The sequence below is a fragment of the Methylobacterium haplocladii genome (assembly GCF_007992175.1).
GTDB lineage: Bacteria > Pseudomonadota > Alphaproteobacteria > Rhizobiales > Beijerinckiaceae > Methylobacterium > Methylobacterium haplocladii.
Map to the genome: position 1 here is coordinate 1 of NZ_BJZT01000026.1, position 42,405 is coordinate 42,405.

The 42,405-nt window shown below is 67.9% G+C and carries 38 protein-coding genes; 6 read left to right on the forward strand and 32 right to left on the reverse strand.

Annotated features, from left to right (window positions below; genetic code table 11):
- Positions 1–45 precede the first annotated feature (45 nt).
- The 10 genes from fusA to MHA02_RS12235 form a co-directional block, all read right to left on the reverse strand.
- Positions 46–2,121 carry an elongation factor G gene (gene fusA / locus MHA02_RS12190; protein ID WP_147078966.1) on the reverse strand — a complete coding sequence of 692 codons (2,076 nt, stop codon included), beginning with the start codon at positions 2,119–2,121 and terminating at the stop codon, positions 46–48.
- Positions 2,122–2,151: 30 nt separating this feature from the next.
- The gene (rpsG, locus tag MHA02_RS12195) at positions 2,152–2,622 is read right to left on the reverse strand and encodes a 30S ribosomal protein S7 (RefSeq protein WP_147078968.1); all 471 of its coding nucleotides are present in this window, start codon (positions 2,620–2,622) and stop codon (positions 2,152–2,154) included.
- 127 nt (positions 2,623–2,749) lie between these two features.
- A complete protein-coding gene (gene rpsL / locus MHA02_RS12200; RefSeq protein ID WP_055885344.1) occupies positions 2,750–3,121 on the reverse strand; it encodes a 30S ribosomal protein S12 in 372 nt (123 codons plus the stop codon).
- A gap of 434 nt (positions 3,122–3,555) precedes the next feature.
- Positions 3,556–7,776, reverse strand: coding sequence for a DNA-directed RNA polymerase subunit beta' (rpoC, locus tag MHA02_RS12205; protein ID WP_147078970.1), 4,221 nt, complete (start codon positions 7,774–7,776; stop codon positions 3,556–3,558).
- 168 nt (positions 7,777–7,944) lie between these two features.
- Positions 7,945–12,069 (reverse strand): DNA-directed RNA polymerase subunit beta, encoded by a 4,125-nt coding sequence (rpoB, locus tag MHA02_RS12210; RefSeq protein WP_147078972.1) that lies wholly within the window; start codon positions 12,067–12,069, stop codon positions 7,945–7,947.
- Positions 12,070–12,324: 255 nt separating this feature from the next.
- Positions 12,325–12,699: a 50S ribosomal protein L7/L12 gene (gene rplL, locus MHA02_RS12215; RefSeq protein WP_147078974.1), complete on the reverse strand. Its 375-nt coding sequence runs from the start codon at positions 12,697–12,699 to the stop codon at positions 12,325–12,327.
- A gap of 57 nt (positions 12,700–12,756) precedes the next feature.
- The gene (gene rplJ / locus MHA02_RS12220) at positions 12,757–13,287 is read right to left on the reverse strand and encodes a 50S ribosomal protein L10 (RefSeq protein WP_147078975.1); all 531 of its coding nucleotides are present in this window, start codon (positions 13,285–13,287) and stop codon (positions 12,757–12,759) included.
- A gap of 654 nt (positions 13,288–13,941) precedes the next feature.
- Positions 13,942–14,259 carry a DUF1244 domain-containing protein gene (locus MHA02_RS12225; RefSeq protein WP_147078977.1) on the reverse strand — a complete coding sequence of 106 codons (318 nt, stop codon included), beginning with the start codon at positions 14,257–14,259 and terminating at the stop codon, positions 13,942–13,944.
- A 57-nt stretch (positions 14,260–14,316) separates the two neighbouring features.
- Complete coding sequence (locus tag MHA02_RS12230) at positions 14,317–15,108, reverse strand: N-formylglutamate amidohydrolase (RefSeq protein ID WP_147078980.1); 792 nt, start codon at positions 15,106–15,108, stop codon at positions 14,317–14,319.
- Positions 15,109–15,191: 83 nt separating this feature from the next.
- Positions 15,192–15,377, reverse strand: coding sequence for a hypothetical protein (locus MHA02_RS12235; protein WP_147078982.1), 186 nt, complete (start codon positions 15,375–15,377; stop codon positions 15,192–15,194).
- On the opposite strand from MHA02_RS12235, the gene MHA02_RS12240 reads away from it, so the two are divergent.
- Together MHA02_RS12240 and MHA02_RS12245 are read left to right on the forward strand one after the other, a co-directional pair.
- The gene (locus MHA02_RS12240) at positions 15,376–16,689 is read left to right on the forward strand and encodes a glycerate kinase type-2 family protein (protein WP_147078984.1); all 1,314 of its coding nucleotides are present in this window, start codon (positions 15,376–15,378) and stop codon (positions 16,687–16,689) included. The genes MHA02_RS12235 and MHA02_RS12240 overlap by 2 nt on opposite strands.
- A 64-nt stretch (positions 16,690–16,753) precedes the next feature.
- A complete protein-coding gene (locus tag MHA02_RS12245; RefSeq protein ID WP_147078986.1) occupies positions 16,754–17,182 on the forward strand; it encodes a DUF1036 domain-containing protein in 429 nt (142 codons plus the stop codon).
- Between the two features lie 207 nt (positions 17,183–17,389).
- On the opposite strand, the gene MHA02_RS12250 is transcribed toward MHA02_RS12245, so the two are convergent.
- Positions 17,390–18,247, reverse strand: coding sequence for an outer membrane protein (locus MHA02_RS12250; RefSeq protein ID WP_147078988.1), 858 nt, complete (start codon positions 18,245–18,247; stop codon positions 17,390–17,392).
- Between the two features lie 617 nt (positions 18,248–18,864).
- Between MHA02_RS12250 and pyk the strand changes: the two genes are divergently transcribed.
- Positions 18,865–20,301, forward strand: a complete 1,437-nt coding sequence (gene pyk, locus MHA02_RS12255; protein ID WP_147078990.1) for a pyruvate kinase — start codon at positions 18,865–18,867, stop codon at positions 20,299–20,301.
- Between the two features lie 3 nt (positions 20,302–20,304).
- Here the strand turns inward: pyk and MHA02_RS12260 are convergent, their stop codons facing one another.
- From MHA02_RS12260 to MHA02_RS12330, 15 genes are all read right to left on the reverse strand, one after another.
- On the reverse strand, positions 20,305–21,315 hold the full coding sequence (locus MHA02_RS12260; RefSeq protein ID WP_147078992.1) for an alpha/beta fold hydrolase: 1,011 nt from the start codon (positions 21,313–21,315) through the stop codon (positions 20,305–20,307).
- Between the two features lie 24 nt (positions 21,316–21,339).
- Positions 21,340–21,954 (reverse strand): tetratricopeptide repeat protein, encoded by a 615-nt coding sequence (locus MHA02_RS12265; RefSeq protein WP_147078994.1) that lies wholly within the window; start codon positions 21,952–21,954, stop codon positions 21,340–21,342.
- 67 nt (positions 21,955–22,021) lie between these two features.
- Entirely contained in the window at positions 22,022–22,147 is a 126-nt protein-coding gene (gene ykgO, locus MHA02_RS12270; RefSeq protein WP_003601867.1) for a type B 50S ribosomal protein L36, read from the reverse strand.
- Between the two features lie 310 nt (positions 22,148–22,457).
- Positions 22,458–23,549: a photosynthetic reaction center cytochrome PufC gene (pufC, locus tag MHA02_RS12275; protein ID WP_147078996.1), complete on the reverse strand. Its 1,092-nt coding sequence runs from the start codon at positions 23,547–23,549 to the stop codon at positions 22,458–22,460.
- On the reverse strand, positions 23,546–24,523 hold the full coding sequence (pufM, locus tag MHA02_RS12280; RefSeq protein WP_147078998.1) for a photosynthetic reaction center subunit M: 978 nt from the start codon (positions 24,521–24,523) through the stop codon (positions 23,546–23,548). The genes pufC and pufM overlap by 4 nt, the downstream gene beginning before the upstream one ends.
- 15 nt (positions 24,524–24,538) lie before the next feature.
- Entirely contained in the window at positions 24,539–25,363 is an 825-nt protein-coding gene (pufL, locus tag MHA02_RS12285; RefSeq protein WP_147079028.1) for a photosynthetic reaction center subunit L, read from the reverse strand.
- Positions 25,364–25,582: 219 nt separating this feature from the next.
- Positions 25,583–25,768 carry a light-harvesting antenna LH1, alpha subunit gene (pufA, locus tag MHA02_RS12290; RefSeq protein WP_147079000.1) on the reverse strand — a complete coding sequence of 62 codons (186 nt, stop codon included), beginning with the start codon at positions 25,766–25,768 and terminating at the stop codon, positions 25,583–25,585.
- Between the two features lie 13 nt (positions 25,769–25,781).
- Positions 25,782–26,012 (reverse strand): light-harvesting antenna LH1, beta subunit, encoded by a 231-nt coding sequence (gene pufB / locus MHA02_RS12295; protein ID WP_147079002.1) that lies wholly within the window; start codon positions 26,010–26,012, stop codon positions 25,782–25,784.
- A gap of 141 nt (positions 26,013–26,153) precedes the next feature.
- Positions 26,154–26,378, reverse strand: a complete 225-nt coding sequence (locus MHA02_RS12300; protein ID WP_147079004.1) for a hypothetical protein — start codon at positions 26,376–26,378, stop codon at positions 26,154–26,156.
- Between the two features lie 68 nt (positions 26,379–26,446).
- Complete coding sequence (gene bchZ / locus MHA02_RS12305) at positions 26,447–27,913, reverse strand: chlorophyllide a reductase subunit Z (protein ID WP_147079006.1); 1,467 nt, start codon at positions 27,911–27,913, stop codon at positions 26,447–26,449.
- Entirely contained in the window at positions 27,913–29,481 is a 1,569-nt protein-coding gene (gene bchY, locus MHA02_RS12310) for a chlorophyllide a reductase subunit Y (RefSeq protein ID WP_147079008.1), read from the reverse strand. The genes bchZ and bchY overlap by 1 nt, the downstream gene beginning before the upstream one ends.
- A 4-nt stretch (positions 29,482–29,485) precedes the next feature.
- The gene (locus MHA02_RS12315) at positions 29,486–30,490 is read right to left on the reverse strand and encodes a chlorophyllide a reductase iron protein subunit X (RefSeq protein ID WP_147079010.1); all 1,005 of its coding nucleotides are present in this window, start codon (positions 30,488–30,490) and stop codon (positions 29,486–29,488) included.
- Positions 30,487–31,425, reverse strand: coding sequence for a chlorophyll synthesis pathway protein BchC (gene bchC, locus MHA02_RS12320; RefSeq protein WP_147079012.1), 939 nt, complete (start codon positions 31,423–31,425; stop codon positions 30,487–30,489). The genes MHA02_RS12315 and bchC overlap by 4 nt, the downstream gene beginning before the upstream one ends.
- Before the next feature lie 94 nt (positions 31,426–31,519).
- Positions 31,520–32,662, reverse strand: a complete 1,143-nt coding sequence (locus MHA02_RS12325; protein WP_147079029.1) for a methyltransferase — start codon at positions 32,660–32,662, stop codon at positions 31,520–31,522.
- Positions 32,663–32,697: 35 nt separating this feature from the next.
- Positions 32,698–33,570 (reverse strand): polyprenyl synthetase family protein, encoded by an 873-nt coding sequence (locus MHA02_RS12330; protein WP_147079014.1) that lies wholly within the window; start codon positions 33,568–33,570, stop codon positions 32,698–32,700.
- Positions 33,571–33,675: 105 nt separating this feature from the next.
- Here MHA02_RS12330 and crtD point away from each other — a divergent pair, with 105 nt between their 5' ends.
- The 3 genes from crtD (at position 33,676) to MHA02_RS12345 (ending at position 36,547) form a co-directional block, all read left to right on the forward strand.
- Entirely contained in the window at positions 33,676–35,211 is a 1,536-nt protein-coding gene (gene crtD / locus MHA02_RS12335) for a 1-hydroxycarotenoid 3,4-desaturase CrtD (RefSeq protein WP_244612419.1), read from the forward strand.
- Complete coding sequence (locus MHA02_RS12340; protein ID WP_147079031.1) at positions 35,208–36,068, forward strand: carotenoid 1,2-hydratase family protein; 861 nt, start codon at positions 35,208–35,210, stop codon at positions 36,066–36,068. Before crtD ends, MHA02_RS12340 begins: the two co-directional genes overlap by 4 nt.
- Before the next feature lie 74 nt (positions 36,069–36,142).
- On the forward strand, positions 36,143–36,547 hold the full coding sequence (locus MHA02_RS12345; RefSeq protein ID WP_147079018.1) for a DUF4174 domain-containing protein: 405 nt from the start codon (positions 36,143–36,145) through the stop codon (positions 36,545–36,547).
- Between the two features lie 3 nt (positions 36,548–36,550).
- Here the strand turns inward: MHA02_RS12345 and MHA02_RS22175 are convergent, their stop codons facing one another.
- The 6 genes from MHA02_RS22175 to MHA02_RS12365 all read right to left on the reverse strand — a co-directional run bounded on the left by MHA02_RS22175 (position 36,551) and on the right by MHA02_RS12365 (position 42,337).
- On the reverse strand, positions 36,551–36,694 hold the full coding sequence (locus tag MHA02_RS22175) for a hypothetical protein (protein WP_170249204.1): 144 nt from the start codon (positions 36,692–36,694) through the stop codon (positions 36,551–36,553).
- Positions 36,691–36,837, reverse strand: coding sequence for a hypothetical protein (locus tag MHA02_RS22180; protein WP_170249206.1), 147 nt, complete (start codon positions 36,835–36,837; stop codon positions 36,691–36,693). Before MHA02_RS22180 ends, MHA02_RS22175 begins: the two co-directional genes overlap by 4 nt.
- A complete protein-coding gene (locus tag MHA02_RS12350) occupies positions 36,834–37,910 on the reverse strand; it encodes a phytoene/squalene synthase family protein (protein ID WP_147079020.1) in 1,077 nt (358 codons plus the stop codon). Before MHA02_RS12350 ends, MHA02_RS22180 begins: the two co-directional genes overlap by 4 nt.
- On the reverse strand, positions 37,891–39,420 hold the full coding sequence (locus tag MHA02_RS12355) for a phytoene desaturase (protein ID WP_147079022.1): 1,530 nt from the start codon (positions 39,418–39,420) through the stop codon (positions 37,891–37,893). Before MHA02_RS12355 ends, MHA02_RS12350 begins: the two co-directional genes overlap by 20 nt.
- Before the next feature lie 82 nt (positions 39,421–39,502).
- Complete coding sequence (bchO, locus tag MHA02_RS12360) at positions 39,503–40,420, reverse strand: alpha/beta fold hydrolase BchO (protein ID WP_373866686.1); 918 nt, start codon at positions 40,418–40,420, stop codon at positions 39,503–39,505.
- Between the two features lie 9 nt (positions 40,421–40,429).
- Complete coding sequence (locus tag MHA02_RS12365) at positions 40,430–42,337, reverse strand: magnesium chelatase subunit D (protein ID WP_147079026.1); 1,908 nt, start codon at positions 42,335–42,337, stop codon at positions 40,430–40,432.
- Positions 42,338–42,405: the final 68 nt, after the last annotated feature.

Here is a 42,405-nt window from a genome sequence, read left to right on the forward strand (position 1 = left end):
AGAGCCTCCTAAAAGTCGAATGCGTGTTGCGGATGAAGAGATGCTTCAGGCGTACTTGGCGATGACCTTGTCGGCCTCGCCGCGCGGCACTTCTTCGTAATGATCGAACTGCATCGTGAAGTTGGCGCGGCCCTGGGAGAAGGAGCGCAGCTGGTTCACGTAGCCGAACATGTTGGCAAGCGGCACCATCGCGTTGATGACGTTGGCGTTGCCGCGCATGTCCTGGCCCTGGATCTGTCCACGGCGAGAGTTGAGGTCGCCGATGACCGAACCGGTATATTCCTCGGGCGAGACGACCTCGACTTTCATCACCGGCTCCAGCAGGACCGAGCCGCCCTTCTGGAGGGCTTCCCGCAGAGCGGCGCGAGAGGCGATTTCGAAGGCGAGGGCCGATGAGTCTACGTCGTGGTAGGCGCCGTCGATCAGCTCGACCTTGATGTCGACCACGGGGAAGCCGGCGAGGACGCCAGCGCCGAGGACCGAGTTGAGGCCCTTCTCGACGCCGGGGATGTACTCCTTCGGCACCGAACCGCCGACGACTTTCGACTCGAACGAGAAGCCCGCGCCCGGTTCGTTCGGCTCGACGATGAACTTCACCCGGGCGAACTGACCGGTACCACCGGTCTGCTTCTTGTGGGTGTAGTCGATCTCCTGACGCTTCGTGAGCTTCTCACGATACGCCACCTGCGGCTGGCCGATGTTGGCATCGACCTTGTAGGTGCGGCGCAGGATGTCGACCTTGATGTCGAGGTGGAGCTCGCCCATTCCGCGAAGAATGGTCTGGCCGGACTCCTGATCGGTCGAGACGCGGAAGGAGGGATCCTCGGCCGCAAGCTTGGCGAGAGCGATGCCGAGCTTCTCCTGGTCGGCCTTCGACTTCGGCTCGACGGCGATCTCAATGACGGGCTCCGGGAACTCCATCTTCTCAAGGATCACGGCCTTGATCGGATCCGACAGCGTATCGCCGGTCCGCGTGTCCTTGAGACCTGCGAGAGCGACGATGTCGCCGGCGAAGGCTTCCTTGACGTCCTCACGGTTGTTGGCGTGCATCAGGAGCATGCGACCGACGCGCTCCTTCTTGTCGCGAGACGAGTTGAGCACGTTGGCGCCCGACTCGATCTTGCCCGAATACACGCGGCAGAACGTGATCGTCCCGACGTGGGGATCGTCCATGATCTTGAAGGCGAGCATGGAGAACGGATCGGAATCGGTCGGGTGACGGACGATCTCTTCCTCGGTCTTGAAGTCGAGACCCTTGATCTCGCCACGATCCGCCGGTGACGGCAGATAATCGACGACCGCGTCGAGAAGCGGCTGGACGCCCTTGTTCTTGAAGGCCGAACCGCAGAGCACCGGGTGGAAGGCGCGCAGCTGCACGGCGCGGCGGACGAGCATACGCAGCGTCTCTTCGCTCGGCTCCGTGCCGTCGAGGTAGGCGGTCATGGCTTCATCGTCGAGTTCGACGCAGGCCTCGATCATCTTGGTGCGGTACTCGACCGCCTGATCCTGGAGGTCGGCCGGGATCTCTTCCTCGTCGTAATTAGCGCCGAGCGCCTCACCCGACCAAACGATCGCCTTCATCTTGATGAGGTCGATGACGCCCCGGAAGGTGCTCTCGGCACCGATCGGAAGCTGCAGGCAAACCGGCTTGCCGGCGACGCGGGTGATGATGTCGGCGACGCACTTAAAGAAGTCGGCGCCAATCTTGTCCATCTTGTTGACGAACACGACACGCGGGACGTCGTACTTGTCGGCCTGACGCCAGACGGTCTCGGTCTGGGGCTCGACGCCCTGGTTGCCGTCGAGCACGCAGACGGCGCCGTCGAGCACGCGGAGCGAACGCTCCACTTCGATGGTGAAATCGACGTGGCCGGGGGTGTCGATGATGTTCAGGCGCTTCTCGCGCCAGAAACACGTCGTCGCGGCGGACGTGATGGTGATGCCGCGCTCCTGCTCCTGCTCCATCCAGTCCATCGTGGCGGCGCCCTCGTGGACTTCGCCGATCTTATGGGACTTGCCGGTGTAGTAGAGGATCCGCTCAGTGGTCGTGGTCTTGCCAGCATCAATGTGAGCCATGATGCCGAAGTTGCGGTAGTCCTCGATCGCATGCGTGCGGGGCATCGGGGTGCTCCTGAAAAGGTCCGGGACCGCTTACCAGCGGTAGTGCGAGAAGGCGCGGTTGGCTTCAGCCATCCGGTGCGTGTCTTCCCGCTTCTTGACGGCGTTGCCGCGGTTGTTCGCGGCGTCGAGGAGTTCGCCGGAGAGGCGCTCGACCATAGTGCGGTCGTTGCGGCCGCGAGCGGCCTGGATCAACCAACGGATGGCGAGGGCCTGGCGACGCTCGGTACGAACCTCGACGGGGACCTGGTAGGTCGCGCCGCCGACGCGGCGGGAGCGAACCTCGATCGCCGGAGCGACATTCTCGAGTGCGGCGCGGAACACCTCGATCGGGTTGGTGCGGGCGCGGCTCTCAACGATCTCGAAGGCACCGTAGACGATGCCCTCGGCGACCGACTTCTTGCCCTCGTACATGATCGAATTCATGAACTTGGTCAGGACGACGTCGCCGTACTTGGCGTCGGGGATGATTTCGCGCTTCTCGGCAGAGTGACGACGAGACATAGGGTCGAGCCTTGCGTTCGTAAAATCGTCTTAAGCGCCCCGCGCAGGCCGCCTGAGCTGTGAAGCCGGCGGCATCCTTACGAGGCCGTGAAATACCAGTCCGAAATCCTTACTCCGGACGCAGTTCTTACTTCGGGCGCTTGGCGCCGTACTTGGAGCGGCGCTGCTTGCGGCCCTTGACGCCCTGGGTGTCGAGCACGCCGCGCAGGATGTGGTAGCGCACGCCGGGAAGATCCTTCACGCGGCCGCCGCGGATCATCACCACGGAGTGCTCTTGGAGGTTGTGGCCCTCGCCGGGGATGTAGCCGATGACCTCGAAGCCGTTGGTAAGGCGAACCTTGGCGACCTTACGAAGCGCGGAGTTCGGCTTCTTCGGGGTCGTGGTGTAGACGCGGGTGCAAACGCCACGCTTCTGCGGGCAGGCGTCGAGCGCCGGCACCTTGTTGCGGGCCTTCTGGGCCTTGCGCGGCTGGGCGATCAGCTGGTTGATCGTCGGCATTCTCTGCCCTCTTCCCTCGGGTCGCGCTGGGCGCCCCTGATGTTCGAACTCTCGGCTCCGGCGGAGCCGACGGCAAAACGAATAACGCCATAGGCCGCTAACGGCCTCTGGCGCGGTTGAGGCAGAGGATCACGCCGTGAACGGCGCGTTCTTACCCACTGATCTGACGAGTGTCAGGCTATATGAACCTCGGCACCGACCCGGCGACGATTTGGGAAGCTCGGGGCTTCACATCGTCGGAGACACGTGGTCAGCCGAAGTGGGGCGCTTCTACTCGAGGATCCCGGGAACGTCAACGGCTCAGCAACACATTCTTCACGTGATCGCGGGGACTTGGCTGTGAGTGTGCGCTGGGCACATGCGGATACGCTGCCACGCACGAAAAAGGGCGGCCCCGAAGGCCGCCCCGATCGTCTTTCACCGTCAGTCGGGGCTCACTCTGCGGCTGCCGGCGGAAGTTCGGTGACCGGCGCCGGGTGGCGTGCAGCGTGTTCCTCGGCGCGCTGCTGCAGGATGAGGTTGTCGCGGCGGCGTGCGATCGTGCGGATATCCGCCACGAGCGATCCGGTGCCCGCTGGGATGAGCGAGCCCACGATGACGTTCTCCTTCAGGCCTTCGAGCGTATCGACCTTACCGTTGACCGCCGCCTCGGTAAGGACGCGGGTGGTCTCTTGGAACGAGGCCGCCGAGATGAACGACTTCGTCTGCAGCGAGGCCTTGGTGATACCGAGCAGCACCGGCACGCCCTGGATCGGCTTCTTGCCCTCGGCGAGGAGCTTCTCGTTGAAGTCGGCCAGCTCGGTCCGGTCGATCTGATCGCCAGGGATGATGTCTGAATCGCCGCTGTCGGTGATTTCCACCTTCTGCAGCATCTGACGGACGATCACCTCGATGTGCTTGTCGTTGATGAGCACGCCCTGGAGCCGGTAGACCTCCTGGATCTCGTTGACGAGGTAAGCGGCCAGCTCCTCCACGCCCTTGATCGCCAGGATGTCGTGCGGCGCCGGGTTGCCGTCGACGATATAGTCGCCGAGCTCCACCACGTCCCCGTCCTGCAAGTGAATGTGCTTGCCCTTCGGGATCAGGTACTCGACGTTGTCGCTGCCGTCATGCGGCGTCAGCGAGAGGCGACGCTTGTTCTTGTAGTCGCGCCCGAAGGCGATCGTGCCGGACTTCTCGGCGATGATCGCCGCGTCCTTCGGACGACGCGCCTCGAACAGCTCCGCCACCCGCGGCAGACCGCCGGTGATGTCGCGGGTCTTGGCCGACTCGCTCGAGACACGCGCCAGGATGTCGCCCGCCTTGATCTTCGTCTCCGGATCGACGCCGATGATGGCCTCGACCGGAAGCAGGTAACGGGCTTCCGAACCGCGCGGCAGCTTCAGGGGCTTGCCTTCCGAGTCGACGATGACCATCGCCGGCTTCAGATCGGAGGTCCGCGACGAACCGCGCCAATCGATGACGACGCGCTTCGAGATGCCGGTCGATTCGTCGGTGGTCTCGGTGATCGACTGACCGTCGTAGAGATCCTCGTAGGCGACGATGCCGTCGATCTCGGAGACGATCGGACGGGTGTAGGGATCCCATTCGGCGATCCGCTGCCCGCGCTTGATCTTGTCGCCCTCGTCGACGCGCAGCTTGGCGCCGTATTGCAGGCGGTGCACGGCGCGCTCGCCTCCGTCGCTACCCACGATCACCACGGCGACGTTTCGGCCGGTGGCGATGAGGTCGCCATCGGAGTTCTTCGCCAGCGAGCGGTTGCGGATCGCGATCGTGCCCTCGAAGCTCGATTCGACGAAGGACGAATCCGCGATCTGCGCCGCGCCGCCGATGTGGAAGGTGCGCATGGTGAGCTGGGTGCCCGGCTCGCCGATCGACTGAGCCGCGATGACGCCGACGGCCTCGCCCATGTTGACGGGCGTGCCGCGGGCGAGGTCGCGCCCGTAACAGGTGGCGCAGACGCCGCTCTTGGTGGCGCAGACGAGCACCGAGCGGATCTTGACCTCCTGGATGCCGGCCGCCGTGATGGCCGGCAGGTGACGCTCCTCGATGGTCTCGCCGGCCGCCACGATGACGGTGCCGTCGGCAGCCGTCAGGGGATCGGCCGAGGCGCGGCCGAGGATGCGGCTCGCCAGTGGCGCGACGACCTGGCCGGCATCGATGATGGCGCGCATCTTGATGCCGTTGGTCGTGCCGCAATCGACCTCGCGAATGACCGCGTCCTGCGCCACGTCGACGAGACGGCGGGTCAGGTAGCCGGAGTTCGCGGTCTTCAACGCCGTGTCCGCGAGGCCCTTACGGGCACCGTGGGTCGAGTTGAAGTACTCGAGAACGTCCAAGCCTTCCTTGAAGTTCGAGATGATCGGGGTCTCGATGATCTCGCCGGAAGGCTTGGCCATGAGTCCGCGCATTGCGGCGAGCTGCTTCATCTGCGCCGGCGAACCACGGGCACCGGAGTGGCTCATCATGTAGATCGAGTTGACCTGCTTGTCGGCGCCGTTCTCATCCTTCTGCACCGAGGAGATGCGCAGCATCATCTCGGCGGCGAGCTTGTCGGAGCACTTGGCCCAGGCGTCGACGACCTTGTTGTACTTCTCGCCCTGAGTGATCAGGCCGTCGTTGTACTGCTGCTCGTAATCCTTCACGAGCGAGCGGGTGGTGTCGACGATGGTCCACTTGTTCTCCGGCACGACCATGTCGTCCTTGCCGAAGGAGATGCCGGCCTTGAACGCGTGACTGAAGCCGAGCGCCATGATGCGATCGCAGAAGATCACCGATTCCTTCTGACCGCAGTGGCGGTAGACGGTGTCGATCATTCCGGAGATCTCCTTCTTCGTCATCAGTTTGTTGACGACGTCGAAGGGCACCTTGGCGTGCAGCGGCAGGGCACCCGAGAGGATCACGCGGCCCGGGGTGGTGTCGTATGTCTTGGTCAGCGGTTCGCCATCCGGGCCGATGCCGGTCCAGCGCCACTTGATCTTGGTGTGCAGCTTCACGGTCTTCGCCGCGAGCGCGTGCTCCAGCTCGCCCACGTTGCCGAACACGCCCTGCATCGGATTCTGCTTGTTGTCGGGCTGGAACGCACCGATCAAGCCATCGCCGACGATGGAGAGGTAGTAGAGGCCGAGAACGATGTCCTGCGAGGGCACGATGATCGGCTGGCCGTTGGCCGGGTGCAGGATGTTGTTCGTCGACATCATGAGGACGCGCGCTTCCAGCTGCGCCTCGAGCGACAGCGGGACGTGCACGGCCATCTGGTCGCCGTCGAAGTCGGCGTTGAAGGCGGCGCAGACCAGCGGGTGCAGCTGGATCGCCTTGCCCTCGATCAGCTTCGGCTCGAAGGCCTGGATCCCGAGGCGGTGGAGCGTCGGCGCCCGGTTCAGCATCACGGGATGCTCGCGGATGACCTCGTCGAGGATATCCCAGACCTCGGGCTTCTCCTTCTCGACGAGCTTCTTCGCCTGTTTGACGGTGGCCGAGAATCCCTTGGCGTCGAGGCGCGCGTAGATGAAGGGCTTGAACAGCTCCAGCGCCATCTTCTTCGGCAGGCCGCACTGGTGCAGCTTCAGCTCGGGACCGACCACGATGACCGAACGGCCCGAATAGTCGACGCGCTTGCCGAGCAGGTTCTGGCGGAAGCGGCCCTGCTTGCCCTTGAGCATGTCGGCGAGCGACTTCAGCGGACGCTTGTTGGCGCCGGTGATGACGCGGCCGCGGCGGCCGTTGTCGAACAGGGCGTCGACGGCCTCCTGCAGCATCCGCTTCTCGTTGCGGATGATGATGTCGGGCGCGCGAAGCTCGATCAGCCGCTTGAGACGGTTGTTACGGTTGATGACGCGACGGTAGAGGTCGTTCAGGTCCGATGTGGCGAAGCGGCCGCCGTCGAGCGGAACCAGCGGACGCAGGTCCGGCGGGATCACGGGGACGACGGTCAGGATCATCCACTCGGGCTTGTTGCCCGACAGCTGAAACGCCTCGATGATCTTGAGGCGCTTCATCAGTTTCTTGGGCTTCAGCTCGGAGGTCGTGGTCGAGATCTCCTCCTTGAGCGACGCCGCGATGCCTTCGAGGTCGAGCTCCATCAGGATCCGGCGGATCGCCTCGGCGCCGATCATCGCCGTGAAGCTATCTTCGCCGTACTCCTCCTGAGCGCGCAGGTACTCCTCCTCCGTCAGGAGCTGACGCTCCTTCAGAGGCGTGAGGCCCGGCTCGATGACGCAGTAGGATTCGAAGTAGAGGATCCGCTCGAGGTCCTTAAGCGGCATGTCGAGCAGCAGGCCGATGCGGCTCGGCAGCGACTTCAGGAACCAGATGTGGGCGACGGGGGCGGCGAGCTCGATATGGCCCATGCGGTCGCGCCGGACGCGCGCCAGGGTGACTTCGACGCCGCACTTCTCGCAGATGACGCCCTTGTACTTCATGCGCTTGTACTTGCCGCACAGGCACTCGTAGTCCTTGATCGGCCCGAAGATGCGCGCGCAGAACAGGCCGTCTCGCTCGGGCTTGAAGGTCCGGTAGTTGATCGTCTCGGGCTTCTTGATCTCACCGAACGACCACGAGAGGATCTTTTCGGGCGACGAGATCGAGATCTTGATCTGGTCGAAGCTCTGCGGCTGGGACTGCTGGTTGAAAAGGTTCATGACCTCTTGGTTCATGATCCGCTCCTTGTTCGCGTGAGACCCCGCGCCTGGGTGTCACGACTGAAATTTAAAAGGCGCCGCGCCCGTCGGGACGCCGCTGGCCTGATGTTCCGGGAGGCGCTTCCCCTCCCTGCTCGTACCGTGCCGGCTCCAGGGAACCGGCACGGGAGCTGTCGTTCAAGCTTACTCGGCAGCCTCGGCCGGCGGCTCAAGCTGGTCGTTATTGGCCTTCTTGGTAGAGGTCAGCTCGACGTTGAGGCCGAGCGAACGCATCTCCTTGACGAGCACGTTGAACGACTCGGGAATGCCCGCCTCGAAGGTGTCGTCGCCGCGCACGATGGCTTCGTAGACCTTCGTCCGGCCGGCCACGTCGTCCGACTTCACGGTGAGCATCTCCTGAAGCGTGTAGGCCGCGCCGTAGGCCTCCAGCGCCCAGACCTCCATCTCGCCGAAGCGCTGACCGCCGAACTGCGCCTTGCCGCCCAGCGGCTGCTGGGTGACGAGCGAGTACGGGCCGATCGAGCGCGCGTGGATCTTGTCGTCCACGAGGTGGTGGAGCTTGAGCATGTAGATGTAGCCCATCGTCACCTTGCGATCGAAGGCCTCGCCGGTGCGCCCGTCATAGAGCGTCGACTGAGCCGACCGGTCGAGACCGGCCATTTCCAGCATCTGCTCGATGTCGGCTTCCTTCGCGCCGTTGAAGACCGGGGTCGCCATCGGCACGCCGCGGCGGACGTTGTTGCCGGCCTCCGCCAGTTCCTCGTCCGACAGGCCCTCCAGCTCGGACGGCGAGTAGATCGACTCCATCTCCGCACGCAGCGGCGCGATGTCCTGGTTCTTCAGATAGGCATCCACCGCCTTGGCGACCTTGCGGCCGAGGCCCGCGGCGGCCCAGCCGAGATGGGTCTCCAGGATCTGACCGACGTTCATGCGCGAGGGCACGCCGAGCGGGTTCAGCACGATGTCGGCATGCGTCCCGTCCTCCAGGAACGGCATGTCCTCGATCGGCACGATGCGCGAGACCACGCCCTTGTTGCCGTGGCGGCCGGCCATCTTGTCGCCCGGCTGGATCTTGCGCTTCACCGCGACGAAGACCTTGACCATCTTCATGACGCCGGGGGGCAACTCGTCGCCGCGCTGCAGCTTCTCGACCTTGTCGAGGAAGCGCTGCTCGAGGCGCTTCTTCGACTCATCGTACTGCTTCTGCATCGCCTCGATTTCCGTCATCAGACGGTCCTCGACGACGGCGAACTGCCACCATTGCGAACGGGGATACTCGCTGATCTCCTCGCGGGTCAGCTTGGTGTCCTTCTTGAAGCCCTTCGGGCCGGCGACCGGCGACTGGCCGATCAGCACGCCGGAGAGGCGGGCGTAGGTGTTGCGGTCGAGGATGGTCTGCTCGTCGTCGCGGTCCTTCGCGAGACGCTCGATCTCCTCGCGCTCGATCGCCTGGGCGCGCTCGTCCTTGTCGACGCCGTGACGGTTGAACACCCGTACCTCGACGATCGTGCCGGTCACGCCCGGCGGAACCCGGAGCGAGGTGTCGCGCACGTCGGACGCCTTCTCGCCGAAGATGGCGCGGAGCAGCTTCTCCTCCGGCGTCATCGGGCTCTCGCCCTTCGGTGTGATCTTGCCGCAGAGGATGTCGCCGGCGTGCACCTCGGCGCCGATGTAGACGATACCGGCTTCGTCGAGGTTCTTGAGGGCTTCTTCCGAGACGTTCGGGATGTCGCGGGTGATTTCCTCCGGACCGAGCTTGGTGTCTCGGGCCATCACCTCGAATTCCTCGATGTGGATCGAGGTGAACACGTCATCCTTCACGATCCGCTCGGAGAGCAGGATCGAGTCCTCGAAGTTGTAGCCGTTCCACGGCATGAACGCGACGAGCACGTTCCGGCCGAGCGCGAGCTCGCCGAACTCGGTCGAGGGACCGTCGGCGATGATCTCGCCTTTCTTGACCGGCTCGCCGACGCGTACCAGCGGCTTCTGCGTGATGCAGGTCGACTGGTTGGAGCGCTGGAACTTCTGCAGGCGGTAGATGTCGACGCCGGGCTTCGTGGCGTCGGCCTCTTCGGTGGCGCGGATGACGATACGGGTGGCGTCCACCTGATCGACGATGCCGGAGCGGCGCGCGGCGATGGCGGCGCCGGAATCGCGGGCGACCACGGCCTCCATGCCGGTGCCGACGAAGGGCGCGTCCGAACGGACCAGCGGCACCGCCTGGCGCTGCATGTTCGAGCCCATGAGGGCGCGATTCGCGTCGTCGTTCTCGAGGAACGGGATCAGCGCTGCGGCGACCGAGACGAGCTGCTTCGGCGACACGTCCATGAGGTCGACGCGGTCGGGCGTGACCACGATCACGTCACCGGCGCGCCGGCAGACCACGAGGTCTTCCGTCAGCTTCTTGTTCTCGTCCATCTGCGCGTTGGCCTGGGCGACGTGATACTTCGCCTCCTCCATCGCGGAGAGATACGAGACGTCGTTCGTCACCACGCCGTCCTTCACCTTACGGAAGGGCGTCTCGATGAAGCCGTACTTGTTCACGCGTGCGAAGGTCGCGAGCGAGTTGATCAGGCCGATGTTCGGGCCTTCCGGCGTCTCGATCGGGCAGATGCGGCCGTAATGGGTCGGGTGCACGTCGCGGACTTCGAAGCCGGCGCGCTCGCGGGTCAGACCGCCCGGGCCAAGCGCCGAGAGGCGGCGCTTGTGGGTGACTTCCGAGAGCGGGTTGGTCTGGTCCATGAACTGCGAGAGCTGCGACGAGCCGAAGAACTCGCGCACCGCAGCGGCTGCCGGCTTCGCGTTGATCAGGTCCTGCGGCATCACGGTGTCGATGTCGACGGAGGACATGCGCTCCTTGATGGCGCGCTCCATGCGGAGCAGGCCGAGCCGGTACTGGTTCTCCATGAGCTCGCCGACCGAGCGTACCCGGCGATTGCCGAGATGGTCGATGTCGTCGATCTCGCCCTTGCCGTCGCGCAGATCCACCAGCGCCTTGACGACCGCGAGCATGTCCTCCTTGCGGAGGGTACGCACGGTGTCCTCGGCGTCGAGGTCGAGACGCATGTTCATCTTCACGCGGCCGACGGCGGACAGGTCGTAGCGCTCGCTGTCGAAGAACAGCGAGTGGAACATGGCTTCCGCCGTGTCGAGCGTCGGCGGCTCGCCGGGGCGCATGACGCGGTAGATGTCGAACAGCGCGCCTTCGCGGGCCGAGTTCTTGTCGACGGCCAGCGTGTTGCGGATGTAGGGGCCGACATTGACGTGGTCGATGTCGAGCACCGGAAGCTCCTGAATGCCGACCTCGTCGAGGCCCGCGATCAGCTTCTCGGAAATCTCGTCGCCGGCCTCGGCGTAGATCTCACCGGTGTTCAGGTTGACCAGATCCTCGGCGATGTACTGGCCGACGAGGTCCTCGTTGGTCTGCTTGAGGAACTGGGTCCCCTTCTCGGAGATGAGGCGCGCGTTGCGCACGTTCATCTTCTTGCCGGCCTCAAGCACGACCTCCCCCGACTCGGCGTCGATCAGGTCGACGGAGGCCTTGAAGCCCTTCAGGCGCTCGGGGTCGAACGGCACGCGCCAGTCGGTCTTGTCGCGCTCGTAGACGACGCGGTCGTAGAAGGTCGCGAGGATTTCCTCGCCGTCGAGGCCGAGCGCGAACAGCAGCGAGGTCGCCGGGATCTTGCGCTTGCGGTCGATGCGGACGTGGACGATGTCCTTGGCGTCGAACTCGACGTCGAGCCAGGAGCCGCGATACGGGATGATGCGCGCGGCGAAGAGCAGCTTACCCGAGGAGTGGGTCTTGCCCTTGTCGTGATCGAAGAACACGCCCGGCGAGCGGTGCATCTGCGAGACGATGACGCGCTCGGTGCCGTTGACGATGAAGGTGCCGTTCTCCGTCATCAGGGGCATGTCGCCCATGTAGACGTCCTGCTCCTTGATGTCCTTGACCGACTTCGCGCCGGTATCCGGATCGACGTCGAACACGATCAGGCGCAGCGTCACCTTGAGGGGAGCCGCATAGGTGATGCCACGCTGGCGGCACTCGTCGACGTCGTATTTCGGGTGCTCGAACGTGTACTTCACGAATTCGAGGAGCGCCGTGGCCGAGAAGTCGGAGATTGGGAAGACCGACTTGAAGACGCTCTGCAGGCCCTCGTCGCCGCGGCCGCCCTCGGGCTCGTCCACCATCAGGAACTGGTCATAGGACGCCTTCTGAACCTCGATGAGGTTCGGCATCTCTGCCACTTCCTTGATCTTGCCGAAGAACTTGCGAATGCGCTTCCGACCGACCAGCGTGTTGGCCATGTGATCTCGCTCCACCTACCCGCGTACCGGTGCCCGGGGAAAGTGCCCTTCCCGCTCCGGGCCGTGAGACGCGCCCCGCCGGACCGCCTCACCCAAACTTCAATTTCGGTCTTCTGTCGCCGGTTGGGTCGTCCCCGATCCACCGGCCGCCGGAAGCGGCGTCAGCCCACGAGCCGGTGTGGCTCGCGGGCGTCTGTCGCCGGTCCCCCGCGAAGGAGACCGGAAGGGATGGGCCGGATCCGGCCCATCGGAGCCTTACTTGAGCTCGACCTTGGCGCCGGCCTTCTCGAGCTGGGCCTTGATCTTCTCGGCCTCTTCCTTGGACACGCCTTCCTTGACGGCCTTGGGAGCGCCCTCGACGAGGTCCTTGGCTTCCTTGAGGCCGAGGCCGGTGATCGCGCGGACCTCCTTGATGGCCTCGATCTTCTTGTCGCCTGCGGCGGTGAGCATGACCGTGAACTCGGTCTGCTCCTCGACGGCGGCGGCCGGGCCGGCAGCCGGGCCGGACGAGACGGCGACGGCAGCGGCGGCGGAAACGCCCCACTTCTCTTCGAGCAGCTTGGCGAGGTCGGCGGCCTCGAGGACGGTCAGCGACGACAGGTCGTCGACGAGCTTGGCAAGATCAGCCATTTTCGGTTTCCTTGAGAGATCGGTTCGATCGGTTTGAATGAAAAGGACGAACGGCCCTCAGGCCGCCTCGTCCCGGTTCTCGTCCTTGGTGGCATAGGCCCCGAACACGCGGGCGAGCTTGGCCGCCGGTGCGCTGACGACCTGGGCGATCTTGGTCGCGGGAGCCTGGATGAGGCCCACGATCTTGGCGCGCAGTTCGTCGAGGGACGGGAGCGAGGCGAGCGCCTTCACACCGTCCGGGTTCAAGGCTGTCGTCCCCATGGCGCCGCCGAGGATCACGAGCTTGTCGTTGGCCTTGGCGAAATCCACCGCCACCTTGGCGGCCGCGACCGGATCGCTCGAATAGGCGAGCAGGGTCGGACCCTTCAGGAGGGGCTTGATGGAGGCGACGTCCGTGCCATCGAGAGCAATGCTGGCGAGGCGGTTCTTGGCGACCTTCACGGTGGCGCCGGCCTGCTTCATCTGCGAGCGCAGCTTCTGCATGTCGGCGACCGTGAGGCCTTTGTAGTGGGCCACGACGACGACGGCGTTCTCTGAGAACACGCCGTTGAGCGTCGAGACGAGATCAGCTTTTGCTGTTCTGTCCACCTTGGCTCTCTCCGGTTCTGGCGGAACCTCGATGAGGACCCGCCGGTTGCAACATGCCGCCCGGAAACGGTCTCGGCCTCGTCAGCCGAAAACGTCCGAACGACGCTTCACGGCCCTGTCCCCTACCACCGCGCTCGAGAGCGCTTCGGCATGGGCGAGATGGTTCAAACCGATGCCCCTCCCCTGCGGAAACCGCAGGTGCGAAGCGTGTCGAAAAACTCGGTCTTCCCCGTCTGTGCAGGCGCTTTGAGGATTAAGCCGGCAAGCCGGCCCCTGCAGTCTCGGACAGGACATGGCCGGACGAGGCTTCCGAGGCATCTGCCCCGAAGTCCTTCCGGCCATCGCCGCCCGGCTTCCCGGACGGCATCTCGAACGGAAATCGGCCGATAGGCCGAACTCCTTCAAAAAGGTGAATTCGTGGAAGGGGGTCTATAGAGCCTAGCAAGCGCCCTGCCAAGTCCCCGAACACAGCAAAACGGTCGCAACCCGGCCATGCGCCCGGCGACCGTCCTCAGCTGTGAACACCCCTATCGGCTTTCGGGCTCCCGAATCACGTGGGTGCGCTCCCTGCCTCGGGCGATGGTGCTGCATCGCATGGCCCGGCGGCAAGGAAAAACCGATTCGGCCTGTACCGGGGTCGGCTGTCGCCGCCGCTCAACGACTTGCCTGTCCCGTGGCCTGCCCCTTTGCGAAAGCGGCCTGCTGGTCCGGCGTGGCTTCCTGCTGATGGAGCCGCTTCCATTCTTCGTAGGGCATTCCGTAGACGTGCTCGCGGCTCGCGTCCTTGCTCACCGCGAGCCCGCGCTCGTCGGCGGCATCCTTGAGCCAGTTCGACAGGCAGTTCCGGCAGAAGCCGGCGAGGTTCATCAGATGGATGTTCTGCGCATCCGGACGCGCGCGAAGATGCGCGACGAGGCGGCGGAACACTGCGGCTTCGAGCTCGGTCTGGGTCTGCGGATCGATGCCGTTCATGGGTGATGCTTTCCGAAGCCGATTGCGTGTCTGACCTCGTGAGCCGGAGGCCGAGCGTCAATGCCCGCTACGCAGCATCGGCTGCATCAGCCGCGCGAAACGGTGCGCCCATTCCTCGATGCCGGCCTGCTCCAGTAGGAGGTCCTGCCGGATTTCGACCAGGGCGTTGGGCAGGCCGCGGGCGGTGGCGTGGCGGTCGACGGTGTCTCCGGGCAGGCCGCCGCCATAGGGGGCGTTGTCGCCGACGGTGAGACCGGCCGGATCGGCCTGCAGGCCGGCGATCAGCGGACGGGCGAGCCGCTCGTCGCCGTCGTAGAGGATGCCGACGTGCCAGGGCCGCGCCACGCCGCGCCAATAGCGGGTGAAGCTGTGCATGGTCAGGATCATCGGGGGCGCTCCGGCCGCCTGCCCGTCCGCGACTGCCGCATCGATCGCCCGGTCGTAGGGCGCATAGAAGCGGCGGATCCGCTCGGCGACGCCCTCCGCGCCGATGCGGGCGTTGCCCGGCACGATCGCACCATCCGACAGCCGCATCACCAGGGTCGGGTCGTTCCGGCCCCGGTTCGGGTCGATCACCAGCCGCGAGAACTGCGTGAGCACGGCAGGCACCCCGAGCAGTTCGGCCAGCCGTCGCGTCACCGCCGCCGCGCCGATATCGTAGGCGATGTGGCGCCCGAATTCGTGCACTGGCACGCCGAGCCGGTCGAGATCGTCCGGCACCATGTTCGAGGCGTGATCGCACAGGATCAGCAGGCCGCGTCGCAGGTCACCGGAAATGCTCTCGACCGGGTGCTCGAGCGGCTCGGTCGTTTCGAGGGCGGCTGCACGAAGGGCTGCGGATGCTGGCATGGGGCTTATCTGGGCCACTCGCTCGCGATCGAAAGTGCCTGACGGCCATGCTGGAGCAGGCGCGGAACCGTGCCTAGGCGCTTTCAAACGAAAACCTGCGGCGAAACCCAACGCCATGCGGGATCGGTGCCGTTCGAATCTCGTTCCGAAATCTTGCCGTCGCGAGCGGCCTCGGGCATGGCACGGAGCAGACTGCGCTCGAAACGGGCGCCCGGCTGGCCTTCCTTGCCGAGACCAGCGCCAAGAAACCGTTGCGAGGACGCCTGCATGACCGCTCCTTCCCCCGATGCGCCGGCTATCAGGAACCTGCGCGAGCTGCTCGGGAGCTTTCTCGATGCCGCGATCGCGGCGGCGCATCCGAGCAAATGTCTGGTCGGCCAGCTCCCGCCGCCGGTGCCGGGGCGGCTGATCATCCTCGGTGCGGGCAAGGCCGGCGGCAGCATGGCCGCGATGGCGAGCCGGTTCTACCGCCAGGAGCACGGGGTGCCGGAGGAGCGCATCCTCGGTCTCGCCGTCGCCCGCCACGGTTACGGCGAGGATGCACCGGGCATCCGCATGGTCGAGGCCGGGCATCCGGTGCCCGACGCAGCCGGTATCGAAGCGACCAAGGAGGCGCTGGCCATCGCCGCGCAGGCCGGCCCGGACGACGAGGTGCTGGTTTTGCTCTCGGGCGGTGGCTCGGCCAACTGGATCGCGCCGGCGGGCAACCTGACCCTCGAGGAAAAGCAGGGGATCACCAAGGCGCTGCTGCGCTCGGGCGCGCCGATCGACGAGATCAACTGCGTCCGCAAGCATCTCTCGCGGATCAAGGGCGGGCGGCTCGCCGTCGCTGCGAAGAACGCCCGGCGCATCCTGACGCTGGCGATCTCCGACGTGCCGCGGGACGACCCCTCCGTCATTGCCTCCGGCCCGACCGTGCCGGACCCGTCGACGCTCGCCGATGCCCTGGCGATCTGCGAGCGCCGCGGCATCACGCTTCCCGACTCGGCACGGGCACTTCTTACCGACCCCGCCAACGAGACTCCGAAGGCCGGGGATCCCGCCTTCGCCCGCGCGGAGTACCGCATCGTCGCCCGGCCGATCGACGCGCTGGAAGCCGCCGCTGCCGCCGCCAAGGCCGTCGGCTACGAGCCGGTGATGCTCGGCGCCGATTGCGAGGGCGAGGCGCGCGAGGTCGCCACCGAGCACGCAAAACTCGCGCGCGAGATGAAGGCGGCCGGCCGCAAGGTCGCGCTGATCTCCGGCGGCGAACTCACGGTCACGATCCGCGGCGAAGGCGACGGCGGCCCGAACCAGGAATACGCGCTGGCGCTGGCGCTGGCGCTGGACGGCGAAGAGGGCATCGCCGGCATCGCGGCCGACACCGACGGCACCGATGGCGGCCGCGGCAAGGCCACCGACCCAGCCGGCGGCCTCGTCGATCCGACCACCCTCGCCCGGGCCCGCGAAAAGGGGCTCGATCCGGCCGCGATGCTCGCGGACAACGATTCGACGCGATTCTTCGCGACGATCGGCGATCTCGTTCAGCCCGGTCCCACCCGCACCAATGTCAACGATTGCCGCATCATTCTCGTCGGATGAGCTTTTGATCGAGCCCAGGTTTGTAGAAAGCGGCGGCGCGGTCCGCCGCTGCCGGGGCTTGCACATGATGTTCGCGAGGGTCGTCCTCCTGGCCGGCGTCATGGCCTGCACCGTGGTGCCGGCCATGGCCGATCTGCGCATGTGCAATCTCACCGGCAGCAAGATCGGCGTGACGGTCGGCTATCGCGACCCGCAGGGCTGGGTCACCGAAGGCTGGTGGGATCTCAAGCCGAAGGACTGCGAGACCCTTCTGAAGGGCGCGCTCGCGGCCCGATTCTACTACGTCTATGCCGTGGATTTCACCCGCGGCGGCGAGTGGAGCGGCCGCTCGATGATGTGCACCAAGGACACCGCCTTCACGATCCGCGGTGTCGAGGACTGCCTCGCCCGCGGCTTCGACCGCAACGGCTTCATCGAGGTCGACACCGGTGAGCAGAAGAGCTGGACGATCCAGCTCACGGATCCCGGTCAACCGCTGAGCGGAGCGCCGTAGAGGGCGCCCGGCCCGGATCCGCTTCGGGCCGTCGAGCGACAATCCCAATTCGATGTCGACGCTGGGCGGGATCTGACCCAAGGCCGCTTCGCTGCCCTCACTGTGACCAGCGGACGGTTCGAGCCCGCGCTGCCAAAACGAAGAAGGGCGGGGCTCGTGAGAGCGCCCGCCCGTTCGGTCGTTTGGTGGTGTCGGCGTGGCGCTGGATCAGCCGCCAAACTTGTAGTTGAAACCGGCGCGGATCAGGCTGCCTTCGGTCTTGAAGGTCGAGGTGTAGCCGCCGCCTGCAGCGTTCAGGACGCTGATAGACCGGCCGCCGAGATCGTAGCGGATGTACTCGGCCTTCATCGTCACATCGGACTTGAGACCGAGGAGCCTGCCCACCGAGAAGGTGTTCAGGAAGCTGTCGGCCGGGATCGCGTACTCGATGCCGCCGCCGTAGTTGTAGCCGGTCTCGAAGTTGACGTCGTAGCCGCCGATGAACTGCAGCGGCAGACCGTTTGCGGGCGTACCGAAGAACGAGGCGCCGTAGGAGACGTTTCCGAAGGCGAGACCACCGGTGCCGTACACGAGGAACCGGTCGAAGGCGTAGCCGAGCTTGCCGTTCAGGGTTCCGAGGTAGTCCAGGTTCTGCGTGTAGACGCTGGCGTTGTTGCCGCCCTGGGCCGCGTTAAAGGCTCCGACGAACCCGATGTTCTTCTGCAGGTCGGTCCAGCTGATGTCGAAGGCGGCGCCGACGACGAAGCCCGAGCCGGGGGTCAGCTGGTAGTTGACGCCCATGCCGCCACCGATCTTGGCGAAGCCGTCGACTTCGCTCTTGAGCGAACCGGCGCGGAAGCCGGCGGCGACGTTCGCCTGCGTCGCGAGGGCGTTTCCGGTCGTACGGATGTTCGCGTTGTCGGTGAAGGCGTAGGCGCTGTGCAGGCCGGCGTAGAAGCCGGTCCACGTGAAGACCGGGACCGGCACGAACACCGGCGGCGGCGCGGCGCGGCGCGGCAGGTCGGCCGCGGAAGCGGCGGTGGTCAGGAGCGCCATCGCGGCGCCGGCCAAGAGAAGCTTCTTCATCACGATGTGTCCATCCCCAGGTATCAACGTGAGGACACGATACGGCAAAGCTCGGTTCGGCAACTATGGCTTGCAGGCCACAGTGTTGCCCGAAGCGGCCGGTCGGAGGCGTTTCGCGGCTTTTTCGGGGACATGTGCCCGCGTCGCGTGACCCGGCCGACTTCGCGTTCTGGTTTCGGGCGTCGTTGAGCCGGCTCTGTCGATGGTTCGACCGGATCGGAAATCTCGAGCGGCCCCGACACGGTTGACCGATTCTGATCGGGCGGCGCCACCAAGACGACCGCGGCGCTGGTTTGACCGACTGCTCGTGACGGCGCGAGCCGCGGATCGCGGGACGCTCGGGACCCGACTGCCGTTCTCGCCGACCGAGGTTCGGCAGTGTCCTGCGTCGCGCCGGACTGCCGATGGCTGCGCTCGCGGGGACGATGACGCCTGCCCGACGTGCGCCTCGTAGAATGACGGTACTGCTTTCCGGACCTTGACGCGCCGACCCTGAAGGGGCTTGTGGCCGCCGAGACTTCGCCCGGCCGCCGGTGCCCAGCGGCGCCCCTTGCCGGGCCGTTCCCGCGGTCGCTGTCCGATCTCCGCCGGGTCCTAACGGGCATGGAGGTTTAAGAGTGAAGCGCGCACGCCGTACCAAGATCGTCGCCACTTTGGGGCCGGCCTCCGACACGCCGGAGATGATCGCCAAGCTCTTTCATGCGGGCGCCGACGTCTTCCGGCTCAACATGAGCCACCTCCCCCGCGAAAAGCTGCCGGAGAAGGTCGAGATCATCCGTACCATCGAGCGCGAGGCCCGTCGGCCGATCGCGATCCTGGTCGATCTGCAGGGGCCGAAGCTGCGCGTCGGCGCCTTCGCCGAGGGCTCGGCCGAACTGGTGAACGGCGCAACCTTCGTCCTCGACAGCGACCCGACCCCGGGTGACGTGGACCGGGTCTATCTCCCGCACCCCGAAATCCTCGCCGCCCTCGAACCGAACCACGCGGTCCTGATCGACGACGGCAAGTTGCGACTGCACGTTACCGAGGTCAGCGACGGCCGCGCCGTCACCCGCGTCGACGTCGGTGGCCGGATTTCCAATCGCAAGGGCGTCTCGCTGCCCCACACCGTGCTGCCGGTGCCGGCGATGACCGAGAAGGACCGCTCCGATCTCGAGGCTGGGCTGAACGCCGGCGCCGATTGGATCGCGGTCTCCTTCGTCCAGCGGCCCGAGGACGTTGCGGAGGTCAAGAAGGTCTGCGCGGGCCGCGCGCTGGTGATGGCCAAGATCGAGAAGCCGCAGGCGCTGACCCGCCTCGACGAGATCATCGAGATCTCCGACGGCATCATGGTGGCCCGCGGCGATCTCGGCGTGGAGATGCCGCTGGAGCAGGTGCCCGGCGTTCAGAAGCGCATCACCCGCAGCGCGCGCCGACTCGGCAAGCCGGTGGTGGTCGCGACGCAGATGCTCGAGTCGATGATCACGGCACCGGTGCCCACCCGCGCCGAGGTCTCCGACGTCGCCACTGCCGTCTACGAGGGTGCCGACGCGGTGATGCTATCCGCCGAGAGCGCGGCCGGCGACTTCCCGATCGAGGCGATCTCGACGATGAGCCGCATCGCCGAGCAGGTGGAGCGCGATGTGCTCTACTGGTCGATCCTGACGGCTCAGCGTTCGGAGCCCGATGCGACCGTGTCGGACGCCATCGCCGCCGCGACACACCAGATCGTCGAGGCGCTGAACCTGCGCGCCGTGATGGCCTGGACCCATTCGGGCTCCACCGTGCAGCGCCTCGCTCGCTCGCGGCCGAACGCCAGCATCATCGCCCTGACGCCGAAGCGCGAGACGGCCCGCCGCCTCGCCATCGTCTGGGGGACGCATCCGATCGTCACCAAGGATGCCAGCGACGTCGACGACATGGCGTTCCGGGCGGCGAAGTTCGCCTTGCGCGAGGACTTCGCGGTGATCGGCGATCGGGTCATCGTGGTGGCCGGCGTGCCGTTCGGGACACCCGGTGCCACCAACATGGTGCGGATCGCCTACGTCACCCGCGAGCACGCCGCCCTGGTGTGAATGTCAGCGTGCGGGCGGCGGTTCGACCTCTGCCCGCACGCCGTCGACGGCGTCAGCGAGGGCGTCCGTCGCCACGTAGTGCAGCATGTGGCCGATGCCGCGCAGGCGCACGAGCCGCGCTCCCGGAATCTGCTCCGCCAGCGGCACGGCCTGGGTCTGGATCCGCACGACCGGGTCGGATTCGCCGGCGGCCACGACCGTCGGCACGCGGATTTCTCCGTAGCGCGGCGCCTGCTCACGCAGTGCCGCCGGCAGCCCGGCTAGGTCTTCGAGATTGGCGAGCGCCGCGCCCGGCCGCAGGATCAGCGGCGCGCGGCTGCGTTCGACATAACCTTCGCTCATCGCCTGCGGGGTGAAGGCGCCCTTGGCAGCCTTCGGCAGGTACCACCATGCGATCGGGACCACGACCGTCCGCACCAGGAGCCCCGTGACGGCGGGCTGCAGCGCCAGCCTGCCCCACCAGGGCAGTTGCTTGTCCGGGAAGGGCAGTGCCACTGGCGCGGCGAGCACCAGCCCCGCGACGTGATCTGGCCGGTCGAGGGCGAGCCGCAGCGCCAGGGCGCCCGACCAGGAATGTCCGAGAACGATCGCCGGGCCGGCCTCCATCGCGTCGAGCGCCCGCCCGATCGCGTCGGCCTGGAAGCCGGGTGAGGCCGCCTCGGGGCCGGCGAGCCTGTCGCTCCAGCCGAAGCCCGGCCGATCGAAGGCGATGACGCGATAGCCCCGCTTCGCGAGTGTTCGCCCGATCCCTTCCATCGGATCGGCGGCACTGGCCGATGCACCATGAAGCAGAACGACGGTCCCGCGCGGGCTTTCCGTCGGCCCAGCCTCCAGAACCGCGAGCCGCCCTCCCCGGACCGGAACGAACCGACCGTTCGGCGGATACAGCGACTCGACATGGAAGGCGATCAGCACCGTGGCACCGGCACCGGCTGCCAATGCCGCGACAACCAGACCGCCAAGCAATACCGCAGCGCCCGCGGAGAAGGCCGCGACGCCTTTCAGTATGCGCATGAAGGATGCTGCGATGGGGATGGCTTAGAGATCGCGGCCGTCGACGTCGGGCGCGAGCCGCTCGATCGCCTTCTTCAGCACGTCCCATTGCGGGTAGATCGCCTCTGCCCGACGAAAGGCTTCGAGGGCACGGCGCTTGTCGTCGTCGGCGAGGTAGAGCTTACCGAGTGCGGCCCAGGCCTCGAAGTGGCGGGGCTCCAGCACCAGCGCGCGTTCGAGGTCGGCAATGGCGCTCGACGAATCCGAGAGCCGGAAGAACAGCGTCGCGCGACGATTCCAGCCCTCTGGCCAAGTCGGCTCCAACGCCATGGCCCGGTCCATCAGTTCGATGGCCAAGGGCACGTCGTTGCTCGACATCGCTTCGCGAGCGCGCTCGGTCAGCAGGTCGACCGTGGCGCTGCCGGAGCGCGCGAGCTTGCGCTCGATCAACCCGGCGATGCCCTTGGCCTCGGCCGGATCGTCGGCTTCCTTCAGACGCACGTAGAGGTCGTCGAGAGAGGCCGGAGGGTGCGCCTTGCGCTCCTGCGCAGGAGCCGGCCTCGCGCCGGCCGCCATCGATACGCCACCGAGCGTCACGGCAAGGCAGGCAGCGACGGCGATGCGGGAGATGGCCGGATGACCGGCTCGAGCGAAGATCATGAGCCCGAGGCTGTCACGCCACGGGACCTGCCGTCAACGCGCCCGCGTGACGCGCAGGCGCGGTCAATCAGCCCTGGCGTGCCTTGAAGCGCTTCTGGGTCTTGTTGATGACGTAGACACGGCCCTTGCGGCGCACGAGCTGGTTGTCGCGGTGACGGCCGCGCAGCGACTTGAGCGAATTGCGGATCTTCATTGTTGTCCACTCGGCGCGGGCTGCCCGGCCGCCTGTCGTTCGGGTATCGAAAGGGACGGGATGCCGCGAGGGCGCCCCGGCGATGGCAGATCACGCATCGCGGAAAGACGGTCGCCTTACCAGAGACGGTGCCGAACAGGCAAGGCCGCGCGTCTCACCAAAGCACCCAGCGGACCCGGTCCGATGGCGGCCCTCGCCAGCGCGGGGCGACCATCGCCCGTGACAAACGAAACGGCCGCCGGGACGATGCCCGACGGCCGCTCGATCGATGCCTGTCGGACGGGAAAGAAGTCCTCCCGCCCGGCCGAGGCTACTTCGGCGCGTCGGCCGGGGGCGATGCCGGCGCCGGCTTCGCGTCGGCCGCCGATGCGGTGGCCTTGGCAAGCTCCGGATAGGCGTCGATGACGTGGGCACCGTTCAGGGGCTTCGGCTGGCCGTTGTGGCAGGTGCCGCAGCCGACCTTCGGAACGTCGCCCGTCGGCCCGAGTCGGTTCGGCGGGAACGTGCCCTTCAACGGCTCGAGGTAGTCGCCGTTGAGTGCGCGCACCATGCGGATGCCGTACCAGGCCGTCGTCCGCTGCGGGGTGCTCTGGGACCATTGCGAGATCGCCCGGGTATTGTGGCAGTAGGTGCAGTTCACCCCGAGCGATTGCGACATGTGCATCATCAGGCCGTAGGTCTTCTCGGCCTCCTGGATCGGCTTGCCCTTGCCTTCGGGCAGCGCCGTCGTGGCGTTCACCCGGATCGCGTTCTCGTTCACGTCCTTCTTGCCGAGATACTCGGTCAGGGTGTCGTAGGGCAGCGAGGCGAGGCCCACATCGGGCGAGGCCATGTTCTGCCCGTTGTTGCGCGGCTGGGTCAGGCCCTTGGCCGTCAGGCCCGGGTTCTCGAACCAGATGTTCTTCGGCACGGGCTGGCCGCGGTGGCAGGTGTAGCAGGTCACGCCGGAACCGTTGACGTGCTTCTCTTTCCAGTTGGTGTTGATGTACTGGGTCATCTGCAGCATCCGCCGGGCGACCTTCTTCTGGTAGAGGTCGTCCGATGCCATGTTCTCGGTGTTATGGCAGTAGGTGCAGCCCTGCTCTGGGGCGACCCACTCCGTCATCGAGGTCATCACCCGGTTGAACTGCTCGGTCGAGAGATCCTTCAGAACCTGCACGTTCTGATAGGTGGTGCCGGCCTTGTCGCCGCCGGCATCCGCCGGATCGGCGGGCGCCGGAGCCTGGTTGGCGTCCTTGAGCGCCACGGCTTCCCGCTTGGTCTGGATCTGATCCATCCCGGTGCCGCGGAAGCCGTGCTGCTGGGCGGCGATCGGCGGGAAGCTCCAGCCCGCCGTACCGAACTGCGCGATGGTGAGGAAGGCCGCGACGACGACGCCCGCGACGACGAGCAGGCTCTTCATGGGGTGGCTCCCGAAGCTCCGAGGGGATCCGTGACCGGACCGAAGACCTGGGGATAGGACGGCGCGACGCCGTGCTTCACCGCCCAGAGGTACCAGTTGTCGACGACGGTGCCGGTGAGGATGATGCCGATGCCGCCGGTGAGCGTCGTCAACACCGCGAACCACCAGGCCCAGCGATGGATCGATTCCATCGTGGCGTTGAAGCCCATGGTCCAGCGCCAGAACAGGGCGGCCCGCTCCGTGGCCGTTCCGCGGCTGACGATCTGGTCGATCTCACGCTCCGCGCCGTAGCGGCTCGTCGCCAGGATGGTCGCGCCGTGCATGGCGAAGAGCAGCGTCGACCCGTAGAGGAAGGCGATCGAGAGCATGTGGAACGGGTTGTAGAAGAGGTTGCCGTAGCGCAGCGAGAAGGCGGCGGTCCAATCGAGGTGCGGGAAGATGCCGAAGGGCACCGCCTCGCTCCAGGAACCCATCAGGATCGGACGGATGAAGCCGAGGACCAGGTAGAGCCAGATCGCCGAGGCGAAGGCCCAGGGCACGTGGGTGCCGATCTTGAGGGCCCGGGCGCGCCGGTACATGCGAACCCACCAGAGCAGGATCGACGTCGTCAGGAAGAAGCCGGCGATCAGCCACCAGCCCCCCTTGTTCAGGGGCGGCAGGATCTTGAGCCCGTATTCCGGCCGCGGTGGTTCCAGCGCGAGCCAGGGCAGCTGGCGCACGAACTGGACCGGATCCCAGTTCACCGAGGCCAGCATGTTGAGACCGACGATCTCGAAGGCGATCAGGAAGCAGACGCCGGAGAGGATGCCGATATAGCCGCCGTAGATCGGGCCGATCTGGCTGTTGCCGAACAGACCGGCCAAGTAGCTGTTGAAGGGCCTTCCGATGCGATTTTCGGTCGCGACGGGAACTCCCTGCTCCGGCACGAGCGGCCGGACCTGCACTTGCGTGAAGATGTTCTGGTAGTAGGCCATCGTCTGCGAGCCCCCTTAACGCCAGACCGGAAGATTGAGCCACCAGCCCCACCATTCGGGCCAGCCCCGGGTCCAGAACGGCCCGCTGATGATGATGCAGACGGCACTCCAGAAGCCCGCCGAGAGCGCCAGGAACAGGCCCAGCCGGTGGATGCCGAGCGTGCCGATCGAGTAGCCGATGGTGTCGCGGAAGTAGGTGTCCTCGTGCTCCGGCGTCTTGACCGTCTCGCCCTTGGGCGGATTGGTCGAGGCCAGGATCAGAGACCCGTGCAGCGACAGCGCGAAGGTCGTCGTGAAGAAAAACGACACCGCCAGCATGTGCGCCGGATTGTAGTGGAAGTGCAGGTACTGGTAGCCGGTGTTCGACACCCAATCGAGGTGGCTGAGGATGCCGTAGGGAAAGCCGTAACCCCAGGCGCCCATCAGAAACGGCCGGATCACGACCAGCGACACGTAGGCGAAGATCGCAACGCCGAAGGCGAACGGCACGTGGTAGCCGATGCCGAGCTTTCGGCAGATCTCCACCTCGCGCAGCGCCCAGGATACGAAGGATCCGATGGCGCAGAAGGTGATGATCTGCCAGAGGCCGCCTTCTTTCAGCGGCGCCAGGGCGAGCCCGTACTTGAGATCGGGTGGCGCGATGTTGATCTGCCAGATGTTCCAGGTCGGCCCGAGAGCCGCCCCGTAGACGATCAGCGCGGTCCCGAGGATCGCGAAGAACAGGGTCGTGACGCCGAAGAACCCGACGTAGAACGGCCCCACCCAGAAGTCGAACAGGTCACCGCCGACGAGCGTGCCGCCGCGGACCCGGTATTTTCTTTCGAAGCTCAGCATCGCCATGGCGGCACCTTCGGGCTGGACCGTCGGGGGGCGCTGGCGCCGTGAAACGACCGCATCGGGTCGTCGCACGGCACCAACTCGTCGTTGGAAAGCGGACTCTGGAGACGATCCCTGATCGGCGTCGTCGGTGGAGACCCTCGACCGCGGGCGGGCACCGTCAGGCCGGCGACCCGTCCGCGGGTTCGCGGCGACGCGGGGCGTCGCCGCAGCTCACCGCCCTCAGGAGGGCATCGTCTGCAGGACGAGCGAATGCTCGTTGGCTGCGGACTTCTTTCCGCCTTCCAGCCAGTTGAACCGGTCCGTGCTGAGCAGGATGAAGTGGATCAGCAGAGCCAGGATGAACAGGAAGGTGAAGAGCGCGACGAGAGTCCGCCGCGGATCGAACAGAAGCCAAACCTTGTGCATGGTGCGCTCCCCCTCAGACGATCATCGACAGAAGCGACTGGGCCGTCTGGGTCACGCCCTCGAGGGAGGTGTAGCCCTGCGGTCCAGGCAGCCACGGACGCCACAGCCAGACGAGGATGTGAGCGACCACGGCGATCGCCGTGAAGATGATGAAGCTCGTCAGGAAGATCGCGTGGAACTCCTTGGCTTCAGGTTCCGTCAGCCCCGATAGGCTGCTCGGTCTTTCGGTTACTCCGTTAGCCATCGATCGAACCTCCGTTTGTGTTGGCCGCACCTTGTCAAAAGGAGCGACGGGTCTTGGCCGTGACTCGATGCAATCACGGCTGTCTTCCCCCGTGCCACCGGACGGAAGAATTCGGTGCGGGCCTCGGGCAAAAGCGCCCGATCAGCCCATGAAGGCGAAGGGGATGGCCGAGACGGCCATGGCCTTGGCTTCGCCAAAAACGGATCGGCGCGCGACCGGCAGGCCGGGGCGCTGCACGGCGCCCCCCGGCAGCACACGCTGCACCAGGGCCGCGATCAGGAAGAAGGGGTAGGTCGCCGCCAGGATCAGCCGAAACTGCAAGGCTTCCTGATGCTGCCGCGTCGGTGAGGACATCGTACGTTGCATGGCCGGGGACTCCGTGCTGCGCACCCGAAGGTGACGGTCAGGGAAGGGTGTGATGGCGGGACCGGCGCTCATGCGGCCGCTCCCATGGACAGGTCGGCCTGGGCGCGCGCGACATGGTCGAGGGCGACGGCCTCGGCGTTCTCGCGCCGGGCGCTCCGCTCGGCCGCATCGCGCAGACGCTTGGCCGCCGAGATGCGCACCAGGACGGGATGCGACTCGACGATCGCGCCCAACTGCTCGCGGGCATCCGCGTCCCAGGGCAGCTCGCGATGCATGCGAGAGGGCGTCGCCTCGACCGCATCCATGTCGCGCGCGAGCGGCAGGATGTGGAAGAGCATGTCGAAGAGGGCGTTGCAGACCTCCTGGACCAGGTAGGTTGCCCCGGCGTAGCCCATGAAGGGCGTGCCGGTGTGCCGCCGGATGATCGCGCCGGGGAACGAAGCCGGCACGAAGACCGCGCGGCCGCCGCACTCGGCGAGGTACATGCGCTCGTTGAACGAGCCGAACAGAACCAGCGGCGGGTTCGCCTTGATGGCGGCGCGCACGGCGGCGTTGTCGGTCTTCTGCCCGGCGTTCCGCGCAAAGGCGAAGGTGCAGGGCAGGCCCATCTCGTCCTCGAGGAAGTGCCGTACGCCGCGAGAATACGTCTCGGTCGCGACGATCCCGAAGCTCGCCGTGCCGAAGAAGTCCTGCGTGACCGAGCGCCAGAGGTCCCAGACCGGCTTGATCGTGGTGTGCTTCTCCCGTTCGATGAACGGCTCGGGGTCGACGCCGAGGATCTCGCCCAGCGAGCGCAGGAACTTGGTGGTCGAGAGGAGGCCGATCGGCGCCTGCAGGTAGGGTCGCTCCAGGCTCTCGCAGAGCAGCCGGCCGAATTCGCGGTAGAGGCAGATGTTGGCATCCGCATTGACGAGCTTCGGCACGTCGGCGAGGTGGCTGCCGAGCGGGAAGGTCAGGTTGATCTCGGCGCCCAGCCCCTCGACCAGCCGTTTGATCTCGGCGAGATCGGACGGCATGTTGAAGGTGCCGTAGGCCGGTCCGATGATGTTGACGCGGGGCTTCTCGCCGGGCTTCCGCTCCGGACGGGCCGGGATGCCCTTCTTGGCGAATTTCTTGGCGCCGTATTCCTGCCAGAGCCAGAAGATCGCCCGGTCGGCGGCCTGCCACTGATCCTCGTCGATGGTGCGCGGCAGGAAGCGCTGCAGGCCGGTGCCCTCGGGGGTCACGCCGCCGCCGATCATCTCGGCGATGGAGCCGGTGACGACGACGCTCGGCAGGCCCGGATCGAGCGTGGCATGCGCCCGCTTCATCGCGCCCTCGGTGCCGTGGCGGCCGAGTTCTTCCTCGGCGAGGCCCGTGACGACGATCGGCAGTTCGTGCGGCGGCAGCGCGTCGGTGTAGTGCAGGACCGAGGTGACCGGCAGGTTCTCGCAGCCCACCGGGCCATCGATGACGACCTGCAGCCCCTTGATCGCGGTGAAGACGTAGACCGCGCCCCAGTAGCCCCCGGCCCTGTCGTGATCGAGGACGAGCATCAGGCCATCTCCCCGATCGGATCGTGCTTCTTGGCGACCTGAACCTTGGGGCCCTGCTTGGCCTGGGGCGTGTCCTGCCAGACGCCGGCAGCGAACCCGGTGCCGACACCCTCGAAGAAGTCGCGCATCGCGTCGAAGCGCGGCTTGTTGGCGAGCGCGGCGTTGATGACCTTGGCGAGCGAGCCGGCCCCGGCCGCGCCCATCAGCGGGCGCGCCGAGATCAGGTTCGTGAAGTAGAGGGCCGGAATCGCCAGTTCCTTGGCCTTCTGCACCACCGGCGTGGTGCCGATGGCGAGGTCCGGCCGGTACTCGTGCATGGCTGCGAGGTCGTCCTCGAGCGAGGCGCGGAACTGGACGCGAACGCCGTTGGCCTCGAGCCATTCGCGGTCGGCATCCGACCAGGGCGTGCGCGGGCAGGCCGTGCCGACGTAGCGGAGATCCGCGCCGCTCTCGACGAGCAGGCGTCCGACCAGCAATTCGGAGCCCTCGTACCCCGACAGGGTGATCCGGCCGGTGATCGGCATGGCCGAGAGCGCGCCGCGGATGCCGGGCAGAAGCCGGTTCTTCGCGGTTTCGACCACGTCGCGGGCGACGCCGCAGGCCTCGCCGATCCGGTCGAGCCAGTCGGCGGTGCCGTCGTGGCCCACCGGGGCCGAGCCGACGATCGGACGGCCCGCCGCCTCGAACTCGCGGATGCTCGCGGTGTAGAAGGGATGGATTGCCGCCACCGCCGCGCCGTCGAGCGCCGCGTAGAGTTCGCGCCATTCGCGGGTCGGCACCACCGGCCCGGCGGCCAAGCCGAGCGGCTCCAGCAGCGAAGCGATCACCACCGGATCGGCCGGGAACATCTCGCCGAGCAACGTCACGGTCGGACGCTGGTTACGGCCGCCGCGCGGGGCCTGGACCGGACCCTGCTCGGCCTCGGTGCGGGCGAATTTCAGCATCGCTCCGGCGAGTACGTCCTTGGCTTCCGCATGAGTCGGCACGCCGAAGCCCGGTACGTCGATGCCGATGATGCGAACGCCGTCGATCTGCTTCGGCAGGAGACGAAGCGGCACGCCCGACGCCGTCGGCACGCAGAGATTGATGACGACGACGGCGTCGTAATCGTCGGGCTTGGCCGTCTCGAACACCGCCTCGCGGATGTCCTCGAACAGCTTGCCGGTCACGAGCGTCTCGGAGTTGAAGGGCACGTAGCCCACGGTCCGGCGCGCCCCGTAGAAATGCGAGGTGAAGGTCAGGCCGTAGACGCAGCAGGCCGAGCCGGAGAGGATCGTGGCGGTGCGGCGCATGCGCAGGCCGACGCGCAGCGAACCGAAGGCCGGGCACATGCTCTGCGGCTGATCGTGCGGACCGGCCGGGTAGTCTTTTCGCAGCTGCTCCAGCGTCTCGGACATCCCGGCGGCTTCGGCCGATGCCCGCATCGCGTCCTTGCCGGCGTGACAGCCGAGCCCGTCGCCCTTGGTGGCGGCGAGGTTGATCGCCTCCGCACCCTGGGAGGCGGCGACGCTCGACGCGGGGGTCTCCCGGCGGGCGCGAAGGCTTGCGATGTCGAGGGAGACCGCCATCCGCTCAAACCTCGTCGTAGACGACTTCGAGGGACGGCTTCACGAGCGGGGTCGAGCCGCACATGTCTTCGAACGTGGCCGGCACCAGCACGACGTTGCGGCCGGTGGTCTCGCTGGAGAACAGGCCGAGCAGTCCGTCCTGGCTGAGCGGGGTCGGGTGGTTGGGCTTCGCCTCGGCGACGTTCTGGGCGAGGGTCTCGAACAGCGAGGCCCAGCGGCTGTCCGGCTTGCCGATGATCTCGTAATTCGCGCTCTTCTTGCGGATGTCGTCGTCGGCCGGGATCGAGGCGAGGACCGGGATGCCGACCGCGTCCGCGAAGGCCTGGGCCTCCCCGGTGCCGTCGTCCTTGTTGATGACGAGGCCGCCGACGCCGACATTGCCGCCGAGCTTGCGGAAGTATTCGACCGCCGAGCAGACGTTGTTGGCGACATAGAGCGATTGCAGGTCGTTCGAGCCGACGACGATGACCTTCTGGCACATGTCGCGGGCGATCGGCAGGCCGAAGCCGCCGCAGACCACGTCGCCGAGGAAGTCGAGCAGAACGAAGTCGAAGCCCCACTCGTGGAAGCCGAGCTTCTCCAGCAGCTCGAAGCCGTGGATGATGCCGCGGCCGCCGCAGCCGCGGCCGACCTCCGGCCCTCCGAGCTCCATCGCGTAGACGCCGTCGCGCTTGAAGCAGACGTCGCCGATGGCGACCTGCTCGCCGGCAAGCTTCTTCTTGGTCGAAGTCTCGATGATGGTCGGGCAGGCCTTGCCGCCGAAGAGAAGCGATGTGGTGTCGCTCTTCGGGTCGCAGCCGATGAGCAGGACCTTCTTGCCCTGCTGAGCCATCATGTAGCTGAGATTGGCCAGGGTGAACGACTTGCCGATGCCGCCCTTGCCGTAGATCGCGATGATCTGCGTCTCTTTCTTCACCGGCGCGGTCGAGACCGGATCCGGCTCGATCGCAGCCTCATCGCGAAGCTGCTGGGCATTGTTGAGGGCTGCCTTGTTCAGCTGGACATTCATGAACAGGCTCTCCAATCGAGGACCATCTTGAGGCATTCGGGATCCCCGAACGCCGTGCGGTAGGCCTCCTGCGCCTGGAGCGCGGGCACGCGGTGCGTGATGAGGCCGTCGAGGGAGAGGCGGCCGCCTGCGATCAAGGCCGTCACGGCCGCGAGATCGCCGGGCTTGAATTCCGCCGAGATCCGGATGCGCGCCTCGCGCATGAAGGCGGGCGGGAAGGCGAAGGAGAGCGGCGCCTCGTAGAAGCCGGCGAGAACGATCTCGCCGCCGGGCGCCAGCCGGCCGATCAGCGTGTCGAGCAGGCTCGCGCTGCCGCTGACGTCGGTGATCACGGCGTAGTCGCCGCGCGCATCGGCGGCCGGATCGACCACCGCGTAACCGAAATCGCCCGAGGCCCGGACCGGGTTGGTCTCCCACACCGTCGGTTCGGCGCCTGCGGCGACGGTGAGCCGCGCCAGCAGCCGCCCGAGCACGCCGTGGCCGACGATCAGAGGCTTGCTGCCGGGCGCGATCCCGCCGAGCGCCCGATAGGCGGTCGCGGCCAGCGCCATCAGGCAGGCCCGGTCGCCGAGCGCCGGGTCGACCGGGATCAGACGGGACGCCGGGGCGATGAGATGGGAGGCAGCGCCTCCGAACAGGCCGCGGACCTCGCCGAAGCAGCGCGCACCGGGGACGAAGACCGTGTCGCCGACCTTCAGGGCCGCCTCGGCGCCGACGTCGACGACGGTTCCGACGGACTCGTAACCGGGCACCAGCGGGTAGCCCATCCCGGGGAAGTTCGGCATCCGGCCCGACCAGAGCAGGCGCTCCGTCCCGGTGCTGATGCCGCTCCAGGAGACCGCGATCACCGCGTCGCCATCGACGGCGGGAGTCAGGGCCAGGCGGTTGAGCGCCAGCTGCTCCGGTCGTTCGAGGATGACGGCAAGCGCGTCCATGTGCTGGATCTTCCACCCCGTTGCTGCGACTCCGGCCGTATGCGGGTTCGCTTGTTGTCATCCTACGTGGACGTATCAGAGCGTCAAGCGCTCTTTACACTTTTAACTCTCTCTTTGCGGTGATCAGTCTGGTGAGCAACGGTCGGCGGGTCTGAATTTCGCGAATCTCGACATAGCCGGCAGCTGCCAGCATGGTGATCAGCTCGCGGCTGGTGCGAGCGCGGCCGCTGCCCATGGCGAGGAGGTAGAAGCCGAAATACGCGTCGCCGATCGGCTCGGCGCCGGGCGTCCCAGCCATCGGCTCGGCGATCAGGAGCGTGCCGCCGGGGGGAAGCGCGGAATGGGCGGCGTCCAGGAGCGCTGCGGCGGCGGAATCGTCGTGGTCGTGGATGATGCGCACGAGCGAGAGCACGTCGGCACCCTTCGGTAGCGCGCCATCGTGAAAGCTGCCGCCCACGCAATCGACCCGGCCGCCGAGTCCCTGTTCCGCGAGCCGGCGCTCCGCCCGCTCCGCCACGGGCGGCAGATCGAACAGTTTTAGCTTCAACGAAGCATGCCGGCGGGCCGTTGCAGCGGAGAAGGCGCCCTCCCCGCCGCCGACATCCATCAGGCAGGCGTGGCCATCGAGCGGATAGGCGTCGAGCACGTCCTCCGCGACGAGTGCCTGGGAAGCCGACATCAGCCCGCTATAGGCGGCGACCGATTCGTCTGCGGCAGCCCCGAGCCGCGTGTGGTCCGCGTAGAGCCAGTACTCCGAGAGCCGGGTCCGACCCGCCTCCCCGCGGAGCAGCGCCACGGGATCGGAGAGGTCCTGGTAGAGCATGGCGTGATGCTCGATCATCGCCGCGACCGAGGGGTTGCCGATCAGCGCCGCGCCGAGATCGGCGAGCGCGAAACGGCCGTCCGGAAGAGCGGAAATGAGGTCGAGGGAGGCTGCAGCCTTGAGGAGCCGCTCGGCGCGGTCCCTGGGGAGGGCGAGGCGCCGCGCGAGGTCGTCGAGGCCCTGCGGCCCCGGTTCCAGCGTTCGAAACAGATCGAGTCGGACGCAGGCGAACAGCACCTGCGAGTAGACGAACCCGGCACAGAGATCGAACAGCGCCCGCGTGTTGCGCCGGGCGATGCCGCGGGTCAGCGGAAATCCGGCGGCCCAGCGTTGGAAGGCCGGACTCGCGATGCGCGCGTTGCGGAAGGCGAGCCAGCGCTCCCGCCACGTCCGCTTTCCGTCCGGCGCCGGCATGGACGCGGTCAGCGCCGGCACGGGTGCGCCGGTGCTCAGGCGGAGACCAGATTGGCGAGGCTTTTGGGCAGGAAGAGGCGCGTTTGCGCCTCGATCTCGGCCCGCAAAGTGTCTGCGCCGGGGCAATCGGGGATGACCTCAATGGCCTCTCGGGTGAGCCGCTTCAGCCGCTCCAGTGCGCCGTCGGTGCCGAGCAGCGCGGCCGCATTGGGCCGGCCGAGGGTGGCGTCGCGGCCTGCTGGCTTGCCGATCTCCTCCTGGCGGCAGGCTACGTCACGCAGGTCGTCGGCGCATTGATAGGCCTCGCCGAGGCATTCGCCGAGAAGCCGCCACGGCAGCGGCTGTGCGCCCGCCGCGGCCGCGCCGGCCACCGTCGAGGCCGCGAACAGCGCGCCGGTCTTGGCCTGCTGGTAGTCGCTGAGCGCCACGTAGGGCTCCGACTCCCAGGCTTGACCGGCAACGATGCCGGCCGGCGAGCCGGCAGCGCGGGCGACGAGCCCGACGAGGGCCGCAAGGCGCTGCGGGTGGCGCGCGGCGCCCCGCGCCAGCGTCTCGAATGCGGCGACGATCAGTGCGTCTCCGGTGAGCACGGCGAGCGGCTCGCCGAAGGCGACATGCACCGAAGCCTTCTGGCGGCGCATCGGCGCATCGTCGAAACACGGCAGGTCGTCATGGACGAGGGAGGCGCAGTGCAAAAGCTCGATCGCGGCCGCTGCAGCGTCGGCCGCCGCCGGATCGTCGTCGCCGCAGGCCCGCGCCACCGAGAGGCAGAGGCGCGGCCTGATGCGGTGGCCGCCGGGAAACACGGCGTAGCGAAGGGCTTCCGCAAGCCGCGGCGGCGCGCCGGGCGCCTCAAGATGGGCTACGGCCGCGTCGAGGGCCGTTTCGATCCGCCTGCCGGCATCCATCGCGCCTCTCCCTGTGTCATTGTCCGTTGTCAAAACAACGTGTCAGTCTTTATTGACACTTTGGGGCGGCCGGTCAACGCCGCCGATCTGGAGGTGTTTGGATCCGTGCCCGGAAACCGCGTCGTCGTGATCGGTGCAGGCGTGGCGGGGCTCGTCGCCAGTCTGAAGCTCGCCCATGCAGGGCTCGACGTGACGCTGCTCGAGCGCGCCGCAGCGCCGGGGGGGAAGATGCGCGCGCTGCCGGTCGGCGGCAGCGCGATCGAGGCCGGTCCCACCGTCTTCACCATGCGCTGGGTCTTCGAAGAGATTTTTGCGGAGGTCGGCGTCGCGCTGGGTGATCGTGTCGCGCTGACGTCCACGAAACTTCTCGCCCGCCACGCCTGGAGTGCAGACGAGCGCCTCGACCTTTTCGCGGATATCGACGCCTCGGCCGAGGCCATCGCCGCCTTCGCCGGCCCGCGCGAGGCGGACGGCTACCGCCGCTTCTGCGCTCGTGCCGCCGAGGTCTACCGTACCCTCGAAGGACCCTTCATCCGCGGGTCGCGGCCGAGCCCGATCGATCTCGGCCGCCGCGTCGGCCTCTCCGGCATCGGAGACCTCTGGCGCATCCAGCCCTTCACCACGCTGTGGTCGGCTTTGGGCGAATACTTTCGGGATCCGCGCCTGCGCCAGCTCTTCGGGCGCTACGCGACCTATTGCGGCTCTTCCCCCTTCGCGGCGCCGGCCACGCTGATGCTCGTCGCCCATGTCGAGCAGGCTGGCGTCTGGCTGGTCGAGGGCGGCCTGAGCCGCCTCGCACGCGCCATCGCCGATCTCGCCGTCGAAAACGGGGCGACGATCCGCTACGGCGCCGAGGTCGCCCGGGTCGAGACGCAGGGTGGCCGCGCTACCGGGGTGATCCTCGCCGACGGCGAGCGCATCGCGGCGGATGCGGTGGTCGCCAATGCCGACGTCGCCGCGCTCGGCTCCGGACTGTTCGGGCCGGAGGCGGCTCCGGCCGGAGACCGCATCGCCCCCGCCGACCGCTCGCTCTCGGCCGTGACCTTCTGCCTGAACGCCCGCGCCGAGGGTTTTCCGCTGGCCCACCACACCGTGTTCTTCTCGCGAGATTACGCCCGGGAGTTCTCGGAGATCCTCGACCGGCGGCAGCTGCCGGCGGATCCGACGGTCTATATCTGCGCGCAGGACCGCGGCGATTCCTGCGCCGATCCCGGCGGCCCAGAGCGCCTGCTTCTCCTCGTCAACGCGCCCGCCGACGGGCGCGAGCGCCCCTTTCCGCCCTCGGAGATCGAGACATGCGAGACGAATTGGCGCCGCCGGCTGGCGGCGTGCGGGCTCACGCTGACGGTGCCGGAACCGGCCGCGGTGACGACGCCGGAGGGGTTCGAAGCGCTGTTTCCGGCGACGGGCGGGGCGCTCTACGGCCGGGCGGCCCACGGCTGGATGGCCTCGTTCAAGCGGCCGGGGTCGCGCACGCGCCTGCCGGGTCTCTATCTGGCGGGGGGGAGCGTGCATCCGGGGCCGGGCGTGCCGATGGCGGCGCAGTCCGGACGACTGGCAGCGGAGGCACTCCTCGCGGACCTCGCTTCGACGGTCCGGTCGCCAAGGGCGGCTACGTCTGGTGGTACGTCGACGCGCTGAGCGAGGACGGCCGGCAAGGCCTCACCATCATCGCCTTCATCGGCAGCGTGTTCTCGCCCTACTACACCTGGGACAGGCATCAGGACCCGTTCGACCACTGCGCCGTGAACGTCGTGCTCTACGGCGAGCGCGCGAACCGCTTCGCCATGACCGAGCGGCGCCGGTCGCAACTCTCGCGGGACGCCGAGCACATCGCCATCGGCCCGAGTTCGCTCGCCTGGGACGGCACCGAACTCACGATCCGCATCGACGAACGCTCCTCGCCGATCCCGCGCGCCATCCGCGGTACCGTGCGGGTGCGGCCTAACGGGATCACGCAAAGCCCTTTCACCCTCGACACCCACGGCGAGCATCGCTGGTGGCCGATGGCGCCCTCATCCCGGATCGAGGTCGCCCTCGACAAGCCGTCGATGTCCTGGACCGGCACCGGCTATTTCGACACCAACGACGGCGACCGGCCCCTCGCCGAGTCGTTCTCGCGCTGGACCTGGTGCCGGGCAGACCTGAAGGACGGCGCGGCCATCCTCTACGACGTCGAGCGCCGCGACGGCTCCGGGCAGAACCTCTCGCTCCATTTCGGCCGTGACGGCAGCCGCCGCGAGATCCGCCCGCCGCTCGCTGCCGACCTGCCGGCGACGCGGCTCTGGCGCATCCCACGGCCGACCCGCAGCGACGACGGCCGGGCGCAGGTCGTGCGGACCTTTGAGGACACGCCGTTCTACGCCCGCTCCCTGCTCTCCGCGACGCTCGTCGGCGAGGCGGTCCGGCCCGTCCACGAGAGCCTCGTGCTCGACCGGTTCATGAACCCGGTGGTGCGGCTGATGCTGCCGTTCCGAATGCCGCGGGCGCCGAAATGAGGTGATCCCGAGCCGCGCCCACGCGTTGTCGCGCCGACGAGCTCGCTGAAAGGTACCGTCATCGGAGACAGATCATGGCTCGCAGACTCGGTGCCCTCGCCTTCGGAGCGATCGCCGTCGGTAGCGCCGCGACGGCTGCCGGTGCGGACTCGATCGACGGCTATCGCTGGAAATCCAGGCTGCTCGTGCTGGCTTCCGCCGACGCGGCCGACCCGATGCTGCGCGCCCAACGCGAAGCTCTCGCTACGGTGCGGAACGGGGCCTCGGAACGCGACCTCGTGACGGTCGAAGCGGTCGGCCGGGAGCCGAAGGCTGTCGCTCTGCGCCGGCGGCTCGGGCTGCCCGATGACGGCTTTCGCGCCGTGCTGATCGGCAAGGACGGCGGCGCCAAGCTTACCTCCGACCGCCCGATTGCCCCGCAGACCTTGTTTTCGACCATCGACGCGATGCCGATGCGGCGTGGGGAGATGAAGCGGTAGAACCTATGGGGCCATGTCGGACTGCGAACGCTCCGGAGGACCCCGTTCGCCCTTCTCCCGATCCGCCTTGATGCTCCGCCGCACCACGATCAGCTGCCAGACCGCCAGACCGAGCAACAGGAGTTCGAGGGCCGTCGAGGCGATCACCGCTCGCGGGCCTCCTGGCCCCCGGCCGTCTGCCGGTCGCGCCGGATGCTGCGTCGGACGGCCACGAGCTGCCAGACCGCCAGCCCGAACACCACGACGATGACGAGACCCGCCTCCACCGAGGCGAACGCGTGGCTGCTCACGACGGCGCCGAGCGCTGGAAGGCGTCGCGCTCCTGCAATTGCTCGATGAGATCGAGCACGTGCGCGATCTGGCCCGAGACATCCCACCAGGCCGGCAGCCGGCGCCGATCCGCGAGAGCCGGCATCGGATGATCGCGGACGGCCTCGATGAGATAGGCCGTCTCCGGCAGCGGCGGCGAGGCGGTGTCCGCAAGTGCCGGCACCGGCAAGGCGGCGCGGGCAAGCAACGCCGCCTTGCGCGCGCCGGGCACCCGGGCGCGGCTCGTGACCGAATCGAGCCCGTTCGCTTCGATCGCGCGGCCGATCTCGGCATAGATCAGCCGCGCCGCCCGGATCGCCGGACGGCAGCCGAGGGGCAGGCCGCCGATGCCGGATTCGGAGCGTCGATAGAGTATCTCGGCCGCGTCGAGCAGGCGGGCGACGACGGAGCGAATGGCCGGGCTCGCTTGCGGAGCGGCCAGGAAGGCATCCGGGTCGATGCCGGCCTCGGCGAGCCAGTCGAGCGGCAGGTAGAGCCGGCCGGCGCGGGCGTCCTCGCCGACATCGCGGGCGATGTTGGTGAACTGCATGGCGACGCCGAGATCGCAGGCGCGGGCGAGCACCCCGGGATCGCGCACGCCCATGATGAGCGTCATCATCGCGCCGACGGCGCCCGCGACGCGGGCGGCGTAATCCGTCAGATCCGAGAGGGTGGCGTAGCGGCGGCCTTCGGCATCCCAGGAGAGCCCCTCGAGCAGGGCGCGCGGCAGCGCCTCCGGCATGGCGTAGCGCGCGACGAGGTCGGCGAGCGCCCGGTCGGCGGGCGAGTCGGCCGGCCGACCGGCATAGGCGAGGCTCAGGCGGTGCGCGAGGCGATCCGAGGCGATCCGCTGGCAAACCCGGCTGCCGGCCTCGTCGACGGCGTCGTCGGAGAGCCGGCAGAAGGCGTAGAGGCCGAAGGACGGCACCCGCACGGAGGGCGGCAGCAGCGTCGAGGCCGCGAAGAAGCTCTTCGAGCCGGTGCGGATCGCGGCCCGGCAGGCGGCGTGATCGGCGGCGCTGGCGAGGGGAGCGTCAGGCAACGACGTGCGCATCCGGGACCAGGCTGTCGAGAACGCGGGCCGAGGACAGCACGCCGGGGAGCCCGGCACCGGGATGTGTCCCCGCGCCGACGAGATAGAGGTTCTTCACGTCTTCGGACCTGTTGTGCGGCCGGAACCAGGCCGATTGCGTGAGCACGGGCTCCAGCCCGAAGCCGGACCCGCGGAAACTCAAAAAGTCGTCGGCGAAATCCTGCGGCGTCGTCACCTTCGAGGTCACCAGGGCATCCCTAAGTCCGGGCAGCAGCGAGGCTTCGAGGCAGGCCTCGATCTTCTGGCGATACGGCTCGGCGAGTCGTGTCCAATCCTGACCGCCGGCGAGGTTCGGCACCGGCGCCAGCACGTAGAAGGCGTCGTGCCCAGGCGGGGCCAACAGCGGATCGGTCTCGGTCGGCCGGTGCAGGTAGAGACTGAAGTCCTCGGCGAGCTTTTTCGTCTCGAAAATGTCGGTGAGGAGGTCCCGGTAGCGTGGCCCCATCATGATCGTGTGGTGGGCGACGTCCGGGTACTTCCGGTTCGTCCCGAAATACCAGACGAACAGGCCCATCGATGAGCGCGCCGCGCCGACCTTGCGGTCGCTCCAGCGCCGGCGCCGGTGGCCCTTGAGCAGGTGCGTGTAGGTGAAGGCGGAATCGGCGTTCGAGACGACGATATCGGCGTCGATCCAGCTGCCGTCCTGCATCATGACGCCCGTGGCGGCGCCGTCCTGGACGCGGATCGTAGCGACGTCGGCGCCGCAGCGGATGCTGCCGCCTTGGCCGCGAATGAGATCGCAGAGCCCGTCCACCAGCCGGCCTGTGCCGCCAAGCGCGAAATGCACGCCCCAGCGCCGTTCGAGATGGGCGATTAGGCAGTAGATCGCGCTGGCACGGAAGGGGTTCCCGCCGATCAGCAGCGGGTGGAAGCTGAAGATGGTCCGCAGCCGCTCGTCGCGGATGAACTTCGCCACCGTGTCGTAGACCGAGCGATGGCCACCGAGCCGGAGCAGGTCGGGCGCGATGCGCAGCATGTCGCCGACGGACTCGAACGGTACATGGCCGAGCTCTTCGAACCCGACCTTGCAGATCGCTTCGCTGCGCTGCATGAAACGCTCGTAACCCGCGACATCCGCAGGCGAAAACCGCCGCACCTCTTCGCGCATGGCGTCGACGTCGCCGCTGTATTCGAAGGTGGCGCCGTCCTCGAAGCGGATGCGGTAGAACGGGTTCATCGGCACCAGGGCGACGTCGTCCTCCATCCGCCGTCCGGCGAGCTGCCAGAGTTCCTCGAACAGGAACGGCGCGGTGACGATGGTGGGGCCGGCATCGAAGGTGAAGCCGTCCTGCTTGTGGACGCGGGCGCGTCCGCCCGGCTGCTCCAGCCGCTCCAGCACGGTGACGCGATAGCCCCGCGCGCCGAGCCGCACCGCTGCCGCCAGACCGCCGAATCCGGAGCCGATCACCACCGCGTGCGGGCGGCGGTCGGCGTCGGGAACAGCGCTCGGCTTGGCGTCGAGTGTCAACATTGGCTGACACTATGGCGGGGATTTTCCGGCAGGCAAGAGGGAAACGGCGGTCGCTCGCGACGACCCGACCGATCCCGAACGCTCAAGCCCCCGCGGATTCGGCCGCCAGCAGCCCCGCTTCCCGCGCCTCGCGCCGAACGAGGTCGGCGACGCGCTCTGGCGCCTCCTCATGCGCGAGGTGGCCGAGCCCGCGCATCAGCTCGACGCGGGCATCGGGCAGCCGGTCGCGAACCGTGAACGCCGTCTCCGGCAGAATCGCCCGGTCCTCGCTGCCGACCACCAGGACGGTGTGCTGCCTGAGCTTCGGCAGGTCGCGGTCGAGGGCTTCGAGATCCCAGTTCGCCATCATGCCGAGCGCACCGGCAACGTGGCCGGATTTGGCGAACAGGCGCTTGTAGAGGTCGAGCCCCGTCGCATCGAGGCGCGAGCCCGTGCCGTCGATGAGCCGCTTCACGGCGGCCCGGTCGGCGGTCCAGGCGAAGAATTTCGGCGTGACGGGGTTGAGGAACAGCATCCGCGCCATGGTCGGGAACAGGAAGGCCGCCGGTCCCGGAAACGGCTTCAGCGCGCCGTTGAGAGCCATGAGAAGGCGCGGATCGATGCTGCCGTCGAGGCACATCCTGGCCAACACCGCGGCGCCGGCGGAATGGCCGGCAGCGAGCACCGGTTCGACGCCGAGCGCCCCCAGCAACCCCGTCACGGCGTTCGCCATGCCCGGCAGGGATAAGTCACGAGCCGGCAACGGATCGGTGAAGCCGTGGCCGGGTAGGTCCGGCGCGACCACCCGGAAGTTTTCGGCGAGACGCGGCGCCAGATCGCGCCAGGAATGCGTGGCCGCACCGGTGCCGTGGAGCAGCAGCAGCACCGGCGCGCCCACCGCGCCGAATTCCTGCACGTGCCAGCGCAGGCCCGCCGCCTCGACGAACCGGCTCGCGGCGCGATTCGGCCAGTCGGCGCCGTCGCGCTCCCAGTCGGGGCGATCTGTCTCGAAGAACGGCATCATGGGATCTCAGGCGATCGCGGCCCTCACCGCGGCGCTCACGCCGCTCGCATCGGCATAGGGCAGCGGAATGTAGCGCGCATCGGCGACGTCCGCGAGCCGGCGGGCACCGTCCGGGCGGGTGCCGGTGTCGATCAGCAGGATGCGCAGGCCGAGCGCCTTCAGCAGGCGCCCGGCGGCGAGGGCCTCTTCGCCGGCCCGGGCGCGTCCACCCTCCCCCGAGCGCGCGACGTTGGCGCGGCCGTCGGTGAGCAAGACGATCACCGGGCTGCCCCCAGCTCTGCGCACGGCGAGCGCCAGCGTCGCGGCGGCGTCGATTCCTGCGGCGAGCGGCGTGCCGCCTCCGCCGGGCAACCCGCCGAGGACGCGCTTCGCCCGCGCAAGCGAGCGCGTCGGCGGCAGGATCACCTCGGCCCCCGCCCCCCGGAACGCCACCAGGGCGACCCGGTCGCGCCGGACGTAGGATTCGGCGAGCAGCAGTTCCACCGCCCCCTTGGTCTCGGCCAGCCGCTCCAGTGCGGCCGAGCCGGAGGCGTCGACGCAGAAGATCGTGGTGGCCTCGGTCCGCTGGCGGAGCTTCTTGATGCGCAGGTCGTCGGGGAGAACGATGATGCGGCGTGTCGCCGGGGCGGTCGTCTCACCCACGCGCTCCCCCCGCCTGATCCGCTGCCACGGCGCGGCGGCCCGCAGCGTCGCAATCAGGTCGAGCCGGCCGCGCCGCGGATCGCCGGGACGGCTCCCGGCCGGACGGCCCGAGCGCGGGGCGCTCGCCGCGATGCCCATGCGCCCGGCCTTGCCGTCGCGCAGGCGCGGGCCGGTGGCGAGGAGCTGGGCCAGGAGGTTCGGCGGGATTGCGGCGCGGGCCGCCTCCAGCACGATCTCGTCCAGATCCTGTCGGGTCGTTTCGCCCTCTGTGTCCGAATCGTCGGGCGGCGCGGACGGGTCGCCGGTATCCGGCGGCGGAGCCTCCTCCGGCTCGGCTCTTTCGTCCGGCGCTTCCTCCGGCGGTTCACTGGCGGGCAGGCGCGTCGCGCGGGGCGCCAGGACGAGCCGCGCCGCCTCGATGACGTCGGCTTCCGTCAGATCGGCGCGGTGATCGAGCCATGCCGCCAGCCGGGCGACCCGCGCGGCAAGCAGTGGTCCGCGCAGCGACGCGATTCCGAGATCGGCGGCCGCGGCGCAGAGCGTGGCGATGGGATCGATCCCGGCCCCGCCCTCATCTCGAGGTGCCGCGTCAGCGGCCTGCAATGAGGACACCAGATCACTCCGCGCCCTCTGGAGCCCTCCTTGGAGGCCCTCGCTGCGCTTCGGCATTTCAGGACGAGGGGGCGGTAAGGATGCTGCGGTCTCTGCCGATCGATCGCGGCGACGCGGCATGGGCGGCACCGTCTGGCCGTCGATATCCCGCAGGCCGAGGGCGTTCAGATCCACCCGGAACGCCAGCCGGTCGGCCAGGGCCTCGGCCACGGCTTCGTCCTCGCCGCCTTCGTCCAGGAGGATCAGCCCGAAGCGGGCGGGCTGGACGCCGCACAGGCCGTCGCGCTCCAGGCTCACGCTCCCGCTGTCGAGCGCCGCGCAGAGCCGGGCCACGGTGCCGGCCGAGAGCCGCTCGGCCATCGGCACCACAACGATGCCCCCGTCGGCTTCGGCCAGCAGCCCGCTCTGCGCCACCGGCCGGCCGGCTCGGAGCGTTGCGGCGAGGTCGAGTCCGCCGAGCAACCGGTCGTCGGCGATGCTGGTGGGCATGCGGCGGATAGGCGTGTTCGGGGGAAGGCCGGCCTGCAGCAGGGTGAGCCACAAATCGCGGACCGGCCCAGCGCCGGCGCGGAGTAAGACGCCACCGCATGCCTGTGGATCGGTGGCGATCAGTGCGGCGACGCGGAGGGCATCGGTCCAGTGGGGGGACGGGTCAGACACGTGGCACGATCCCTCTCCCCTCTGCGGGAGAGGGTGGCCCTCGCGTTAGCGAGGGTCGGGAGAGGGGT

Excerpts from the sequence above, each read along its gene's own strand:
- rplL (WP_147078974.1), bottom strand. The coding sequence starts at position 12,699 with ATGGCTGATCTTGCCAAGCTCGTCGACGACCTGTCGTCGCTGACCGTC.
- MHA02_RS12260 (WP_147078992.1), bottom strand. The coding sequence starts at position 21,315 with ATGCGCATACTGAAAGGCGTCGCGGCCTTCTCCGCGGGCGCTGCGGTA.
- MHA02_RS12250 (WP_147078988.1), bottom strand. The coding sequence starts at position 18,247 with ATGAAGAAGCTTCTCTTGGCCGGCGCCGCGATGGCGCTCCTGACCACC.
- rpsG (WP_147078968.1), bottom strand. The coding sequence starts at position 2,622 with ATGTCTCGTCGTCACTCTGCCGAGAAGCGCGAAATCATCCCCGACGCC.
- ykgO (WP_003601867.1), bottom strand. The coding sequence starts at position 22,147 with ATGAAGATCCGCAATTCGCTCAAGTCGCTGCGCGGCCGTCACCGCGAC.
- pufA (WP_147079000.1), bottom strand. The coding sequence starts at position 25,768 with ATGCACAAGGTTTGGCTTCTGTTCGATCCGCGGCGGACTCTCGTCGCG.
- pufB (WP_147079002.1), bottom strand. The coding sequence starts at position 26,012 with ATGGCTAACGGAGTAACCGAAAGACCGAGCAGCCTATCGGGGCTGACG.
- MHA02_RS12350 (WP_147079020.1), bottom strand. The coding sequence starts at position 37,910 with ATGCGCACGTCGTTGCCTGACGCTCCCCTCGCCAGCGCCGCCGATCAC.
- MHA02_RS12355 (WP_147079022.1), bottom strand. The coding sequence starts at position 39,420 with ATGTTGACACTCGACGCCAAGCCGAGCGCTGTTCCCGACGCCGACCGC.
- bchY (WP_147079008.1), bottom strand. The coding sequence starts at position 29,481 with ATGGCGGTCTCCCTCGACATCGCAAGCCTTCGCGCCCGCCGGGAGACC.
- MHA02_RS12235 (WP_147078982.1), bottom strand. The coding sequence starts at position 15,377 with ATGCAGGCGTCCTCGCAACGGTTTCTTGGCGCTGGTCTCGGCAAGGAA.
- MHA02_RS12325 (WP_147079029.1), bottom strand. The coding sequence starts at position 32,662 with ATGCCGGCGCCGGACGGAAAGCGGACGTGGCGGGAGCGCTGGCTCGCC.
- bchO (WP_373866686.1), bottom strand. The coding sequence starts at position 40,420 with ATGCCGTTCTTCGAGACAGATCGCCCCGACTGGGAGCGCGACGGCGCC.
- MHA02_RS12265 (WP_147078994.1), bottom strand. The coding sequence starts at position 21,954 with ATGATCTTCGCTCGAGCCGGTCATCCGGCCATCTCCCGCATCGCCGTC.
- MHA02_RS12240 (WP_147078984.1), top strand. The coding sequence starts at position 15,376 with ATGACCGCTCCTTCCCCCGATGCGCCGGCTATCAGGAACCTGCGCGAG.
- bchC (WP_147079012.1), bottom strand. The coding sequence starts at position 31,425 with ATGGACGCGCTTGCCGTCATCCTCGAACGACCGGAGCAGCTGGCGCTC.
- MHA02_RS12225 (WP_147078977.1), bottom strand. The coding sequence starts at position 14,259 with ATGAACGGCATCGATCCGCAGACCCAGACCGAGCTCGAAGCCGCAGTG.
- pufM (WP_147078998.1), bottom strand. The coding sequence starts at position 24,523 with ATGGCCTACTACCAGAACATCTTCACGCAAGTGCAGGTCCGGCCGCTC.
- MHA02_RS12245 (WP_147078986.1), top strand. The coding sequence starts at position 16,754 with ATGATGTTCGCGAGGGTCGTCCTCCTGGCCGGCGTCATGGCCTGCACC.
- rpoC (WP_147078970.1), bottom strand. The coding sequence starts at position 7,776 with ATGAACCAAGAGGTCATGAACCTTTTCAACCAGCAGTCCCAGCCGCAG.
- MHA02_RS12300 (WP_147079004.1), bottom strand. The coding sequence starts at position 26,378 with ATGCAACGTACGATGTCCTCACCGACGCGGCAGCATCAGGAAGCCTTG.
- rpsL (WP_055885344.1), bottom strand. The coding sequence starts at position 3,121 with ATGCCGACGATCAACCAGCTGATCGCCCAGCCGCGCAAGGCCCAGAAG.
- MHA02_RS12230 (WP_147078980.1), bottom strand. The coding sequence starts at position 15,108 with ATGCCAGCATCCGCAGCCCTTCGTGCAGCCGCCCTCGAAACGACCGAG.
- MHA02_RS12330 (WP_147079014.1), bottom strand. The coding sequence starts at position 33,570 with ATGGATGCCGGCAGGCGGATCGAAACGGCCCTCGACGCGGCCGTAGCC.
- rpoB (WP_147078972.1), bottom strand. The coding sequence starts at position 12,069 with ATGGCCAACACGCTGGTCGGTCGGAAGCGCATTCGCAAGTTCTTCGGC.
- MHA02_RS12315 (WP_147079010.1), bottom strand. The coding sequence starts at position 30,490 with ATGAATGTCCAGCTGAACAAGGCAGCCCTCAACAATGCCCAGCAGCTT.
- pufL (WP_147079028.1), bottom strand. The coding sequence starts at position 25,363 with ATGGCGATGCTGAGCTTCGAAAGAAAATACCGGGTCCGCGGCGGCACG.
- bchZ (WP_147079006.1), bottom strand. The coding sequence starts at position 27,913 with ATGCTCGTCCTCGATCACGACAGGGCCGGGGGCTACTGGGGCGCGGTC.
- pufC (WP_147078996.1), bottom strand. The coding sequence starts at position 23,549 with ATGAAGAGCCTGCTCGTCGTCGCGGGCGTCGTCGTCGCGGCCTTCCTC.
- MHA02_RS12345 (WP_147079018.1), top strand. The coding sequence starts at position 36,143 with ATGGCTCGCAGACTCGGTGCCCTCGCCTTCGGAGCGATCGCCGTCGGT.
- fusA (WP_147078966.1), bottom strand. The coding sequence starts at position 2,121 with ATGCCCCGCACGCATGCGATCGAGGACTACCGCAACTTCGGCATCATG.